The organism is Nocardiopsis sp. NPDC050513 (assembly GCF_044457925.1).
In the GTDB taxonomy this organism is placed as follows: domain Bacteria; phylum Actinomycetota; class Actinomycetes; order Streptosporangiales; family Streptosporangiaceae; genus Nocardiopsis.
The window spans coordinates 378,785-434,368 of sequence record NZ_JBITHK010000005.1; the positions used below are offsets into that span (position 1 = coordinate 378,785).

52 protein-coding genes (1 of these 52 running past the window's edge) are annotated in these 55,584 nt (G+C 71.3%); 13 read left to right on the forward strand and 39 right to left on the reverse strand.

The annotated features are described in order from the left end of the window. Nucleotides 1-99: 99 nt before the first annotated feature. Both ACIBFB_RS11970 and gltB read right to left on the reverse strand, forming a co-directional pair. Entirely contained in the window at nt 100-1,554 is a 1,455-nt protein-coding gene (locus ACIBFB_RS11970) for a glutamate synthase subunit beta (RefSeq protein ID WP_397229080.1), read from the reverse strand. 33 nt (nt 1,555-1,587) lie between these two features. After that, nucleotides 1,588-6,144 carry a glutamate synthase large subunit gene (gltB, locus tag ACIBFB_RS11975; RefSeq protein WP_397229082.1) on the reverse strand — a complete coding sequence of 1,519 codons (4,557 nt, stop codon included), beginning with the start codon at nt 6,142-6,144 and terminating at the stop codon, nt 1,588-1,590. Nucleotides 6,145-6,723: 579 nt separating this feature from the next. Here gltB and ACIBFB_RS11980 point away from each other — a divergent pair. Then, entirely contained in the window at nt 6,724-8,490 is a 1,767-nt protein-coding gene (locus tag ACIBFB_RS11980; RefSeq protein ID WP_397229084.1) for a bis-aminopropyl spermidine synthase family protein, read from the forward strand. A 90-nt stretch (nt 8,491-8,580) separates the two neighbouring features. Here the strand turns inward: ACIBFB_RS11980 and ACIBFB_RS11985 are convergent, their stop codons facing one another. The 14 genes from ACIBFB_RS11985 to hisI form a co-directional block, all read right to left on the reverse strand. Continuing rightward, the gene (locus ACIBFB_RS11985) at nt 8,581-9,627 is read right to left on the reverse strand and encodes a hypothetical protein (RefSeq protein ID WP_397229086.1); all 1,047 of its coding nucleotides are present in this window, start codon (nt 9,625-9,627) and stop codon (nt 8,581-8,583) included. A gap of 168 nt (nt 9,628-9,795) precedes the next feature. Continuing rightward, entirely contained in the window at nt 9,796-10,977 is a 1,182-nt protein-coding gene (locus ACIBFB_RS11990; protein WP_397229088.1) for a hypothetical protein, read from the reverse strand. A 98-nt stretch (nt 10,978-11,075) separates the two neighbouring features. Next, nucleotides 11,076-12,188 carry a prolipoprotein diacylglyceryl transferase gene (lgt, locus tag ACIBFB_RS11995; protein ID WP_397229090.1) on the reverse strand — a complete coding sequence of 371 codons (1,113 nt, stop codon included), beginning with the start codon at nt 12,186-12,188 and terminating at the stop codon, nt 11,076-11,078. A 52-nt stretch (nt 12,189-12,240) separates the two neighbouring features. Beyond that, a complete protein-coding gene (locus ACIBFB_RS12000; RefSeq protein WP_397229092.1) occupies nt 12,241-13,221 on the reverse strand; it encodes a DsbA family protein in 981 nt (326 codons plus the stop codon). Between the two features lie 56 nt (nt 13,222-13,277). Continuing rightward, nucleotides 13,278-13,793, reverse strand: a complete 516-nt coding sequence (locus ACIBFB_RS12005; RefSeq protein WP_397229097.1) for a MauE/DoxX family redox-associated membrane protein — start codon at nt 13,791-13,793, stop codon at nt 13,278-13,280. A gap of 360 nt (nt 13,794-14,153) precedes the next feature. Further along, nucleotides 14,154-14,969, reverse strand: coding sequence for a tryptophan synthase subunit alpha (trpA, locus tag ACIBFB_RS12010; protein ID WP_397229099.1), 816 nt, complete (start codon nt 14,967-14,969; stop codon nt 14,154-14,156). Next, nucleotides 14,966-16,183: a tryptophan synthase subunit beta gene (gene trpB / locus ACIBFB_RS12015; protein WP_397229101.1), complete on the reverse strand. Its 1,218-nt coding sequence runs from the start codon at nt 16,181-16,183 to the stop codon at nt 14,966-14,968. Before trpB ends, trpA begins: the two co-directional genes overlap by 4 nt. Before the next feature lie 228 nt (nt 16,184-16,411). Then, a complete protein-coding gene (trpC, locus tag ACIBFB_RS12020; RefSeq protein WP_397229103.1) occupies nt 16,412-17,218 on the reverse strand; it encodes an indole-3-glycerol phosphate synthase TrpC in 807 nt (268 codons plus the stop codon). 251 nt (nt 17,219-17,469) lie between these two features. Further along, complete coding sequence (locus ACIBFB_RS12025) at nt 17,470-17,814, reverse strand: CD225/dispanin family protein (RefSeq protein WP_397229105.1); 345 nt, start codon at nt 17,812-17,814, stop codon at nt 17,470-17,472. Nucleotides 17,815-17,899: 85 nt separating this feature from the next. Continuing rightward, nucleotides 17,900-18,421, reverse strand: a complete 522-nt coding sequence (locus ACIBFB_RS12030; protein ID WP_397229107.1) for a DUF2752 domain-containing protein — start codon at nt 18,419-18,421, stop codon at nt 17,900-17,902. Nucleotides 18,422-18,521: 100 nt separating this feature from the next. Beyond that, complete coding sequence (locus ACIBFB_RS12035; protein WP_397229109.1) at nt 18,522-18,935, reverse strand: CD225/dispanin family protein; 414 nt, start codon at nt 18,933-18,935, stop codon at nt 18,522-18,524. A gap of 267 nt (nt 18,936-19,202) precedes the next feature. Then, nucleotides 19,203-19,517, reverse strand: coding sequence for an HGxxPAAW family protein (locus tag ACIBFB_RS12040; protein ID WP_397229111.1), 315 nt, complete (start codon nt 19,515-19,517; stop codon nt 19,203-19,205). Further along, nucleotides 19,517-20,215 carry a Trp biosynthesis-associated membrane protein gene (locus ACIBFB_RS12045; protein WP_397229113.1) on the reverse strand — a complete coding sequence of 233 codons (699 nt, stop codon included), beginning with the start codon at nt 20,213-20,215 and terminating at the stop codon, nt 19,517-19,519. Before ACIBFB_RS12045 ends, ACIBFB_RS12040 begins: the two co-directional genes overlap by 1 nt. Continuing rightward, on the reverse strand, nt 20,212-20,556 hold the full coding sequence (gene hisI, locus ACIBFB_RS12050; protein WP_397229115.1) for a phosphoribosyl-AMP cyclohydrolase: 345 nt from the start codon (nt 20,554-20,556) through the stop codon (nt 20,212-20,214). The genes ACIBFB_RS12045 and hisI overlap by 4 nt, the downstream gene beginning before the upstream one ends. Nucleotides 20,557-20,695: 139 nt before the next feature. Between hisI and ACIBFB_RS12055 the strand changes: the two genes are divergently transcribed. Further along, nucleotides 20,696-21,697: a sugar isomerase gene (locus ACIBFB_RS12055; protein ID WP_397229117.1), complete on the forward strand. Its 1,002-nt coding sequence runs from the start codon at nt 20,696-20,698 to the stop codon at nt 21,695-21,697. A 28-nt stretch (nt 21,698-21,725) separates the two neighbouring features. Here the strand turns inward: ACIBFB_RS12055 and ACIBFB_RS12060 are convergent, their stop codons facing one another. The 12 genes from ACIBFB_RS12060 to hisD form a co-directional block, all read right to left on the reverse strand. Beyond that, nucleotides 21,726-23,579: an ABC transporter ATP-binding protein gene (locus ACIBFB_RS12060; RefSeq protein ID WP_397229119.1), complete on the reverse strand. Its 1,854-nt coding sequence runs from the start codon at nt 23,577-23,579 to the stop codon at nt 21,726-21,728. Then, nucleotides 23,576-25,588: an ABC transporter ATP-binding protein gene (locus ACIBFB_RS12065; protein ID WP_397229121.1), complete on the reverse strand. Its 2,013-nt coding sequence runs from the start codon at nt 25,586-25,588 to the stop codon at nt 23,576-23,578. The genes ACIBFB_RS12060 and ACIBFB_RS12065 overlap by 4 nt, the downstream gene beginning before the upstream one ends. 256 nt (nt 25,589-25,844) lie before the next feature. Beyond that, nucleotides 25,845-25,976, reverse strand: coding sequence for a hypothetical protein (locus ACIBFB_RS12070; protein ID WP_397229123.1), 132 nt, complete (start codon nt 25,974-25,976; stop codon nt 25,845-25,847). A 23-nt stretch (nt 25,977-25,999) separates the two neighbouring features. Beyond that, nucleotides 26,000-26,224 carry a type II toxin-antitoxin system HicA family toxin gene (locus ACIBFB_RS12075; RefSeq protein ID WP_397229125.1) on the reverse strand — a complete coding sequence of 75 codons (225 nt, stop codon included), beginning with the start codon at nt 26,222-26,224 and terminating at the stop codon, nt 26,000-26,002. After that, nucleotides 26,225-26,422 (reverse strand): hypothetical protein, encoded by a 198-nt coding sequence (locus ACIBFB_RS12080; protein ID WP_116245207.1) that lies wholly within the window; start codon nt 26,420-26,422, stop codon nt 26,225-26,227. A gap of 188 nt (nt 26,423-26,610) precedes the next feature. Continuing rightward, nucleotides 26,611-27,384 carry an imidazole glycerol phosphate synthase subunit HisF gene (hisF, locus tag ACIBFB_RS12085; protein ID WP_397229128.1) on the reverse strand — a complete coding sequence of 258 codons (774 nt, stop codon included), beginning with the start codon at nt 27,382-27,384 and terminating at the stop codon, nt 26,611-26,613. Continuing rightward, nucleotides 27,381-28,133: a bifunctional 1-(5-phosphoribosyl)-5-((5-phosphoribosylamino)methylideneamino)imidazole-4-carboxamide isomerase/phosphoribosylanthranilate isomerase PriA gene (priA, locus tag ACIBFB_RS12090; RefSeq protein WP_397229130.1), complete on the reverse strand. Its 753-nt coding sequence runs from the start codon at nt 28,131-28,133 to the stop codon at nt 27,381-27,383. The genes hisF and priA overlap by 4 nt, the downstream gene beginning before the upstream one ends. 46 nt (nt 28,134-28,179) lie before the next feature. Continuing rightward, complete coding sequence (gene hisH, locus ACIBFB_RS12095) at nt 28,180-28,836, reverse strand: imidazole glycerol phosphate synthase subunit HisH (RefSeq protein ID WP_397229132.1); 657 nt, start codon at nt 28,834-28,836, stop codon at nt 28,180-28,182. A 180-nt stretch (nt 28,837-29,016) separates the two neighbouring features. After that, a complete protein-coding gene (locus ACIBFB_RS12100) occupies nt 29,017-29,178 on the reverse strand; it encodes a hypothetical protein (RefSeq protein ID WP_397229134.1) in 162 nt (53 codons plus the stop codon). Beyond that, nucleotides 29,179-29,772, reverse strand: a complete 594-nt coding sequence (gene hisB / locus ACIBFB_RS12105; protein WP_397229136.1) for an imidazoleglycerol-phosphate dehydratase HisB — start codon at nt 29,770-29,772, stop codon at nt 29,179-29,181. Between the two features lie 38 nt (nt 29,773-29,810). Next, entirely contained in the window at nt 29,811-30,893 is a 1,083-nt protein-coding gene (locus ACIBFB_RS12110) for a histidinol-phosphate transaminase (RefSeq protein WP_397229138.1), read from the reverse strand. 40 nt (nt 30,894-30,933) lie between these two features. Continuing rightward, a complete protein-coding gene (hisD, locus tag ACIBFB_RS12115; protein WP_397229140.1) occupies nt 30,934-32,235 on the reverse strand; it encodes a histidinol dehydrogenase in 1,302 nt (433 codons plus the stop codon). A gap of 249 nt (nt 32,236-32,484) precedes the next feature. On the opposite strand from hisD, the gene ACIBFB_RS12120 reads away from it, so the two are divergent. The 4 genes from ACIBFB_RS12120 to ACIBFB_RS12135 all read left to right on the forward strand — a co-directional run bounded on the left by ACIBFB_RS12120 (nt 32,485) and on the right by ACIBFB_RS12135 (nt 36,615). Next, on the forward strand, nt 32,485-33,045 hold the full coding sequence (locus tag ACIBFB_RS12120; protein ID WP_397229142.1) for a ferritin: 561 nt from the start codon (nt 32,485-32,487) through the stop codon (nt 33,043-33,045). A 180-nt stretch (nt 33,046-33,225) separates the two neighbouring features. Further along, a complete protein-coding gene (locus ACIBFB_RS12125) occupies nt 33,226-34,002 on the forward strand; it encodes an LON peptidase substrate-binding domain-containing protein (RefSeq protein WP_397229144.1) in 777 nt (258 codons plus the stop codon). Nucleotides 34,003-34,156: 154 nt separating this feature from the next. Then, nucleotides 34,157-34,615, forward strand: a complete 459-nt coding sequence (gene ybaK / locus ACIBFB_RS12130) for a Cys-tRNA(Pro) deacylase (protein WP_397229273.1) — start codon at nt 34,157-34,159, stop codon at nt 34,613-34,615. Nucleotides 34,616-34,746: 131 nt separating this feature from the next. Continuing rightward, complete coding sequence (locus tag ACIBFB_RS12135; protein ID WP_397229146.1) at nt 34,747-36,615, forward strand: AMP-dependent synthetase/ligase; 1,869 nt, start codon at nt 34,747-34,749, stop codon at nt 36,613-36,615. A gap of 11 nt (nt 36,616-36,626) precedes the next feature. Here the strand turns inward: ACIBFB_RS12135 and ACIBFB_RS12140 are convergent, their stop codons facing one another. Then, nucleotides 36,627-37,421, reverse strand: coding sequence for a hypothetical protein (locus tag ACIBFB_RS12140; protein WP_397229148.1), 795 nt, complete (start codon nt 37,419-37,421; stop codon nt 36,627-36,629). 78 nt (nt 37,422-37,499) lie between these two features. On the opposite strand from ACIBFB_RS12140, the gene ACIBFB_RS12145 reads away from it, so the two are divergent. Further along, the gene (locus tag ACIBFB_RS12145) at nt 37,500-38,033 is read left to right on the forward strand and encodes a DinB family protein (RefSeq protein ID WP_397229150.1); all 534 of its coding nucleotides are present in this window, start codon (nt 37,500-37,502) and stop codon (nt 38,031-38,033) included. A gap of 108 nt (nt 38,034-38,141) precedes the next feature. Here the strand turns inward: ACIBFB_RS12145 and ACIBFB_RS12150 are convergent, their stop codons facing one another. Next, the gene (locus tag ACIBFB_RS12150; protein ID WP_397229152.1) at nt 38,142-38,678 is read right to left on the reverse strand and encodes a CGNR zinc finger domain-containing protein; all 537 of its coding nucleotides are present in this window, start codon (nt 38,676-38,678) and stop codon (nt 38,142-38,144) included. Between the two features lie 109 nt (nt 38,679-38,787). Between ACIBFB_RS12150 and ACIBFB_RS12155 the strand changes: the two genes are divergently transcribed. Continuing rightward, nucleotides 38,788-39,075 carry a hypothetical protein gene (locus ACIBFB_RS12155; protein WP_397229154.1) on the forward strand — a complete coding sequence of 96 codons (288 nt, stop codon included), beginning with the start codon at nt 38,788-38,790 and terminating at the stop codon, nt 39,073-39,075. Nucleotides 39,076-39,127: 52 nt separating this feature from the next. Here the strand turns inward: ACIBFB_RS12155 and ACIBFB_RS12160 are convergent, their stop codons facing one another. Further along, nucleotides 39,128-39,973, reverse strand: a complete 846-nt coding sequence (locus ACIBFB_RS12160; protein WP_397229156.1) for a PadR family transcriptional regulator — start codon at nt 39,971-39,973, stop codon at nt 39,128-39,130. Between the two features lie 197 nt (nt 39,974-40,170). Further along, nucleotides 40,171-43,734: a DNA polymerase III subunit alpha gene (gene dnaE, locus ACIBFB_RS12165; RefSeq protein WP_397229158.1), complete on the reverse strand. Its 3,564-nt coding sequence runs from the start codon at nt 43,732-43,734 to the stop codon at nt 40,171-40,173. A gap of 339 nt (nt 43,735-44,073) precedes the next feature. Here dnaE and ACIBFB_RS12170 point away from each other — a divergent pair, with 339 nt between their 5' ends. From ACIBFB_RS12170 to ACIBFB_RS12180, 3 genes are all read left to right on the forward strand, one after another. After that, the gene (locus ACIBFB_RS12170) at nt 44,074-44,229 is read left to right on the forward strand and encodes a hypothetical protein (protein WP_397229160.1); all 156 of its coding nucleotides are present in this window, start codon (nt 44,074-44,076) and stop codon (nt 44,227-44,229) included. Nucleotides 44,230-44,300: 71 nt separating this feature from the next. After that, nucleotides 44,301-47,411, forward strand: a complete 3,111-nt coding sequence (locus ACIBFB_RS12175; protein ID WP_397229162.1) for a lantibiotic dehydratase — start codon at nt 44,301-44,303, stop codon at nt 47,409-47,411. Then, on the forward strand, nt 47,408-48,637 hold the full coding sequence (locus ACIBFB_RS12180; RefSeq protein WP_397229164.1) for a lanthionine synthetase C family protein: 1,230 nt from the start codon (nt 47,408-47,410) through the stop codon (nt 48,635-48,637). The genes ACIBFB_RS12175 and ACIBFB_RS12180 overlap by 4 nt, the downstream gene beginning before the upstream one ends. An 80-nt stretch (nt 48,638-48,717) precedes the next feature. Here the strand turns inward: ACIBFB_RS12180 and ACIBFB_RS12185 are convergent, their stop codons facing one another. Together ACIBFB_RS12185 and ACIBFB_RS12190 are read right to left on the reverse strand one after the other, a co-directional pair. Continuing rightward, entirely contained in the window at nt 48,718-48,975 is a 258-nt protein-coding gene (locus tag ACIBFB_RS12185; protein WP_397229166.1) for a DUF397 domain-containing protein, read from the reverse strand. Continuing rightward, the gene (locus ACIBFB_RS12190; protein ID WP_397229168.1) at nt 48,972-49,850 is read right to left on the reverse strand and encodes a helix-turn-helix transcriptional regulator; all 879 of its coding nucleotides are present in this window, start codon (nt 49,848-49,850) and stop codon (nt 48,972-48,974) included. The genes ACIBFB_RS12185 and ACIBFB_RS12190 overlap by 4 nt, the downstream gene beginning before the upstream one ends. Nucleotides 49,851-50,116: 266 nt before the next feature. Here ACIBFB_RS12190 and ACIBFB_RS12195 point away from each other — a divergent pair, with 266 nt between their 5' ends. Beyond that, entirely contained in the window at nt 50,117-50,437 is a 321-nt protein-coding gene (locus tag ACIBFB_RS12195; RefSeq protein WP_397229170.1) for a hypothetical protein, read from the forward strand. On the opposite strand, the gene ACIBFB_RS12200 is transcribed toward ACIBFB_RS12195, so the two are convergent. Then, nucleotides 50,434-51,282: a hypothetical protein gene (locus tag ACIBFB_RS12200; protein ID WP_397229172.1), complete on the reverse strand. Its 849-nt coding sequence runs from the start codon at nt 51,280-51,282 to the stop codon at nt 50,434-50,436. The genes ACIBFB_RS12195 and ACIBFB_RS12200 overlap by 4 nt on opposite strands. A gap of 124 nt (nt 51,283-51,406) precedes the next feature. Between ACIBFB_RS12200 and ACIBFB_RS12205 the strand changes: the two genes are divergently transcribed. Then, complete coding sequence (locus ACIBFB_RS12205) at nt 51,407-52,594, forward strand: endonuclease/exonuclease/phosphatase family protein (protein ID WP_397229174.1); 1,188 nt, start codon at nt 51,407-51,409, stop codon at nt 52,592-52,594. Nucleotides 52,595-52,602: 8 nt separating this feature from the next. Here ACIBFB_RS12205 and ACIBFB_RS12210 read toward each other — a convergent pair whose 3' ends face one another. From ACIBFB_RS12210 to ACIBFB_RS12225, 4 genes are all read right to left on the reverse strand, one after another. After that, nucleotides 52,603-53,508 carry a hypothetical protein gene (locus tag ACIBFB_RS12210; protein WP_397229176.1) on the reverse strand — a complete coding sequence of 302 codons (906 nt, stop codon included), beginning with the start codon at nt 53,506-53,508 and terminating at the stop codon, nt 52,603-52,605. Between the two features lie 152 nt (nt 53,509-53,660). Continuing rightward, complete coding sequence (locus tag ACIBFB_RS12215; protein ID WP_397229178.1) at nt 53,661-53,972, reverse strand: chorismate mutase; 312 nt, start codon at nt 53,970-53,972, stop codon at nt 53,661-53,663. 251 nt (nt 53,973-54,223) lie between these two features. Continuing rightward, the gene (locus ACIBFB_RS12220; RefSeq protein WP_397229180.1) at nt 54,224-54,892 is read right to left on the reverse strand and encodes a PaaI family thioesterase; all 669 of its coding nucleotides are present in this window, start codon (nt 54,890-54,892) and stop codon (nt 54,224-54,226) included. Nucleotides 54,893-55,055: 163 nt separating this feature from the next. Next, nucleotides 55,056-55,584, reverse strand: partial view of a glycoside hydrolase family 16 protein gene (locus ACIBFB_RS12225; protein ID WP_397229182.1) — the 3' portion only. Its footprint extends 353 nt past the window's final position; only the last 529 of its 882 coding nucleotides appear in the window; its start codon lies off the right edge, out of view; it ends in the stop codon at nt 55,056-55,058.

Here is a 55,584-nt window from a genome sequence, read left to right on the forward strand (position 1 = left end):
GCTTTTTTGTGGGGGGTCGTGTCTGCTCGCCGCCGGGGGGGGGGGCGGCCCGCCCCCGCCCCCCCCCCCCCCCCCCCCCCCCCCCCCCCCGCGGGTGGGTCAGACCAGGGGTCGTTCGGTCGGCGGGATGGCGACCGGCAGGGTGGTGGTCTGGGTGAGGTAGCGGTCGACTCCGGCGGCGGCGGAGCGGCCCTCGGCGATGGCCCAGACGATGAGGGACTGGCCTCGTCCCATGTCCCCGGCGCAGAAGACGCCGTCGACGGTGGTCTGGTAGTCGGCGTCGCGGACGACGTTGCCGCGTCCGTCGAGTTCGACGCCGAGCTGTTCGATCATGCCCTCCTTCTGGGGGCCGACGAAGCCCATGGCGAGGGTGACGAGGTCGGCGGGGATCTCGCGTTCGGTGCCCTCGACGGGTTCGAAGCCCTTGTCGGTGCGCTTGACCTCGACGAGCTTGAGGGCGCGGACGTCGCCGTTGTCGTCGCCGAGGAATTCGAGGGTGTTGACGGAGTAGATCCGCTTGCCGCCCTCCTCGTGCGCGCTGGTGACCTTGTACAGCATGGGCATGGTGGGCCACGGCTGGTGGTCGGGCCGCTTGGCGGGCGGCTTGGGCATGATCTCGAGCTGGGTGACGGAGGCGGCGCCCTGGCGGTGGGCGGTGCCGACGCAGTCGGCGCCGGTGTCGCCGCCGCCGATGACGACGACGTGCTTGCCCTCGGCGGTGATGGGCGGTGTGTCGTAGTCGCCTTCCTGGACCCTGTTGGCCAGGGGCAGGTATTCCATGGCCTGGTGGATGCCGCCGAGGTGGCGGCCGGTGGCGGGCAGGTCGCGCCATGCGGTGGCCCCGCCCGTGAGGACGACGGCGTCGTGGTCGGCGCGGAGTCGGTCGACGGTGATGTCCACGCCGACGTCGACGCCGGTGCGGAAGGCGGTGCCCTCGGCGGTCATCTGGGCGAGGCGGCGGTCGATGTGCCGCTTCTCCATCTTGAACTCGGGGATGCCGTAGCGGAGGAGGCCGCCGACGCGGTCGGCCCGTTCGTAGACGGTGACGTCGTGTCCGGCGCGGGTGAGCTGCTGTGCGGCGGCGAGTCCGGCGGGGCCGGAGCCGACGACGGCGACCTTCTTGCCGGTGCGGGTGGTGGGGGGCAGGGGCTTGACCCAGCCCTCCTCCCACGCGCGGTCGATGATGGAGACCTCGACGTTCTTGATGGTGACGGCGGGCTGGTTGATGCCGAGCACGCACGCGGATTCACAGGGGGCGGGGCAGAGCCGTCCGGTGAACTCCGGGAAGTTGTTGGTGGCGTGCAGGCGTTCGATCGCCTCGGCCCAGTCGTGGGTGTAGACGAGGTTGTTCCACTCGGGGATGAGGTTGCCGAGCGGGCAGCCGTTGTGGCAGAAGGGGATGCCGCAGTCCATGCAGCGCGAGGCCTGCTTGGTGACGGTGCCCCGGTCGAAGTCCTCGTGGACCTCGCGCCAGTCCTGGATGCGCACGTCCACCGGGCGGTGGGCGGGCAGTTCGCGTTCGGTGATCTTCAGGAAACCCTTGGGGTCAGCCATGGTGTGTGTTCCTCCTTTCGTGTTCGCTGACGCTCAGGACTGCGCGGAGGCCATGACGGCCTCGTTGACGTCGCGCCCGTCGCGTTCGGCCTCGGCCTGGGCGAGCAGGACCCGCTTGTAGTCGCGCGGCATCACCTTGGCGATGCGGTCGAGGGCGGCGGGGCCGTCGGCGAGGAGTCGCCCGGCGACGGCGGAGCCGGTCTCGTCGCGGTGGCGGGTGAGGACGCCGGTGAGGAAGGTGCGGTCCTCGTCGGTGAGCGGTTCGATCTCGACCATCTCGGGGTTGACCCGGTGGTGGTCGAGGTCGAGGACGTAGGCGACGCCTCCGGACATGCCCGCGGCGAAGTTGCGGCCGGTGCGGCCGAGGATGACGGCGCGGCCGCCGGTCATGTACTCGCAGCCGTGGTCGCCGATGCCCTCGACGACGGCGGTGGCGCCGGAGTTGCGGACGCAGAAGCGTTCGCCGGCGACGCCGCGCAGGAGGATCTCGCCGGAGGTGGCGCCGTAGCCGATGACGTTGCCCGCGATGATGTGGTCCTCGGCGACGAGCTGGGAGGACCGGTCGGGGCGGACGATGAGGCGGCCGCCGGAGAGCCCCTTGCCGACGTAGTCGTTGGCGTCGCCTTCGAGCCGGAGGGTGACGCCCTTGGGGACGAACGCGCCGAAGGACTGGCCCGCGGAGCCGGTGAAGGTGATGTCGATGGTGTTCTCGGGCAGGCCGTCGGCGCCGTGGCGCCTGGTGACCTCGTGGCCGAGCATGGTGCCGACGGTGCGGTTGACGTTGCGCACGGGCAGTTCGAGCGTGACCGGCTGGGCGAAGTCCAGGGCTCCCTCGGCGAGCTGGATGAGGGTGTTGTCCAGGGCCTTCTCCAGGCCGTGGTCCTGGCCGCGGGTCTGGAGCCGGTGGTCGCCCGCCCAGGGTTCGACCTCGTGCAGGATCGGCGACAGGTCCAGGCCCTGGGCCTTCCAGTGGTCGACGGCCTCGGTGGTGTCGAGCAGGTCGACGGAGCCGATGGCCTCGTCGAGGCTGCGGAAGCCGAGCTGGGCGAGGTACTCGCGGACCTCCTGGGCGATGAACTCGAAGAAGTTGACGACGTACTCGGCCTTGCCGGAGAAGCGTTCGCGCAGTGCCGGGTTCTGGGTGGCGACGCCGACGGGGCAGGTGTCGAGGTGGCACACGCGCATCATGACGCAGCCGGAGACGACGAGGGGCGCGGTGGCGAAGCCGAACTCCTCGGCGCCGAGCAGGGCGGCGATGACGACGTCGCGGCCGGTCTTCATCTGGCCGTCGGCCTGGACGACGATGCGGTCGCGCAGTCCGTTGAGCAGCAGGGTCTGCTGGGTTTCGGCGAGGCCGAGTTCCCAGGGGGTGCCCGCGTGCTTGAGCGAGGTGAGCGGGGAGGCTCCGGTGCCGCCGTCGTGGCCGGAGATGAGCACGACGTCGGCGTGCGCCTTGGACACGCCGGCGGCGACGGTGCCGACGCCCGCCTCGGAGACCAGCTTGACGTGGACCCGCGCGGAGGGGTTCGCGTTCTTGAGGTCGTGGATGAGCTGGGCGAGGTCCTCGATGGAGTAGATGTCGTGGTGCGGCGGCGGGGAGATGAGCCCGACGCCGGGGGTGGAGTGGCGGGTCTGCGCCACCCACGGGTAGACCTTGTGGCCGGGCAGCTGGCCGCCCTCGCCGGGCTTGGCGCCCTGGGCCATCTTGATCTGGATGTCGTCGGCGTTGGTGAGGTAGTGCGAGGTCACGCCGAACCGGCCGGAGGCCACCTGCTTGATGGCGCTGCGGCGCAGGTCGCCGTTGGCGTCCGGGGTGAAGCGGGCGGGGTCCTCGCCGCCCTCGCCGGTGTTGGACTTGCCGCCGAGGCGGTTCATCGCGATGGCGAGGGTCTCGTGTGCCTCGGCGGAGATGGAGCCGTAGGACATGGCGCCGGTGGAGAAGCGCTTGACGATGGCGGAGACGGGCTCGACCTCGTCGACGGGGACGGGCTCGCGCACGCCCTCCTTGAGGCGGAAGAGTCCGCGCAGGGTCATGAGCTCCCGCGACTGGTCGTCGATCTTGGAGGTGTACTCCTTGAAGATCTCGTACCGGCGGGTGCGGGTGGAGTGCTGGAGCTTGAAGACGGTCTCGGGGTTGAACAGGTGCGGTTCGCCCTCGCGGCGCCACTGGTACTCGCCGCCGACCTCCAGGCGCCGGTGGGCGTTGCCGTTGGCGGCGTGGGCGCGGCGGTGGCGGATGGCGACCTCCTCGGCGAGGACGTCGAAGCCGACGCCGCCCAGGCGGGAGGTGGTGCCGGTGAAGCACCGGTCGATGACGTCCTGTCCGAGGCCGAGGGCCTCGAAGATCTGCGCGCCGGTGTAGGAGCTGACCGTGGACACGCCGATCTTGGACATGATCTTCAGGACGCCCTTGCCGAACGCCTTGACGGTGTTGCGGACGGCCTGGTCGGCGTCGATGCCGCCGATGACGCCGCGTTCGACGAGGTCCTGGACGGTGGCCAGGGCCAGGTACGGGTTGACGGCCGAGGCGCCGTAGCCGATGAGGAGCGCGACGTGGTGGCATTCGCGCACGTCGGCGGCCTCGATGAGCAGGCCGACCTCGGTGCGGGTCTTCTCGCGCACGAGGTGGTGGTGGACGGAGCCGGTGAGCAGCAGCGACGGGACGGGCGCGCGTGTGGCGTCGGCGCGGCGGTCGCTGAGCACGAGGATGCGGGCGCCGTCGGCGATGGCCTGGGACACCTCGGCGTTGATCTGGTCGAGGCGTTCGGAGAGCGCGTCGCCGCCGCCGTCGACGGGGTAGGTGCCGTCGACGGCGAAGGTGCGCAGGGCGGGGTTGGCGGTGCCGGCCTCGACGATGGCGGCGAGTTGGGCCTGGTCGACCACGGGTGTGGGCAGGACGAGGCGCCGGGTGTCGCCCACTTCGGCCTTGAGGAGGTTGCCCTCGGCTCCGAGCAGGGTGTTGAGGCTGGTGACCATCTCCTCGCGGATGGCGTCCAGCGGCGGGTTGGTGACCTGCGCGAAGTTCTGCGAGAAGTAGTCGAAGAGCTGGCGGGACCGTGCGGAGAGGGCGGCGACGGGGGTGTCGGTGCCCATGGATCCGATGGGTTCGGCGCCGGTGCGGGCCATCGGGGTGAGGATGACGCGCAGTTCCTCCTCGGTGTAGCCGAACACCTGCTGGGCGAGGTTGAGTTCGGTGACCGGGGCGGGCTCCGCGTCGGGCAGGTCGCCGAGGCGGACGAGGCCGGCGTCGATCCACTCCTGGTAGGGGTGTTCGGCGGCGAGTTCGGCCTTGATCTCCTCGTCCTCGATGATGCGGCCCTGGTCGGTGTCCACGACGAAGATGCGGCCGGGCTGGAGGCGTCCCTTGCGGACGACGGCGGCCGGGTCGATGTCGAGGACGCCGGCCTCGCTGGCCAGGACGACGAGGCCGTCGTCGGTGACCCAGTAGCGGCCGGGGCGCAGTCCGTTGCGGTCGAGGACGGCGCCGACGACGGTGCCGTCGGTGAAGGTGACCGAGGCGGGTCCGTCCCAGGGCTCCATGAGGGTGGAGTGGAACTCGTAGAAGGCCCGGACGGCCGGGTCCATCTCGGTGTGGTTCTCCCAGGGTTCGGGGACCATCATGAGCACCGCGTGCGGGAGCGAGCGTCCGCCCAGGTGGAGCAGTTCGAGGGCGTCGTCGAGCGAGGCGGTGTCGGAGTCGTCGGGGTCGACGATGGGGAAGATCCGGTCGAGGTCGCCGGGGATGAGGTCGGTGGCGAGCTTGGCCTCGCGCGCCCGCATCATGTTCCGGTTGCCCTTGACGGTGTTGATCTCGCCGTTGTGCGCGACGTAGCGGAACGGGTGGGCGAGCGGCCAGGACGGGAAGGTGTTGGTGGAGAACCGGGAGTGGACCAGGGCCAGGCCGGAGGTGTAGCGCCGGTCGGACAGGTCGGGGAAGAACGGCTCCAGCTGCGGGGTGGTGAGCATGCCCTTGTAGGCGATGGTGCGCGGGGACAGGCTCGGGAAGTAGACGTCGGTCTCGTGCTCGGCGCGCTTGCGGACGCAGTAGGCGTAGCGCTCCAGGGCGATGCCGGTGAGGGCCTCGGTGGGGGTGCCGGGGGTGCCCGCGACGAAGAGCTGGCCGAAGGAGGGCATGGCCTCGCGCGCGGCGGGGCCGCAGTACTGCGGTTCGAAGGGCAGTTCGCGCCAGCCGAGGACGGTCAGGCCCTCGTCGGCGACGATGGCGTCGATGCGCGCGACGGCGTCGGCGCGGTCGGCGGCGTCGGCGGGCAGGAAGGCGATGCCGGTGGCGTAGGCGCCAGCGTCGGGCAGGTCGAAGTCGCAGACCTCGGTGTAGAGCTCGTGCGGGATCTGGGTGAGGATGCCCGCACCGTCACCGTCGTCGGGGTCGGCCCCGGAGGCGCCTCGGTGGTCGAGGTTGCGGAGGACGGTGAGCGCCTTCTGGACGATGTCGTGGCTGCGTCGGCCGTTGAGGTCGGCGACGAAGCCCACACCGCAGGCGTCGTGCTCGAAGGCGGGGTCGTACAGGCCCTGGGACGTGGTTTCCGCGTTCGTTCGGACGGACGAACGCCGCACCTGAGCAGCAGGCATCTACCCTCCTGTCGTCTTTCGTCGGCTTCGTGAAAAGCGCATCCGGGACGACATTGGCCCTGCTGCGTCGGTAATGAAGTTGTGCGGCCGGTTCGCGGCCGGTGCCCGCTGGGCGGGTGGCCGGTGTCCGCTGCCGTCGGGTCGGCCACGTCCTCGTGGCCGCGGTGCGGATGGTCACCCGTTGCGGGAGGTTCTCTTATACACGCTGGTCCCGCCGCGATGCGAATCGCAGGTCTAGACCAGAGGGAGCTGCGGTGCGCCCTCTCGGAAGAGTCGTGCCTCCTTGCGGGAGGCGGCACGGGTCCCTCTCGGAGCTGTCCTCCGATGAGGGCTGGCCTAGCCGTTCTTCCACGCGGGAACCCTGCTAAACCTCCCAAAGCGGCCAAAACCCCGACTGGTGGTCGGGGATCCCCCACTCCGGCTCGCGAACGTGGCGCTCCGCACACCCACATTACCCCGGTGTTAACGCCCGCTCCAAGGGCTCCCGCGCACGCTGGTGAGTGATATCTCCCTCATCCACCATGAACCGCCCTGACCTGCGATTCCATCCGCACCGCCCGCACGTGGGACGATCGGGGCATGGCAGGACACCCGACTTCCCCCGGCGCGGACGGCCCCGGCGCCGCGCACGCGCACCCGACCGCCTCCCTCTCACGGGCACCGGCTCCGGTCGCCTCAGAGCGCTCCGACCCGTTGCCCCAGGCGGCACTGCGACTACTGGTCGAGCAGGGCGTGGACGCGCCGCGGATCCGCCGCGTGCTGGCGCTGCTCTCGGACGGCCGGTGGTGGAGCGCCAACGACCTCGTGCGCGCCACCGGGGTCGCCCACGCGGTCGTGGCGGCCGTGCTCCGGTCCCTGGACGAGGCCGAGGAGCTCGACACCGAGTCGGGGGACGGGCGGCGCCGGGTGCGCCTGGCCCACCCGGCCGACTACCGGGGCGCGGCCGCCGACGATCTCGCCGACCCGGTGGCCCACCTCCTGCCGAGGTACGCCCGCGCGGGCGCGGTGCTCACGCGGGCGGTGGCCGAGGGGCCCGCGTCCGATCCGGACCTGGACCACGTGGCGGCGACCGCGGAGACGGCGCTGCGGCGCGCGCTGTTCCTGTCCACCCGGTTCGACCTCGAGGACAGGGTGCTGCTGTGCGTGGGCGACCACGACCTGACGGCGCTGGCGCTGACGTTGGTCTGCCCCCGGGCGCGTGCGGAGGTCGTGGACGTCGACGAGCGGGTGCTGGCGCACATCGACGCCGTGGCCGAGCGCGAGGAGCTGCCGGTGCGCACGCACTTCGCGGACCTGCGGCTGGGTCTTCCGTCGCCGTTGCGCGGCGGCGCGGACGTGGTCTTCACCGATCCGCCGTACACCCCGGACGGGGTGGAGCTGTTCGTCCGGCGGGGCCTGGAGGGGATGGCCGATCCGCGGCGGGGCCGGGTGCTGGTGGCCTACGGGGCCAGTGAGACCACTCCGCGGTTGGCGGCGGCGACGCAGGCGCGGATGGTGCGGTTGGACCTGTTGGTGGAGGCGGTCTGGCCGGACTTCAACCGCTACCACGGGGCCGAGTCGATCGGCGCCGCCTCGGACCTGTACGTCCTTCGGCCGCTGTCGCGGACCGCGCCCGCGCCGTCGGGGGACGCCGCGCGGGTGTACAGCCAGGGGGTCAACGCCAAGGAGGCGCGGGGCGGCCTGGACGCCGAGCGGGCGGAGGCGGTGGTCGGGGCGGTGCTGGAGGATCTGGGCGGCACGGCGGACGCGCGGGCGCTGACCCTGGTCGGTGAGTGGCCCAAGGACGTCGCCGCGGGCGCTGGGCGGGTTCGGCTGTCGACGTGGATGGGGGCGCCGACCTCGGCGACGGAGCACGCGGTGGTCAACCTCACCGCCGGGTGGGAGCGGCTGGTGGCGCGGGCGGCGCTGGCGGCGGCCTCGGACACCGTGTACGCGCTGGTGCCGTCCGCCTCCGCGGCCGTGCGGGACGAGGCGGGGCAGCGGGCGCTGCGCGCGATGGTGGAGCCGCGGTTCGAGGTGCGGTTCCTGCGGGGGTTCGGGGCACGGAACCTGACGGCGGTGCGGTTCACGCGGCGCCCGGAGGCGGGGTCGGCGGTGGACCGCCTCCTGGTCCACGCGCAGGAGCGCGCGCACGGGGTGCTGCGGGCGACGCTGCGCGGCGGGCTGACCGAGGTCGCGGCGTGGATGGGGCGGCCGACCAACAAGCGCACGTCACGGCACGCGGTGGCGTCGACGCCGGGGTGGCTGTCGGGGCACACGCTGTTGGATCTGCCGGGGCACCGGCTGGCCGAGCTGCGCGGTGTGGTGGAGGGGCTGGTCCAGCGCGTGGAGTCCGAGGAGGGGTGAACGCGTGCGGGGCCCGGGAGGTCGTCCTCCCGGGCCCCGCGTGTGCCCGGCGGGGTGGGTGCCGCCGGCCTTCGTGGTCGGTCCGCCCGCCTAGTTCGTGCCGGTCGTCCCGGTGGTGTCCGTTCCCGCGGTCCCGGTGGTGTCGGTCCCGGTGGTGTCGGTGCCCGTGGTCCCGGTGGTGTCGGTGCCCTCGTCGGTGCTGCCGTCCCTGACCCATCCGACCCTGCGCAGCAGCGGGTCGTTGACGTTGGCCAGCGCCACGAGCGGTCCGGCCAGGCTGACCCGGTCGTCCACCGATGCGGATGCGGTGGGCTGGACCCAGACCACGATGAGGTAGTGGCCGCTGACGATCGCGTCACTGGCGCTGTACCCCTCGCCCAGGCGGTCGAAGGGGTCGGCTCCGGACGGGGCGAGCACGAACCCGCGGACGGCGGCGTTGTCGGCCGCCCCGCCCTCGGCGGCGTCCTCGGGGTCGACCATGGTGGCGGCGAGCGTGCGGCTGGCCTCGACGTCGGCGAGGTTGAACACGGCGGTGACGGCGAAGTAGGTCTCCGACACGTAGGCCGCCCGGCCGACCTGGGTGCACCCGGCGTCCGCGACGGCGTCGGCGAGGTCCTGGCCCCACACCGCCGTCGAGCAGTCCTCGGCCAGGTCCGAGTCCCTGAGGGTGAACACGATGGTCTCGTCGGCGTTGGCGATCTCCGCGTTGCGTCCCTCGAACAGCTCGCTCTCGTTGAGCGGGAGGCTGTCGTCCTCGCGGGAGGCGAGCACCTCGTTCACGCTGCTGCCGTCACCGATGTCGCGGACGGTGTAGGCGGCCGGGCGCGTCTGGACGGGCGCGGCGCCCCCTCCCCCGTCGTCGGACGACCGCAGGAAGAGCACGGCGCCGACGCCGACCAGCGCCAGGGCGACGACGACGGCCAGGACGACCAGCAGGAGGGGACCGCGGCGGCGCGGCTCCCGCTTGCGTCGGCCGCCCCCGCGACGGCGGCCGCCCGAGCGCGTGCTCGGCCCGTCCGGCGCCCCGTCGGGGTCGCCGTCCCGGGTGCGGTTCGCCGTGGTGCCGGACGCCGGTGCTCGGGCTGGTTCTTGCGCGGCGGCCGGGGGAAGGGATCGCCTGTTGGGTTCCGGGTACATCGGGCCTCGAAAGTCTGGACGTCGACGGTCAGATCGAGGGCCGCGCGCACGGGCCGGGCGGTGCGTGGGCACCGGCCCACCGGACGGCATGGGGGCGCCCGAAGGCGCCCCCGCGCGGGTCGATCCGTCGCGATCCTATCGGGGGTGTCCGACGCCCCCGGACGGCGCTCACTCCTCCGCCTGGGTCCTCGCGACGACCTCCTCGTAGGGAAGCAGCACGGTGCCCATCGCGGCGACGCTCACCGACGCCATGTCGGTGTCGTCCCCGGGCGGGGAGCCGTCGGTGCGCGCGACCCAGGACACGGCCAGGTAGTGGCCCATGACCTGCGTGGAGGCCTGGCTGTAGCCCTCCTGCAGCCCGGGCACGTCGCCGGTGTCGGCCAGCAGGAACCCGGCGCCGGTCTCGGTGTTGTTCGGGTCCAGGGCCTGGGCCACCTGGGTGGCGCCCTCGGCGTCGACCAGGTCGAACAGGACCACCTGGGCGACGTACTCCTCGTCGGAGTCGGTGTAGACACCGGTGGCGGCGCCGGAGCAGTTGGCGTCGATCAGGCTCTGTCCGAGGTCCTCGCCCCACACGAGCGAGGTGCACGAGTCGGTGACCCGGCTCTCGCCGAGGGTGAGTTCCATCCCGTTGACCTCGGTCTCCTCGGCTTCGCCGAAGACGAGGTCCTCGGTCATCGGCTCGGCGCCCTCGGGGCGCGCGTCGATGGGGCCGAAGGTGTCCTCGAGGTTGGCGCCCAGCAGGAACTGCTCGGGTGTGAGCGTCCCGTGGCCCTCCGGCGGGGCGACGATGCTGTTCTCGCCCTGGGCGAGCGCGCCGCCGCCGGGGCTGAACAGTTGGTAGAGCAACAGTCCGAGAAGGGCGACGAGCGCGACGCCGAAGGCGCCCATGAGGGTGCCCAGGACGGCGGTTCCGCGCTTGCGCTTGCTCTGTTCGGCGAGCGTGTAGACGATCTGGTTGGGCCGGTCGCCCAGGACCGAGACACGCTTGATCGCGGCGGCGGAGAAGGCGGAGACGCGGTCGACGCCCGCGCGCCTGTTCGCGGCGCCGCGGCCGCCCGCGTCCTTCCTCCGGCGGGAGCCGCCGGAGCGCCGCCCCCCGGTGTCGTCGTCCTCGGACGCGGTGTCGTCGTACTCCTCGTCGTCGTACACGTCGTGCCCGGTGCCGGCCTCGGCACGGGTGTGCGTGTGGCCGTACTCGGCGGAGAAGTCCTCGTCCGGGTCGTAGTCGTCCTCGCGGACGGCGTCCTGGCCCTGGTCCTCGGCGTACTCCTCGACGTGGGTGTCCTCTACGCGGCGCCGACCGCCGCGGCGACTTCTCCGGCGGTGACCGGACTCAGCTCTGCTCACGGTCCTTCTCAATCGTCAACCCGTGGTCTGATCGGTGGGAACGGGGCGCACCGCGCGGTCTGGCCGGACGTGTCCGGCCGACCGTCAGACCGGTGACCCTACTGGGGCTTCGGCCCGGAGTCCGTTCCCGTGTCCTCGGCGTCGTCCTCCGCGGAGCCCTCGCTACTAGATCGTTCGGGGCTGGGGTGGTATTCCGTGCCCGCCTCGGTGGAGTCCGAGGTCGCGGAGTCGCGAGCCGGTTCCTCGGACTCCACGGCACTGTAGACGGTGCTGTCGTCGACGGTCTCGTCCTTGGCCGTGGCGCCGATCACCTGGGTGCCCGCGTCGTGGCCGTGCGGGACGACGACGCTGGAGAACGAGTCGATGCGGCGGCCGGCCCAGACGAAGTAGGCCAGGGCGCCGAGGAAGACCGCGATGGAGGTCCAGTTGTTCAGGCGCATGCCGAAGAAGTCGTTGGCCGGGTCGATGCGCAGGTACTCGATCCAGAAACGGCCCGCGCAGTAGCCCATGACGTAGAGGGCGAAGAGGCGCCCGCCCTGGAGCTTGTCCTCGTAGCGGCGGCCCAGGTAGGCGAGCAGGACGGCCAGGCCCAGGCACCAGAGGGACTCGTAGAGGAAGGTGGGGTGGTAGGTGGTCTCGCCGGGGAGCATGCCCTGGCGGAGCCCGCCCTCGGGGTAGGGGTAGATCTCCAGGGCCCACGGCAGGTCGGTGGGGCGGCCGAAGAGCTCCTGGTTGAAGTAGTTGCCCCAACGGCCGATCGCCTGGGCGAGGGGCAGCGCGGGGGCGATGGCGAAGGACAGCTTGGACATCGACAGTCCGCGCTTGCGCGCGACGAGCCACACACCGAGCGCGCCCATGGGGATCGCGCCCCAGATGCCGAGGCCGCCCTCCCAGACGAACAGGGCGCGGATGGGTTCGCGGCCGGGCGCGAAGTACAGCTGGGCGTCGCTGATGACGTGGTAGAGGCGACCGCCGATCAGTCCGAGGATGACCGCCCACACGGCCATGTCGAGGATGGTGCCCTTCTCACCCCCCATCGCCGCCCAGCGGTGCTCACTCCAGAACACCGCGACTATCACACCCGCGAGGATGCACAGGGCGTAGAAGTGGATCTCCAGCGGACCGATGGGGATCGAGTTCACCTGGGGACTGGGGATGGCCGCGAGGGCGCGGCCGAGCTCGGCCGCGCCCTCGGAAGCTGTCGACGACAAAGTCACTTCTCTGCTCTCGGGTTCGCCCCGCACGCGGGGGTGTGTTGGGTGGCTACTCCGCGCCACCCCCGTCGGCCAACGGCTCGGTCTGGACCTCGCCGGCGCTCGCGTCCTCGATCGCTCCGTTGAGGCCGCGGACCGTCATGGTGGTGCTGTTGTCGAGCAGCTCACCGTTGATGTACACGGAGGGTGTGGCGCGGAACGCGTTGTCTCCGCTGTAGCGAGTGTAGGCCGTCCCGGTGGCGTCGATGATCTCGCCCGTGTAGGTCCCGTCCAGGAAGGACGGGTCGTGTCCGTTCTCGGCGCCCCAGGCCAGCAGGTCGCTCAGGACCATGGTGGCGAGGTTCTCCTGGCCGATCTGTTCGACGGCGTCCTCGGTCAGGGCGGGCAGGTAGTCCTCGGTGAACCGGGTGACGACGGCGGCCTCGGAGTCGATGCGTTCGTCGAAGGCGGTGGCGGCCCCCTCGGAGGCGCCGGTCTCGCGGAACCACTCCTTGAGTTCGTCGGTGGTGAACCCGGCCTCGCCCTCGGTGGGCTGGTTCTCGAAGAGCAGGTCGTTGAACTCGACGAAGACGCCGTGGTCTGCCGCGGCGCGGGCGGCGGCTCCGGCGCGCAGGGAGTTGCTGCTGATCGGCACTGGCTGCTGGGCGAAGATGCTCACCGGGCGGAAGTGGACGATGGCCTCGCCCGCGGCGGCGGTCTCCTTGAGGACGTCGCCGTTGAGCAGCTCGAACTGGCGGCAGGCGGGGCACTGGTAGTCGGCGTAGACCTCGACGACGGGCGCCTGGACCCCCGACTGGGCCATGACGACGCTGCCGTCCTCCTGGACGACCTGCGGGGCGAGGGCGCCGTCGAACTCCGAGCCGCTGCGGTCGGAGTTGAGGATGGCGTATCCGATCCCGACGATGAGGATCACCACACCGGCGGCGGCCCCCACGACGGCGAGGGTACGCATCCGCGCGGCCTTGCGCTTGTCCTTCTCCCGCTGCTCCTTGAGCCGCTCGCGAGAACGCTGGCGGGCTGCACTCCCCATGATTGCTTCCTTCTTCTGCTACTGGACGTGGTCGACCGACGCGGGGGTGTCCGGGGTCACCGGAACAGCCCCAGGGGGCGGTCGAGGGCGAAGGGTGATCGCGGCCAGATCGCGATGAACGCGCCCAGGGCCGCGAAGCCGATGTCACGCGCGATGGACAGGCCGTAGGTGGTCTCCTCCGGGTCGACCTGTCCGCCGCCGCCGAAGCATCCGCAGTCGATGCTCAGTCCGCGGGCCATGGCCGAGACGATGCCCGCGATGAACACGACCATGAGCACGGTGGTGGCGGCCGCGGTGTAGCGGGTGGCGAGTCCGACCAGGAGCAGGACGGCGAGCGCGAGTTCGAACAGGGGCAGGGTGTACCCGATGAGCCGGGCGAGGTCGGTCGGGAAGAGGTCGTAGGCCTCGACCGCCTGGACCGACAGCGCGGGCGGGTACTTGCTCACGGCGGCGGTGATGAGGACCGCCGCGAGCCCCACCCTGCAGGCCAGCGTGAGCCAGGGTTGGACGGTCCGCCAGCGGGGGGTGCGGTCGCGGGCGGGCGGTGCGGAGGTCGTCTCGGCTGTGTCCATCGTGTCAGGCCTTCGGGAGGTGGCGGAGCGGTCGGTCAGGTGACGTGCGGTACGTGGTGTGTCTCTCAGAGTGACACCACAGATCCTACTCGTTGTGGGCGACTCGTCACGCTGGGCTGTGGACAATCCGTTCCACCTGGACACCCGGCGTCATGTCCCCTGGTCTCCCATCTCACCACCCGCCCGGGCCGATCAGGCGTCCCACGGGAGATCAAGACCGCTCTCTCACCGGATTCTCACCCTTCTCACCCCGTTCCATGATCGGGGCCTGACCCGCGGTCCGCTCCGGGCGGCTCCGGCACGACGACGGTGGGCCGCCCCCGCTGCCGGGGACGGCCCACCGTCGTGGTCGGAGCGGTGTCAGCCGCGCGAGCGCACCCCCGCCGCGAGTTCCTCGGCGAAGGAGCGGACCGCGATGAGCCCGGTCTCCAGGTCGGGCGCGTCCAGGACGCGCTGGCAGAACCCGGCGCCCACGATCACGCCGTCGGCGTAGGCGGCGACCTCGGCCGCCTGGGCGCCGGTGGAGATGCCCAGGCCGACGCAGACCGGCAGGCCGGAGGCGCCGGTCACCTCCCGGGTGCGCCGCACGAGGGTCTCCGCGGTGTCGGCGACCTGGGTGCGGGTGCCGGTGACGCCCATGAGCGAGGCCGCGTACACGAAGCCGGTGCACGCGTCGGTGGTCAGGGCCAGGCGCCGGTCGGTGGAGGAGGGCGCGACGAGGAAGATCCGGTCGAGCCCGGCGGCGTCGGAGGCCGCGACCCAGGCGTCGGCCTCCTCCGGGATGAGGTCGGGGGTGATCACCCCGGCGCCGCCCGCCTTGGCGAGCCGCTCGGCGAACCGGTCGACGCCGTAGCGTTCGATCGGGTTCCAGTAGGACATGACCACGGCGGCGGCGCCGGTCGCGGCGGTGGCCTCGACGACGCGGAACACGTCCTCGGTGGTGGTTCCGGCGGACAGGGCGCGGTCGGCGGCCCGCTGGATGGTGGGGCCGTCCATCATCGGGTCGGAGTAGGGCAGGCCGACCTCGATGACGTCGCAGCCGCCCTCGACCATGGCCTCGATGACCCGGATCGAGGAGGCGACGTCGGGGAAGCCCGCGGGAAGGTAGCCGATGAGCGCGGCCCGGCCGGCCTCGTGGGCCGCGGCCAGGGTGGTGCGCAGGGCGGTGGTCGTCATCGCTGTCCCTCCGGGTCCACGAGACCGAAGTAGGTCGCCGCGGTGTCGACGTCCTTGTCGCCGCGCCCGGACAGGTTGACCAGGATGACGGCGTCGGGGCCGAGGCGCTCGCCGAGCTTGCGGGCTCCGGCCAGGGCGTGCGCGCTCTCGATGGCCGGGATGATGCCCTCGGTGCGGCACAGCAGCCGGAAGGCCTCCATGGCCTCGGCGTCGGTGATGGGTTCGTAGGCGGCTCGCCCGGTGTCGGCGAGGTGGGCGTGCTCGGGGCCCACGGCCGGGTAGTCCAGCCCGGCGGAGATGGAGTGGCTGGGCAGGGTCTGCCCGAACTCGTCCTGGAGCACGTAGGTGCGTGCGCCGTGGAAGACGCCGGGGCTGCCCGCGGTGATGGAGGCGGCGGTCCGGGTGGTCTGTGCGCCGTCGCCCCCGGCCTCGAACCCGTACAGCGCGACGGACTCGTCGGGGATGAAGGCCGCGAAGATCGCGATGGCGTTGGAGCCGCCGCCCACGCACGCGGCGACCGCGTCGGGCAGCTTCCCGGTGAGCTCCAGGACCTGGGCGCGGGCCTCCTTGCCGACGACGAAGTGCAGGTCGCGCACGAGCTTGGGGAAGGGGTGCGGGCCCGCGACGGTGCCGAACAGGTAGTGGGTGCGGTCGACGTTGGCCACCCAGTCGCGGAACGCCTCGTTGATGGCGTCCTTGAGCGTTCGGCTGCCGATGGTGACGGGGACGACCTCGGCGCCGAGCAGGCGCATGCGGGCGACGTTGAGCGCCTGGCGCCGGGTGTCCTCCTCGCCCATGTAGATGACGCACTCGAGGCCGAGCAGGGCGCAGGCGGTGGCGGTGGCCACGCCGTGCTGTCCGGCGCCGGTCTCGGCGATGACGCGGGTCTTGCCCATGCGCTTGGTGAGCAGGGCCTGGCCGAGCACGTTGTTGATCTTGTGCGAGCCGGTGTGGTTGAGGTCCTCGCGCTTGAGGAGGATCCGCGCCCCGCCGCAGTGCTCCGAGAAGTTGCGGGCGTCGGTGAGCGGGCTGGGACGGCCGGTGTAGCTGCGCAGGAGCTCGTCGAGTTCGGCGAGGTAGTCGGGGTCCTGGCGGGCCTTGTCCCACTCGGCCTCGACCTCGTCGAGGGCGGCGATGAGCGCCTCGGGAGCGAACCTGCCGCCGTAGCGGCCGTAGTGCCCGCGCGCGTCGGGCACGGGTTGGTCGTGGCTCATGGATGGGTCTCCTGGTACGGGGCCGACCGCGGTGCGCGCCCCGGGCACGGCCTCGGGGCCCGCGCGCCGACCGGCCGTGCGCCGCGGTGGGCGGCGCGCTTCGGGCTGTTGGGGCAACGCGGTTTCGGGAACCCGGGGCTCACCCGTGCGGGTGGGGTGCGGGGCTCCCTAGGGCCATCGGCGACCGGGGCGGGGCGGCTTGGCCATCGTCGTCACCATCGCGGTGCGCTAGTTCCGGTCGCGCAGGGCGGGATGGGCGCCGGCGGTCACCAGGTCGGCGACGGCCTCACGCGGGTTGCCGCCGCGCACGAGGCTCTCTCCGACGAGGACGGCACCGGCTCCGGCTCCGGCGTAGGCCAGCAGGTCGTGCGGGCCACGTACCCCGGACTCGGCGATCTTGACGCGGTCGGCGGGGATGAGGGGGGCGAGCCGGGCGAAGGTGTCCCGGTCGACCTCCAGGGTCTTCAGGTTGCGGGCGTTGACGCCGATGACGGTCGCACCGGCGTCCAGGGCACGCGCGACCTCCTCCTCGTCGTGCACCTCGACCAGCGGGGTCAGGCCCAGCGACCGGGCCCGCTCGACCAGGGAGACCAGAGCCTCCTGGGGCAGTGCGGCGACGATGAGCAGGACGGCGGAGGCGCCGTGGGCGAGGGCCTCCCACAGCTGGTAGGAGCTGACGACGAAGTCCTTGCGCAGCAGCGGGGTGTCGACGGCCTTGTGGACCGCGTCCAGGTCGGCGAGGCTGCCCTTGAAGCGGCGCTCCTCGGTGAGGACGCTGATCCAGGTGGCGCCGCCGGCCTCGTAGTCGCGGGCCAGGGCGGCGGGGTCGGCGATGGCCGCGAGCGGCCCCTTGGAGGGGCTGGCGCGTTTGACCTCGGCGATCACGTGGACGCCGGGGCGGCGCAGGGCGGCCTCGGCGTCCTGCGGAGTGGGCGCTGACTCGGCTCGGGCCTTGAGGGCGTCCAGGGGCAGGGCCTCCTGCCGCCGTGCCAGGTCAGCGCGTACTCCGTCGAGGATCTCGTCGAGCACGCTCACCAGTTACCGCTCCCTCGTGGTGTGGCCGGTCGCGGTGGTCTGACCCGCGTAGGCGGGCGTGGCTGCGTGGCGGGACCGGTCGACCGCGCACACACCGTGTTGCTGGTCATCGTATCCACCCTCGGCGCGTACGGGGTCGTCGGCCCCGGGTGAGGCGGGTCGGAGTTCGGTGGTTCCACGCCAACGGCGCCCCTCCCCCGGCGTGTCGGGGCGGGGCGCCGTCGTGGCCCGGGGGCGGGTGGCGTCCGAGGCTAGTAGGTCGTGGTGGGCGCCGTCGCCGCCACGCCGATGAAGAACACGATGACGAGGAAGTACAGCACGATGCCGACGATGCCGAGGATGAACGCGACGAGGCTGATGATCCCCATGATCTTGGCGATCTTGGCGGATTCCTCGGCGCCCGTGTAGTCGCCCATGGTCCACTTGCTGTTGACCTGGAGCGCGAAGATGAGGCCGATGATCCCCACCGGGGTCAGGCAGCTGAGGATGCCCAGGATGTTGTGCACGAGGTAGTTCTTGGGCGGCTCCGCGGCGGGGGGCGTCGCGCCGTAGCCACCGGTGCCGTAGCCGCCGGGCGGAGGGGGACCGTAGCTCATGGGGTGTTCCTTCGGATCGTGGGTGTGTTCACGTTGGACGCGGAGGCCCGGGCACGGGTTCCCGGTTGGGACGGGCTCCCGTGCGTCACCAGCCGGGGAAGAGTGGGACTCCCGGAGCCAGGACATCGAACCACGGCAGGTTGCGCAGCACCCAGAACGCCAGGATCGAGACGATGACGGTCCAGTAGGCCCACATCGGGCCGGCTCTGCGGGGTGTCGTGCGTCTGTTCAGGCTGTCGCCGAACCACCGCAGGTAGCTGTAGGCCAGGAACGGCGCGAAGCCGAACACGAGCAGGGGGTTCATGCTGGCGGCCCCGAGGACGTCCCCGTGGGTCACGAGGGCGACGGCGCGCATCGTTCCGCAGCCCGGGCAGTAGGTCCCGGTCAGGAGGAGCCAGGGGCACGTGGGGTAGTTCCCCGGCTCGTTGGGGTCCACGAAGTGGAGGACGGTGGCTCCGACCAGCCCCAGCGCGCCGAGTCCGGCGGGCCAGACGACCGGGTGCAGCGAGCGGACGCGGTGGCGTACCCGGTCGGGGAGGGAGCGGGGGGCGACGGCCAGGGTTCGGGGGCCCACGGGCCGGTCGGGCTGCTGAGGTTGCACGGGCACCAGCCTACGCGTTCGGGTCGGGGCGGCGGAGGGGTCGGGACACGAGTCTGCCCCCGTACACCGAGGTGGCCGGGGGCAGGAGCAGCGGATGCGTGCTGGCTTAGTAGCTGCTGTATCCGCTCGTGGCGGTGGCCCCGACCAGGATCACCCCGAAGATGATGTAGAGGACCCAGAAGATGGCCGCGAGGATGAAGCCGACCAGGCCGATGATCCCCATGATCTTGGCGGTCTTGGCGGCGGACTCGGCGCCGGCGTAGTCACCGGAGTCCCACTTGCCGTTGACCTGGATCGCGAAGATCAGGCCGATGATGCCGATGATGCCGCAGCCGAAGATACCGAGGATGTTGTGCACCAGGTAGTTCTTCGGGCGTTCACCGGTGGGGCCGCCCTGGTAGCCGCCGGGCGGCATCGCCCCGTAGCCGCCGGTACCTCCGGGGGGCGGGGGCGGGCCGTAGCCGCCGCCGGGGGGCGGGGGCGGGCCGGGGTTGCCGGGGGGCGGGGGACCGTAGCTCATGTTCGAAACGTCTTTCCTGAAGCGGACTGAAGGGAAGTTGCGGCGCGCGCCAGCACGGAGGGGTCCGATGCGGGGGCAGGGTCGATGGACCGGCGGATACACACGCCGCACGCTGAAATCATGCCAGATCGGTCAGACACCAACCGGCGGAAACCGACACGGTGGGCCGGGCCGGTGGGGAGAATGTACCCGCCCCACCGGACCTACGTCCATTTTTCGTTACGCACTCGTTGTGACCTGCGCGAACTGCGTGTGGTGAGACAAGCCTCAGGCCTTACCCGCAGTAGCGGCGACCGCACGGTTCGTGGTCGTGTTCGTGGTCTCGGCCTTGCGCGCGGCCTCCCACTGCTCGCGCGTGGGAGGAACCGGGCGCGGCTCCTTGCGGCCCAGCCCCGCCTTCTTCATCACACCGGCGATGATGGCGAACACCACGCTCAGGCCGAGGGCGATCACGGTCCACAGAACCAGCCCGCCCCCGAAGATGATGGCGAATCCGGCGACGGACCAGGCGACGATCCAGGAGAGGGTGAGGAACCAGGCGGAGACGGTGTTGCCGTGGTCGTCGTGGTGTTCGTCAGCCATCAGTGGTTCTCCTTCGGTTCGGCTGGCCCTGCTGCCAGCGGTGCGGGTGCGGTGCCGTCCGCGGCGGTGTCGGTCGCGACGGCGCCCCCCTGGCCGTCCAGGGTGGGGTCGTCACCGGCGTCCAACGATCTCCACAGGTCGGCGGGTGTGTCCGCCCGGGTCGAACGCGGTGTGGCGTCCCGATCGTACCGGGTCCCCATACCCGGCCAGGCGGGCGAGCGTACGGCCGCGAACGCTCCCACGAGCGCGACGAGCAGCGCCCCTCCGGCCGCCATGAGCGGCCCGAGGACCAGCAGCCGCGGGTCGGCCGAGGCCTGTGCCGCGCCGGCGGTCTCGGCCGCGCGGTCGGCGAGCGCGCCCGCCAGAGCGCCGGGCCGTGTGGCGGACCACACGGCGCCGAGCGCGACGGCCCCGCCCAGGGCGACGAGCGCTCCGACGGCGCGGCGCGCCCAGCCGCGGCCGGCGTACAGACCCGCGATCGCGGCCAGCGCCGCCCAGCCGATCCCGGCGAAAGCACCGGTCAGGTCGCCCCCGGTCAGTTCGACGGGCGCGGGCGCGACGGGACCGGGCACCGTGAACTCGCCGGTGGCCCAGAGCCGCCCGCCCGCGGCGAGCAGCAGTCCGCCGCCGGCCGCGAGGGCCAGGGTGGCGACGGCGTACTCGCGGCGCGCGCGGGTGCGGGATTCGGCGGAACTCACAGGAGCCGTCCGGCGTCGAAGCACGTGCGGTCGCCGGTGTGGCAGGCGGCCCCGGTCTGGTCGACGCGGACCAGGAGGGTGTCGCCGTCGCAGTCGAGTGCGACCGACACCACACGTTGGGTGTTCCCGGAGGTGGCGCCCTTGACCCAGTACTCGCCCCGGCTGCGCGACCAGTACGTGGCGGCGCCGGTGGTCAGGGTGCGGTGGAGTGCCTCGTCGTCCATCCAGGCGAGCATGAGGACCTCCCCGGTGTCGTGCTGCTGCACGACGGCGGGCACGAGCCCGTCCGGGGTCCGCTTCAGGCGCGCTGCGATGTCCGGGTCGAGACTGGAGACGCTCATGCTCCCCAGGTTAGGGCCGCCTCGCCGCCGTCGCGCACCGGCCCGGCCTTTCGTGTCGGCGCCGTCGCGGCGGAGCGGGGCGTAGAGTTCGTGCGTCCGTCACCGTCCCGTTCCGACGGTCCCGCATGATGGGAGTCCCGTGACCGCCGAGTCCCTGTCCGCCGACCTGGCGGACAAGCCCGCCGTACTGACCGCGCTCGCCGAACGCTTCCCCCGATGGGACCCCTACGCGGCGCTGCCCGCGCTGCTGGAGGACGAGCCCGCGGCGGTGCGGCTGCTCGGCCTGGGCGCGGCCCGGCACGTGTGCGAGACGGCGGCGGCGCGGTTGCGCAGGGCGGGCGTCGCCGCGAGCGCGGAGCGCGCCTCGTCCGCGGAGGAGCCCCCGGCCGGTCCGGAGACGCTGGTGGTGGGGGTGAGTCTGGGCGGCGGCCAGCGTGAGCTGGCCACGGTGTTGGACCGGTACGTCGCGCGGTCGCCGGTGATCGTTCTCACGCCCGATCCGGACGCGCTGGTGACGGGTCTGGCGGATCTGGTGGTGCCGTTGCACGCGGGCGCCGAGTCCGCCGGGCTGGGGTGCGGGGCCTTTCCACACGCGATGGCGCTGACCCTGTTGCTGGGGCACCGGCTGGGCGCTCCGGTGTCGGGCAGCAGCCGGAACTTTCCGGGGCTGCTGCACAGGGCGGCCAACGCGACGCGGGCGTTGCTGGCCGAGGCGCCGCGCTGGGTTCCCGAGGCGGCGCGGGCGTTGGACTCCCCGGACGGTGTGCACCTGGTGGCTCCGGCCGAGCGGCTGTCGTCGGCGGGGCAGGGGGTTCGGGTGATGCGCGGCGGGCCGGTGCGGGTGGCGCACGCGGTCGAGACCGGCGAGTGGTCGCACACCGACCGGTTCCTGGCGGCGGTGACCGACTACCGCGCGCTGCTGTTCGCCGGTTCGGCCTACGACGAGCGGTTCGCCGAGCACCTGGGACAGCTCCGTGGCCGGTTCGTGGCCGTGGGCCCCACCCCCGGGCGCGAGAGCGTTCCGGGGGCGGAGCTGACCGTGCGGTATCCGGGTGACACGGACCCGGACGTCAACCTGCTGGTGGAGCCGCTGGTGGCGGAGTTGGTGGCGGCGCACTGGTGGCACGCCTCCGGGCGCTGACCCGGCGCTGCGGCGGGCGCGGCCCGGGTCAGGCCGAGGAACGCACCCAGGAGGCGTACAGGTCGGCGTAGACGCCCGGTCGGCCGACGAGTTCCGTGTGGGTGCCGCTCTGGACGATGCGGCCCTGGTCGAAGACGAGGACGCGGTCGGCGGCCTCGGCGGTGGACAGGCGGTGGGCGATGGCCACGGAGGTCCGCCCGCGCGTCAGCCGGTCCAGGGCACGCTGGATGCGGACCTCGGTGTGCGGGTCGACGGCGGAGGTGGCCTCGTCCAGGACGAGCAGGTCGGGGTCGGCGACGTAGGCGCGGACCAGGGCGACGAGCTGCCGCTCCCCCGCCGACAGTGACTCGCCGCGCTGGCCCACCGGGGTGTCCAGGCCGTGGGCCAGGCTGGCGAGCCAGTCGCTGAGACCGAGTTCGGCGATGGCCGCCTCCAGTTCGGCGTCGGTGCTCTCGGGGCGGGCGAAGCGGATGTTGTCGCCCAGGGAGCTGTCGAACAGGAAGCCCTCCTGCGGCACCATGACGACGCGGCTGCGCAGGGAGGAGAAGGCCACCTCGCGCAGGTCGACGTCGTCGAGGAGGACGCGGCCGTCCACCGGGTCCATCAGGCGGGTGAGGAGCTTGACGAAGGTGGTCTTGCCCGAGCCGGTCTCACCGACGACGGCCAGGCGGGTGCCGGGGGTGATCCGGACGTCGACGGCGTCGAGGACGACCGGGCCGTCGGGGTAGGCGTAGGTGACGTCGTCGAAGCGGACGCTGACGGGGCCGCGCGGCAGAACGTGCCCGGCCTCGCCGGGGTCGGCGATGTCGGGGACGGTGTCCAGGACGCCCAGGACGCGGCGCCATCCGGCGATGGCGTTCTGCGCCTCGTTGAAGATCTCGGTGGCCATCATCATCGGCATGACGAACAGGGTCATGAGGAAGAGGAAGGCGACGAGCTGTCCGGCGGTGAGCTGGCCGTCGATCCCGAGCCAGACGCCGACCAGGACGACGGCGACGTTGCCGACGGCCGCGACGATCTCGGCGAAGGGCGACACGGCCATGGACAGCCGCTGGGCCCTGACCTGGGAGCGGCGGGTGGCCAGGACGGTGGTGTCGATGCGCTGGGCGGTGCGCTCCTCGGTGCCGTGCGCGCGGATGACGGCGGCGCCCATGACGGTCTCGCCGATGACGCCGAGCATGTCGCCGGTGCGCTCGCGGACCTTGAGGTAGGCGCGCGAGAGCAGCTTCTGGAGCCAGCGGGCGCCGAAGAGCAGCGGCAGGAAGCAGATCCACACCACGAGCGTGAGCTGCCAGGAGTAGACCGCCATGAGGGCGGTGGCCACGAGCAGCTGGCCGGTGCTGACGATGAGCAGCAGACCGCCCCACTGCATGAAGGTGCTGATCTGGTCGACGTCGCCGGTGACGCGGGAGACCAGGGCGCCCTTGCGTTCGCTGTTCTGGGTGAGCACGGACAGGTCGTGCACGTGGCGGAAGGCCTTGCGGCGCAGGGTGGCCAGTCCGGACTCGGTGGCCCGGTACAGGCGCAGGTTCATCAGGTAGGAGCAGACCATGGTGACCACGAGCAGCGCGGCGCACGCGCCGACCATGCGGGTGACGAAGCCGAGGTCGGGGCCGCCGGTGCCGGAGAGCCCGTTGTCGATGATCTGCTGCACCGCGACCGGGACGATGATCTTGCCCGCGGTGGCCACGACGGCGAGCACGAGGGTCAGCCACAGGCCGTGGGCGAACTCCGGGGACAGCTGGAGTCCGCGGCGCAGGGTCTGGACGGCCGAGTCCTGGGAGCGGCTGAGCGCGGGGGCGGTGACCTGGTCGGCCCGGGCGCGGTCGTCGGTCTCCGGGCCCGGCCGCTGCCCGGTGCGGGGCTGGGCGGGTGCGCTCATCGGCTGGTCTCCTCGGTGACGACGGGCTGGCGGTGGGCGGCGGGTGGTGCTGGCTGCTCGGGCGTGGGCGTGCGCGCGGCGCCGTTCTCCGCGGAGGCGCGTTCGTAGGCGGTGACGAGCCTGGTGTACCCGGGTGAGGCGGCCAGGAGCTCGTCGTGGGTGCCGCGGGCCAGGACCCGGCCGCCCTCCAGGTAGACGACCTCGTCGGCGAGTTCGATGGTGGCGCGGCGGTAGGCGACCACGACGACGGTGGCGGCGTCGTCGCGTTCGCGGAGCCCGCCGAGGATCTGCGCCTCGATCTGCGGGTCGACGGCCGAGGTGGCGTCGTCGAGGATGAGCAGGCGGGGCCGGCGGACGACGGCGCGGGCCAGGGCGAGGCGTTGGCGCTGACCGCCGGAGAGGGTGGTGCCCTTCTCGCCGAGCCGGGCGTCGAGGCCCCCGTCGAGTTCGCGGACGAACCCGTCCGCGCGGGCCAGGCGCAGAGCGTCCCAGACCTGGTCGTCGTCGATGTCGGCGGCGCCGAGGGTGATGTTGTCGCGGACGCTGTCCTCGAAGACGAAGGTGCTCTGCGGGACGAGGGCGGCGTGCAGGGGGATCTGGTCGCGGGCGAGGTCGCGGACGTCGACGCCGTCGAGGGCGACGGTGCCGGAGTCGGGGTCGACCAGGCGCATGAGCACGGTGGTCAGCGTGGACTTGCCCGACCCGGTCGGTCCGACGAGGGCGACGGTGCGGCCGGGGGCGATGTCGAGGTCGACGCCGTTGAGGACGGTGGTGCGGGCCTGGTCGTCGGCGGTGTCCATGAGGTCGTGGACGCGGCCGTCGGCGTCGTATCCGTCGGCGTAGGAGAAGGTGACGTCGCGCGCGGTGAGGGCGACACCGGTCGGGGTCGCGTCCAGGGTGCGCTCGCCGTGGCTCATGCCGCCCTCGGCGCGCAGGACGGACTGGACGCGGTCCCAGCCGACGACACTGCGGGGCAGGTCGCCCAGGAGCCACCCGAAGGAGCGGATGGGCAGCGCCATGAGGGTGAACAGGTAGGCGATCTGGACGAGTTCGCCGGGGTCGACCGCGCCGGTGGACAGCCGCCACATGCCGAGGAGGAGGACGGCGAGAACGCCGAGGTTGGGCAGGGCCTCCATGAAGGGGTCGAACAGGGAGCGCATGCGGCCGACCTGGATGAGGGCGTCGCGCAGGCGGTGGGCGGCCTCGGTGAAGCGTTCGGTCTCGGTGTCCTCGCGGCCGAGGGTCTTGACGACGAGGGCGCCGTCGAAGGACTCGTGGGCGACGCCGCTGACCTCGGCGCGCAGGGCCTGGGCACGTGAGGCCATGGGCGAGACGCGGCGTTGGAAGGCGACGTTGGCGACGGTGAGCAGGGGGAAGACGACGAAGGCGACGAGGGCGAGGACCGGGTCGGTGACCACCATGGCGACGGCGGCCGTGCCGAGCATGAACACGGAGCCGACGGCCATGGGCAGCGGTGCGAGCGGCTGCCAGGCGGCCTCGACGTCGGCGTTGGCGTTGGACAGCAGCTGTCCGGTGGGGTGGCGGTGGTGCCAGGCCAGGGGGAGGTCGAGGTACTTGCGGGCGACGGCGCGGCGGAAGCGGGCCTGCATGCGGAACTGCATGAGTCCGGCGTAGAGGCGGCGCAGGGCCAGGCCGACGGCCTTGCCGAGTCCGACGGCGAGGAGGAGCGCCGCCGCGCCCAGGAGGGCCGCGGCGGTGGTGGCCCCGTTCTCGAAGGCGGGCAGGATCGTGTTGTCGGTGAGGTATCCGAGGACGGAGGCGGAGCCGACGGTGATCGCGGCGTGGAGCATGGCGCCGACGACGGCGACGAGGAACACCCAGGGTTCGGTGCGGATGGCGGCGCCCAGGACGCGCAGGCCGCGGGTGAAGACGCGGGTGTGGTCGCCGCCGGGTCCGGAGGTACCGGTCTCGGAGGTGTCATCGCGGGGGCGGGGTGGGGCGGTGTCCTCCCGTTCGCGCTGTTCCGCGGTCGTCGTTGCCTGCGCCATACGCCCCCCGTTCACGTCTGTGTGCGGATCGGCCCGTCAGGGGCCGACCGCCGACGCCCCGCGTGGCTCCGGTCGTGCCGGAGGCGGGCGGGGCGTTCGTCGGTCAACCTATCCGCGGGTGCCGACAGGTTCCACCGAGTTGTTTCAGCGCCGGACGTGTCGGGGCTATTCCTCCGTTGCTGTCCGGTTCCGGGGTGCGGTCGGCCACTCGGCCGGGGCGCGATCCGCGTGGCCGCGGGCGGTGCCGGGGCGGCGGTCAGCGGTCGTAGTCCTGGTAGGTGATCAGGGCACGGAAGGTGTTCGGGCCGACGACGCCGTCGACCCCGGCGCCCAGGTCGTCCTGGGCTCCGCGTACCGCTGTCAGGGGCCGGTAGGTGGAGCGGGCCACGCGCTTCGACCCGGGCTGATCGATCAGATGAGCTTGAGGAATTCCGCCTCGGTCAGGTCGGCGTCCCGGATGATCCCGCGCAGCGTTCCCTTCTTCATGTCTCGGCCCTTGTGGACGGGTACGGACACGGGTGGTCTGTCGGGGTGGACCAGGACGTGATGGCTGCCGGTGACACGGTCGAGCGTGTAGCCGACCTTCGCGAGTGCCTTGACGACGACACGAGGGGGGAGCGAGGGGAGCGGTGGCACCTACGCCGCCACCTCCACGTCCGGGAGTTCGATGACCTCGAACAGGGCGGCCAGACCCGCACGCAGGTCAGCGAGTGCCTCCGCCTTGGTGTCACCCTCGCCGTAGGCCGTACCACCCCCCGTGACCTCGGCTCTGGCGCACCAGGCGCCGTCTTCGTCAGTGGCCACGGAGATCTCGATGTCGATGTGGGCGGTCATGGCGGCGGCTCCTCTCCTACCTCTTCCGTTCAGGATGCCACGCCGTCGCCGCGGCATCCGGGTTTTCCACAGGCCGATGAAGCGGATCCGCACCACGTTCCCGCGCTCGGTTCGACCGTGGCCGAACCGGGCGCGAATCGTTCACCTCGGCGCCCGTCGGCGCTCGTGCGCGTGGGCGGGCGCCGGAGTCAGCGCACGGCGTACCCGGCCTCGCGCAGGCTCGCCTTGACGTCGGCGATGGTGAACTCGCCGAAGTGGAAGACGGTCGCGGCCAGGACCGCGTCCGCACCCGCGGCGACCGCCGGGGCGAAGTGCTCGACGGCCCCGGCTCCCCCGGAGGCGATGAGCGGAACGTGCACGCGCGCCCGCACGCCGCGGATGAGCTCCAGGTCGAAGCCCTCCTTGGTGCCGTCGGCGTCCATGGAGTTGAGCAGGATCTCCCCCGCGCCGAGGTCGGCGGCGCGCTCGCACCACTCCAGGGCGTCGATGCCGGTGCCCCGGCGTCCGCCGTGGGTGGTCACCTCGAAACCGCTCGGGGTGGGCCGGTCTCCGTCGCGGACGCGCCGCACGTCGGCGGACAGGACCAGGACCTGGCGGCCGAAGCGCTCGGCGATCTCCTCGATGAGCTCGGGGCGGGCGATGGCGGCGGTGTTGACGCCGACCTTGTCCGCGCCCGCGCGCAGCAGGCGGTCGACGTCCTCGGCCGTGCGCACGCCGCCGCCGACGGTCAGCGGGATGAACACCTGGTCGGCGGTGCGGCGCACCACGTCGTAGGTGGTCTCCCGGTTGCCGCTGGACGCGGTGACGTCGAGGAACGTGAGTTCGTCGGCGCCGCCCGCGTCGTAGGTGCCCGCGAGCTCGACCGGGTCGCCCGCGTCGCGCAGGTTCTCGAAGTTGACGCCCTTGACGACCCGCCCGGCGTCCACGTCCAGGCAGGGGATGACTCGGATGGCGAGGCTCACGGCTGCTCCCCCCGCACCGCGGCCAGGGCGTCCTCCAGGGTGAAGGCGCCCTCGTACAGGGCCGTGCCCATGATGGCGCCCTCCACACCCTCGGGGACGAGCGAGGCGATGGCGGTGAGGTCGGCGAGGCTGGACACGCCGCCGCTGGCCACGACGGGCTTGTCGGTGCGCGCGCAGACCGAGCGCAGCAGGTCGAGGTTGGGGCCCTTGAGGGTGCCGTCCTTGTTGACGTCGGTGACGACGTAGCGGGCGCAGCCCTCCGACTCCAGCCGCTCCAGGGTGGTGAACAGGTCTCCGCCCTCGCGGGTCCAGCCGCGGGCGGCCAGGGTCGAGCCGCGCACGTCGAGGCCGATGGCGATGCGGTCGCCGTGCTCGGCGATGATCTTGGCGCACCACTCGGGGTTCTCCAGGGCGGCGGTGCCGATGTTGACGCGGGTGCACCCGGTGGCCAGGGCGGCGGCGAGCGACTCGTCGTCGCGGATGCCGCCGGACATCTCCACCTTCACGTCCAGGCGGCCGACGATCCCGCGCAGCAGGTCCCGGTTGTGGCCGCGGCCGAAGGCGGCGTCGAGGTCCACCAGGTGGATCCACTCGGCTCCGGCCTCCTGCCACCGCGTGGCGGCGGTGAGCGGGTCGCCGTAGCGGCCGCCGGAGCCCGCCTCGCCCTGGACGAGCTGGACGGCCTGCCCGCCGGCCACGTCCACGGCGGGCAGCAGTTCGAGTGCGGTGGACGGCGCGGTGTCAGTCATGGAGCCTTCTCGTGGTCGGTACTGAGGAGTCGGTGGCGTGCCGGGGTCACCCGAGCGTGCCCACCCAGTTGGCCAGCACGCGGGCGCCCGCGTCGCCGGACTTCTCCGGGTGGAACTGGGTGGCGCACAGGGGTCCGTTCTCGACCGCGGCCACGAACGGCTCGCCGTGCTCGGACCAGGTCACTCCCGGGGCGGGGATGCGCTCGTTGGTGGGCGTGAACTCCCAGGTGCGCACGGCGTAGGAGTGCACGAAGTAGAAGCGGTCCTCGGGGCCGGTCCCGGCGAACAGCCGGGTGTCCTCGGGCGGGCGGACGGTGTTCCAGCCCATGTGCGGGACGACCGGCGCGCGCAGGCGCTCGACGGTGCCGGGCCACTCGCCGCAGCCCTCGGTGGCGACGTCCTCGGCGTGCACGTCGGCCTGTTCGACGCCGCGCTCGAAGAGGACCTGCATGCCCACGCAGATGCCCAGGACGGGGCGGCCCCCGGCCACGCGCTTGCCGATGATCCGGTCGCCGCCCGCCGCGCGCAGGCTGGACATGCAGGCGCTGAACGCGCCCACGCCGGGGACGACGAGCCCGTCGGCGTCGAGGGCGGCGTGCGGGTCGGAGGTGACGGTCACGTCCGCGCCGGTGCGCTCCATGGCGCGCTGCGCCGAACGCAGGTTGCCCGATCCGTAGTCGAAGACGACCACTCGTGACGGCATGAAGCCTGCCTTTCCGCTAGGGCGTGTGTGGTGGATGCTGCCCGTCGCGAGCGGCGCATCCAGTGCGGCTGTCGCAAGGCCGAAGAAGGAGTCAGCCTGGGTGTGCTGTCGACTGATGAGAACGCAGCGAGAGTTGTGCTGGGGCGTCGCGCAGCAGGGTATGTGTCCGCCACACACGCCCTAAAGGTAGCCCAACCGGAGCACGCCGGCGGCCACGGCGAGGGCCGCGCACACGCCCAGTCCGACGGCGACGGTCCGGTTGGCCTTCCACAGGGAGTACGCGCCCCCGATGAGGAAACCGCCCAGGACGAGGAGGAGCACTCCCCACAGGGTGGTGTCCATCTACAGGGCGCCCTTGGTGGACGGGATGTCGGTGACGCGCGGGTCGTTCTCGGTCGCGGCGCGCAGGGCGCGGGCCAGGGCCTTGAACTGGCACTCGACGATGTGGTGGGCGTTGCGTCCGTAGGGCACGCGCACGTGCAGGGCCACCCGTGCCTGGGCCACGAACGACTCCAGGATGTGGCGGGTCATGGTCGTGTCGTAGTCGCGGCCGATGGTCGGCGCCATGCCCTCGGGCTCGCTGTGCACGAGGTAGGGGCGGCCGGACACGTCGACGGTCACCTCGGCGAGGGCCTCGTCCAGGGGCACCTTGGCGTCGGCGAAGCGGCGGATGCCGCGCTTGTCGCCGAGCGCCTCGCGGAAGGCGGCGCCCAGGGCGAGCGCGGTGTCCTCCATGGTGTGGTGGGAGTCGATGTGCAGGTCGCCCTCGGTGCGCACGGTGAGGTCGAACAGGCCGTGCTTGGCGAGCTGGTCGAGCATGTGGTCGAAGAACCCGACGCCGGTGGAGACGTCGGCGACGCCGGTGCCGTCGAGGTCGATCTCGACCAGGACCTTGGTTTCCTTGGTGGTGCGTTCGACGCGTCCGGTGCGGCTCATGGTGACTCTCTCGGTGGTGGTTGGAGCGTGGCGGCCGTTCAGCGGCCTGTGGCCTGGAGCAGCGCGCGGCGGAAGGCGGCCATCTCGTCGGGCGTGCCGACGGTGACGCGCAGCCACCCGGGCGGGCCGACCTCGCGGATGAGGACCTGCTGGTCGAGCATGGCGTTCCACACCTCGGTGCGGTCCTCGAACTCGCCGAACATCACGAAGTTGGCGTCGGAGTCGGCGACGGACAGGCCCTGCTCGCGCAGCCAGTCGACGAGGCGGTCGCGTTCGGCGCGCAGGTCGGCGACGGCGGCGAGGAGTTCGTCGGCGTGGTCGAGCGCGGTGGTGGCGACCGCCTGGGTGACGGCGGACAGGTGGTAGGGCAGGCGTACCAGTTGGAGGGCGTCGACCACGGCCGGGTGGGCGGCGAGGTAGCCGAGGCGGGCGCCGGCCAGGGCGAAGGCCTTGGACATGGTGCGCGAGACGACGAGCCGGGGATGCTCCGGCAGCAGGGTCAGGGCGCTGGGCGTGCCCTCGCGGCGGAACTCGGCGTAGGCCTCGTCGACGACGACCACGCCCGGGGCCGCCTCGGCGACACGCCTGATCTCGTCGATGCCGAGTGCGGTGCCGGTGGGGTTGTTGGGCGAGGTGAGGAAGACGATGCTGGGCCGGTGTTCGGCGATCGCGGCCAGGGCGGCGTCGACGTCGATCCGGAACCGGTCGTCGCGGGGTACGGACACCCATCCGGTGTTGGTGCCCCGCGAGATGACCGGGTGCATGGCGTAGGAGGGTTCGAAGCCCATCGCGGTGCGCCCGGGGCCGCCGAAGGCCTGGAGGATCTGCTGGAGGATCTCGTTGGACCCGTTGGCCGCCCACACCTGGCGGGCGTCCAACCCGTGCCCGAGGTAGTCGGCGAGCCGCTCGCGCAGGTACACGGCGTCGCGGTCGGGGTAGCGGTTGAGGCCCAGCGCGGTGTCGGCGACGGCTTCGGCCAGCGCCTTGGCCAGCCGCGGCGAGGGCGGGTACGGGTTCTCGTTGGTGTTGAGCGCCACGTCCACGGGCAGCTGCGGCGCGCCGTAGGGCGACTGGCCGCGCAGGTCCTCGCGGAGGGGCAGGTCGTTCAGTGTGAAGCTCACGGTTGCACGCTCTTGGTGTGTCGAATCGTCCGTCGGGTCCTCAGGCCGCGCCGTCGCCGGTGCGGGCGGTGATCGCCTCACCGTGCGCGGGCAGGTCCTCGGCGTTGGCCAGGGTGACGACGTGATGGGCGACCTCGGCCAGCGCGTCGCGGTCGTAGGAGACGACGTGCACGCCGCGCAGGAAGGTCTGGACGCTCAGACCGCCGCTGTGGCAGGCGCACCCGCCGGTGGGCAGGACGTGGTTGGACCCCGCGGCGTAGTCGCCGAGGGAGACCGGCGAGTGGTCGCCGACGAAGATCGCTCCGGCGTTGCGCACGCGGGCGGCGACGGCGTCGGCGTCGGCGGTCATGATCTCCAGGTGCTCGGCCGCGTAGGCGTCCACGACGGTGAGCCCGTGTTCGACGTCGTCGACCAGGACGATGCCGGACTGGGGGCCGCCGAGGGCCTCGCGCACGCGGTCCGCGTGCTTGGTGGCGGGGACGCGCTCGGCCAGGCGTTCGGTGACCGCGTCGGCCAGGGCCTCGTCCGGCGTGACCAGGACGGAGGCGGCGACGACGTCGTGCTCGGCCTGGCTGATGAGGTCGGCCGCCACGTAGTCGGGGTTGGCGGTGGCGTCGGCCAGGACGGCGATCTCGGTGGGCCCGGCCTCGGCGTCGATGCCGATGACGCCCTTGAGCAGGCGCTTGGCCGCGGCCACCCAGATGTTGCCGGGGCCGGTGACCATGTCGGCGCGCGCGCACCCCCCCGCTCCGTAGGCGAACATGGCCACGGCCTGGGCGCCGCCGACCGCGTAGACCTCGTCGACGCCGAGCAGGGCGCAGGCGGCGAGGACGGTCGGGTGGGGCAGCCCGCCGAACTCGCGCTGGGGCGGCGAGGTGACGGCCAGGGAGGCCACGCCCGCCTCCTGGGCGGGGACGACGTTCATGATGACGCTGGACGGGTACACCGCGCGGCCGCCGGGGACGTAGAGGCCGACGCGGTCGACCGGGATCCACTTCTCCGTGACGGTGCCGCCGGGCACGACCTGGGTGGTGTGGTCGGTGCGGCGCTGGTCGCGGTGGACCTTGCGGGCGCGGCGGATGGACTCCTCCAGCGCGGCGCGCACGGCGGGGTCGAGGTCGGCCAGGGCGGCGTCGACCGCCTCGCGGGGGACCCGGATGTCGGTGAGGCGCACGCCGTCGAAGCGTTCGGTGAGTTCGATCAGCGCCTCGGTCCCGCGATGGCGCACGTCCTCGCACAGGGGACGGACGCGCTCGGCCGCGTCCGCCACGTCCAGTTCCGCGCGCGGGAGCGCCGCGCGGGGGTCGCCTTGGGTGCCTCGGAGGTCGATTCGACTGATCACGGCCCCAGTCTAGGGTGCTTCCCCGCGGCCGCGGGTGTCGTGTTCCGCATGTTGGACAGCACACGTACGCGACGGGCGGGGCGCGGCGTTCGGGGACGTCGGCGACCAGTCCCGCGCACATGCCCCGAAGAAGTGCCGCCTTACTTTGGAACACCTAACCTCAGTTATGTTCTGAAAGGCTTGCCTAAGAAATTCCACGGCGTTTTGCCGCGTGTCGCTAAATGCATTTGAATGCGTTATCGTGATGGCATGACTTCGAGCAAGAGCGGCGACAGCGGTCTTTCCAAGTTCCACCGTCTCCTGGTTGACCAGGTACGACACGAGTTCACCGCGTCGCACCAGTACGTGGCTATCGCGGCGTGGTTCGACACCCACGACCTGCCGCAGTTGGCGCGCGTCTTCTACGATCAGTCACTTGAAGAGCGCGACCACGCGCAGATGATCGTGCGCTATCTGATCGACAGCGACGTGGACTTCACCTTTCCCGGCGTGAACGCGATCGAGACCGATTTCACCACCGCCCGCGACCTGGTGGCGCTCGCCCTGCGCCAGGAGCGCGAGGTGACCGACCAGATCCACCGTCTGGCCAAGGTCGCGCGTGACGAGGACGACTACGCGGGCGAGCAGTTCCTCCAGTGGTTCGTCCAGGAGCAGACGGAGGAGGTCGCCACGATGTCGACCCTGCTCAACGTGGTCGACCGCGCCGACGGCAACCTCTTCGACGTGGAGACCTTCGTGGCGCGCGACATGCCCAGCGAGGACCACGGCAGCCAGGACGCGCCCGAGACGGCGGGTCCCGCGGTGTCCTGACCTCGGGCCGGCCCCGGACTCAGCCGGGGCGGGCCCGTTCGGACGGCCCGGGTACGGGCGTCCGGCCCCGGGGGGAGGCCGGACGCCCTCCCGGGCCGCGCCCGCGGTCGGGCCGGTCCGTGAGGCCGGCGCGGCGGGTGCGCCACGCGACGGTCGCGGCGCGGCGGGCATACTGGAACCATGCCCGTGGCACTGCCGATCTTTCCGCTCAACACCGTGCTGTTCCCCGGTATGAGCGTCCCCCTGCACGTGTTCGAGCGGCGCTACCGCCGTCTCGTCTCCGAACTCCTGGGCCCGACCCTGACCGGGGGCGAGGGAGGGACGCACCGGGGCGGTCCGCACCGCTTCGGCGTGGTGTGGATCGAACTGGGCCACGAGGTGGCCAGCGAGTCCGGCCAGGGTTCGGGCGGCGCCGACACGGGCGTCCCCACCACCGGCGGCTCGGACGTCACCCTGCCGAGGGTGAGCGGGACGGGCTGCACGGCCGTGGTGCGGGACGTGCGCACCTACCAGGACGGGCGCTACGACCTGGTCGTCGAGGGCGGTGCGCGGTTCACCGTCACCGACCTGTCCGAGGTCGATCCGTCCTCGCCCGACGAGTACTCGACCGCGTCCGTGGCGTTCCTGCCCGAGGCCGTGGGCCCGGACGCCGACGAGCACGCCGAGCGGGTCCGGGAGCTGTACGACACCTACTGCGAGCGCCTGGCCGCCATCGGGATGGCGCCGGAGACCCACCCCGAGCTGCCCAAGGACCCGATCGCGCTGTCCTACACCGTGGCCGCGTCGATGGTGCTCGACCAGGCGGAGAAGCAGCGGCTGCTGGAGGCGGAGGACGCCGCCACGCGCCTGGCGGTGGCCGCGCGCTTCCTGCGCCGGGAGAACCGGATCGTGGACGCTCCCACCCTGCCCAACCTGCCCGCGGGCCCCTTCCTCAACAACGGCGTCTGCTTCAACTAGGCGGAGCGGGTCGCCCGGGCGGTGGTCGGCGCTAGCCTGCTGGTGCGGGCCGGTGCGGTCGCCGTGCGCGAGGCGCCTCGTGGGCCCGCGACCGTCAGTGTTCGCCAGAGTTGAGGAGATCCCGGGCATGAGTGGACGGGGCACACCCGCGACCGTGGCCGCCGGGCGGGCCAGGACCGCCTACACCCTGCACCCCTACGCGGTGGACGGCGACTCCGACGGGCACTCCTACGGGACCGACGCCGCGGACGCGCTCGGGGTCCCCCGTGAGCGGGTCTTCAAGACGCTGGTCGCGGAGGTGGACGGGGAGTTCGCGGTCGGGGTGGTGCCCGTGAGCACGTCGCTGGACCTGAAGGCCCTCGCCGCCGCGGTGGGCGGGAAGCGGGCGAAGATGGCCGACCCGGGCCGGGCGGAGAGGATCACCGGGTACGTGCGCGGCGGCATCAGCCCGTTGGGCCAGCGCAGGCGGTTGCGCACGGTGGTCGACGCCTCGGCGACGGAACTGCCGTCGGTGTACGTGTCGGCGGGGCGGAGAGGTCTCCAGATGGAGTTGGCGCCCGCTGATCTGATCCGGCTGACGGAGGCGGTCACCGCCCCGATCGGCGTCTCCTGACCGCCTCCCCCGGACGCGCGGAGTGACCGCGGGCACGGGTGCGCATCCCCTGCGCCACACGGACTGGTGGACTCGCGCACAGTCGGCCACGGACCGTTGCCGGAGCTTCTACCCAGCGGTAGCGTTGTGACATGGACAACAGTTCGTCCCCCTTCCCCTCGATCTCCGCCATGTTCACCGCCCGCGTCGCCGAGTCCGGTGACGCCGAGGCCTTCAGCCACCCCGTCCCCGACCCCTCGGGGGACGGCGAGATCTGGGCGACCCTGAGCTGGGCCCAGACCCTCGACCGCGTCCGCCGCATCGCGCTGGGCCTGCACTCGCTGGGGGTGACCTCCCAGGCCCGGTGCGCGATCGCGTCCAGCACCAGGATCGAGTGGATCCTGGCCGACCTCGGCGTGCTGTGCGCGGGCGGCGCGACCACGACGATCTACCCCTCGTGCACCGCTCCCGACTGCGCCTACATCGTCTCCGACTCCGGCAGCATGGTTGCCTTCGCCGAGGACGACGAACAGGTCGCCAAGCTCCGGCGGCAGCGTGCGCAGATGCCCGGCCTGTCCAGGGTGGTGGCCTTCGAGGGAGAGGCCGGAGGCGACGACGACTGGGTGATCACGCTCGCCGAACTGGAGGAGCGCGGCGCACGGTTGGCGGCCGAGCGCCCTGGGCTGTTCGACGAACTGGTGGCGAGCGCGCGGCCCGAGCACCTGGCCACCCTGATCTACACCTCGGGGACCACGGGCAGGCCCAAGGGGGTCCGTCTCGACCACGCCAACTGGGTGTACGAGGCCGAGGCCCTGCACACCATGGACCAGGAGCTGCGCGAGCGGGGCCACGCCCTGATGACCGGGGACGACGTGCAGTACCTGTGGCTGCCGCTGGCGCACGTGTTCGGCAAGGTCATCCAGGTGAGCCAGCTGCGCATCGGCTTCCGGACCGCGGTGGACGGTCGGATGGACCGGATCGTGGACAACCTGGCCGTGGTCCGGCCGACGTTCATGGCCGCCGCGCCGCGCATCTTCGAGAAGGTGTTCAACCGCGTGGTGATGCAGGCCAAGGAGGGCGGGACGGCCCGGTACCGGATCTTCCGGTGGGCGGTCGGCGTGGGTGACCGCGTCGCGCGCGGGCGCGAGGAGGGTCGCGAGCCCGCGGGGGTGCTGGCGGTCCAGCACCGGATCGCCGACCGGCTGGTGTTCTCGAAGCTGCGTGCGCGGTTCGGCGGTCGGCTCAGGTTCTTCGTGTCGGGCAGTGCTCCCCTGGCCCCGGAGATCGGCCGTTTCTTCTACGGCGCCGGGATCACCATCCTCGAGGGGTACGGCCTCACCGAGAGCAGCGGGGCGACGTTCGTCAACCGGCCCGGGGACGTGCGGTTCGGAACCGTGGGGCTGCCGGTGCCCGGCACCGAGGTGCGGATCGCCGACGACGGCGAGGTGATGCTGCGCGGGGGCGGGGTGATGCGCGGCTACCACAACCTGTCCGGAGCGACCCAGGCGGTGCTGACCGAGGACGGCTGGTTCGCCACCGGTGACATCGGCGTCCTGGAGAACGGGCGCCTCAGGATCACCGACCGCAAGAAGGAGCTGATCAAGACCTCAGGCGGCAAGTACGTGGCTCCGCAGGGCATCGAGGGCCGGTTCAAGGCGCTGTGCCCCTACGTGGGAAACCTGGTCGTGCACGGGGACCGGCGGCCGTACTGCGTGGCGCTCGTGGCGCTGGACCCCGAGGCGATCGGGTCGTGGGCCGCCGACAACGGACGCGACGGGACCGACTACACGGCGCTGACCGGGGATCCGGCGGTGCGTGCGCTGGTGCAGGAGGCCATCGACACGCTCAACCGGGACCTGCCCCGGCACGAGACGGTGAAGCGGTTCGCGATCCTGCCGAACGAACTGTCCGTGGAGGAGGGCGAGATCACGCCGAGCCTGAAGATGCGGCGGCGGGCGATCGAGGAGAAGTACCGGGACCTGCTGGACGGGATGTACGAGGACACCGTGCAGAGCCTGTGAGGCGCGTGATCTCAGGGCGCCGGGCGCTCGCCGGGCTCGGCGGTGACGGACGGGTCGGGTGTGCCGTCGGTGACAGGTGAGTCGGCGGTGGCGAACGGCTCAGAGGTGACAGGTGAGTCGTGGGCGGAGGCCGGGTGACCGGTCACGGGCTCCTCGGAGGTGGCGCCCGCGCCCGTCGGGAGCGGTGCGGCGAAGGCGGACTCCGTACCGTCGGCGGCGTGGACGCCCGCGACGTCCGCCTCGGAGTAGGGGGGCGGTGTCGGCCGGGGGACGCCCGGCAGGTCGCCGCGCACGAGGCTGATCCCGTCCCACAGCGCGTACTGGAGGACGAACACGAAGGGCCAGGCGACCAGGAACGCGGTCGCGCGCAACTGGAGGCCGACGGGGACGGACTCCCCGCGTGCGGCCCCGGCCACGGCCTCGTGCAGGGGTGCGTCGAGGGCCGTCCCGATCTGCCAGGTCAGGACGGTGGCGACCACCGCGCCCAGGAAGCCGCCGACCAGGCACACCAGGCGCAGGTCCTGGATCCGGCGCCGGGACAGGGAGAACTGGACCATGTAGGCGCCGTATCCGGTCACCATCCCGGCGGCGGCGGTGATGAGGGCGAAGTAACCCTCCCCCGCGAACACCTCCTGAGCCGTGCCGGTGAAGACCTGGCCGTCGCCCAGTGCGGTGCCCACCGCTCGGTCGGGGGCCGCGAGCCACCACACCGGGCCCAGGGCGGCTCCGACGAGCGCCACGACGGCCAGGACGCACGCGCCCACGCGCAACTGCCGTCCCAGCCGCGACCCCCTGTGATCGGTCATGATCCCCCTTCTCGCGGACCCGTCGGACGCCCCGGAAATCGACTGGCCGCGGGGCACGGCCCGAAGGAGAATACCCGCATGAGCGACATCACCGACCGCGCGACCACGACTCCCCTGCCCGCACGGGTGGACCCGCCCAAAGCCGCCGACGAGCGCACGATGCTCACGACCTGGCTTGACTGGCACCGCGCGACCGTGCGTCGCAAGTGCGCCGGGCTGGCTCCGCACCTGGCGGGCGCGGCCCCGCTGCCGAACTCACCGCTGATGACGGTGGGCGGCATCGTGTCGCACCTGCGCTGGGTGGAGGCGTACTGGTTCGAGACCATCATGATCAACCAACCCGACGACGCCCCCTATTCGGAGGATGATCCCGACGCGGAGTTCCGGATCGGCGCCGAACGGCCGTTGGACGAGCTGCTGGACGAGTACGACGCCCAGTGCGCCCGGTCCCGGGAGATCACGGCCCGGCTGGAGTTGGGCACGACCGCGCGGAGCGCCCAGACGCAGGCGACGCTGCGGTGGGTCCTGTTGCACATGGTCGAGGAGACCGCCCGGCACAACGGGCATCTGGACGTGTTGCGCGAGCTCGCCGACGGCGCCACCGGCGTGTAGGGCGCACGGGGCCGCACGGACGGGGCCGCCGGGGGAGAAGAGCCCCCCGGCGGCCCCGTGTGTCAGCGCGGTCAGCCGGCGCCCGGCCCGCCCGTGCCGGTCCCCGCCTCACACGCGCCGTCGGGTGGCGCGCGCCCGGTTCCCGCAGGCCACCGAGCACCAGGCCTGGTCCCTGCGCGTACGCAGGAAGTACATGCCGCAACTGGGCGCGTCGCAACGGCGGATCCGGCCTCGGCCCTCACCTGCCAGCAGAACGAGTGCCTCGCGCGCCAGCGCGGCGCCGACGTCGTGGACCGTCTCCTCGTGGCGGAGGTCGCCGTCGGCATCGAGCCGCAGGGCCACCGGGGCCCTCGCGGCCAGGCCGTTGAGCTCCTCCCGGGTCCGGCCCGGGAGCGGCTCTCCGTTCGCCTGGGCCTCCACGGCCGCGCGTAGCGGCGCCCGGATCGTGCGCAGCGCACCGAGCGGTTGCTGTGCCAACGCCCGGTCCCCGGCCCGTTCACGCCAGGCCGCGGTGAGCTCGGGATCGGCGAGGAAGTCGACGTCGCCGCGCCCGGGGCCAGCCCCGATGACGACGGTGTTGGTCAGGTCGAACACGGGGTGTTCGTGGCCGATCCACGGCATCTCGTAGAACTCGCGCAGCGTCATCCCCCCAAGCTACCGGATTTCGATTCCTGAATCCGTGATACGGTCGCGTCACGGATTTACCAAAGTGAATCCGTGACGTACCTGCTGCTGACAATGAGGACGGTCCGCCATGACACTCGAGTTCGTTCGCTTCGAGACCAAGGACGCCGAGGCGCTGACCGCGGGTCGCGACCAGCTCGTCGACCGCCTGAGGGAGCGCTACGGCGACGGGTTCGTCGGCGCGCGTCTGGTGCGCTTCGACGACGGCAGCATCGGCGACCTCATCCTGTGGGGCTCCCGCGAGACCGCGGAACGCGCCGCGGGGGAGATGCCCTCGGACGAGGCGGCGGCCGCGTTCTTCGGCCAGATCACCGAGGTCCGCGAGATGAGCCACGCCGAGGTGCTGCACAGCTCCTGAACGCCGGACGGCGCCCGCGGACGGAGTCTCCGTCCGCGGGCGCCGTCGTGTGTCACAGCTCGGCGCCGGACTCCGTGTCGTCGCCCGCCTCCTCGGCGGCGTCGTCCTCGGCGAGGATCCGGTACAGGCCCCGCTTGCTCTCGTTCAGGAGCCGCTTGGCCCGCTCCACCTGGTCGTCGGTGCCCGCCTGGGCGACCTGGGCTGCGGCGGCGCTGAGCTGGTAGGCGAGCGCGCTGACCTCCTCGAAGCGCGACCGGGTGTCGGCGTAGGCGTCGGCGCCCGCCTCCCAGGGCGGGGTGAGGTCGGCGCCGTGCTCCTCCAGGTGGGCGACGCCCTCCTCGGTGAGCTGGTAGGGGCGGCGGCGCCCCTCCCCCTCGATCTGGCTGACCAGGCCCTCGTCCTCCAGCTGCTGGAGCATGGGGTAGACGGACCCGGGGCTGGGCCGCCACATGCCTCCGCTGCGTTCGCGCCCCTCGCGGATGATCTCGTATCCGCTGCGCGGTTCCTCGGCGAGCAGCAGCAGGATGCCGGTGCGCACGTCACCCCGACGGGCACGAGGGCCGCCCCGGCGGTGTCCACCGCGGCCGAAGCCGTGACCCCCTCCGTGCGGACCGAAGCCCCCGAACGGGCCGCCGGCCCCGGGCGGGAACGGGCCGCCCCCCCAGGGACCGACCGGCGGGACGATGGGCGGTTCGGGCGGACCGGGCGGCCGGTGGCCGAACTCGGCGCGGTGGTGAGCGTGGGGTCCCCCGTCGTCGTGTCCGGCGTGGTGGTCGTGCCGTTCGTGGTGGTCGTGGTGGCCGCGCGGGGTGTCGGTGGGCCGCCAGGACCAGGGACCGCGGAAGCGGCGTCCGCGCCCCTCCCAGGACCAGGGGCCGGGCAGTGCCATGGCACTCATGGATACTCCTTCGTCGTCGGGGCGATACGAAGCGACTGTCGGCATACTGTGTCGATAGTCAATCTTCATTCTGATAGCTCAAAGATATATCGTTAAGTTCGTCCACGCAAGCGGCCGACACCACTTCGGCCGTAAGGACACGACAAAGGGGTCCCGTGTGCCGATCGGCACACGGGACCCCTCCGGGTTCGACGGCGTCAGTAGTCGACCGCGTACGCCCCCAGCAGGCTCTTCATCTCACCGTTGAACTCCGGTGAGATCCGCACCGAGTACCGGTCGACGGCATAGATCCGTGACCGCACCGCGTTGTCCACACGGATCCGGACCGGGGTCTCCCCCTTGTGGCTGCCCAGCACCTGGCGCAGCTCCGTGACGAGTTCGGGCGTGAGCCGCTTCTCGTCCACGGTCAGCAGGACCGGGGGCTCGCCGTCGGACACGTGGGAGATATCCAGGATCGACATCTCCGAGGCGAACATCGACCAGGTGCCGTCGCGGTCGTTCAGGCGGCCTTTCACCGTGACCGCGGTGTCCTCCAGCAGCGCCTCGACGTACAGCGGATAGGTCTTGGGGAAGAACAGGACCTCCATGCTGGCGTCCAGGTCCTCCACCGTGGCGATCGCCCACTGGTTGCCCGCCTTGTTGACGCGCTTGTCCACCTTGGAGATGAGGCCGGAAATGCGCACCTCGCCGCGTTCGCGGGCCTGCTCACCGGCGACGATCTGCGCGATCGAGGTGTCACGCGAGCGGGCCAGGATGCGTTCGGCCCCGGCCAGCGGGTGGCTGGACACGTACAGGCCGAGCATCTCGCGCTCGAAGGCGAGCTTGGTCTTGCGGTCCCACTCCTCGTCGCCCCACTGGATGTTGAGGCCGATCGGCGTGGAGTCCCCGCCCTCGTCGGCACCGCCGAACAGGTCGAACTGGCCGTGCGCCTCCTGTTTCTTGGAGCTGATCATGCCGTCCACAGCGGTCTCGTGGTGCCGGTACAGCTCGCGGCGGGGCTGCCCCAGGGAGTCGAAGGCGCCCGCCTTGATCAGGGACTCGATGACGCGCTTGTTGCAGGCGGCCAGTTCGATCTTGGACAGGAAGTCGGTGAAGGAGGTGTAGCGGCCCTTCTCCGTCCGGGTCTTGACGATCGAGTTGACGACGTTGGCGCCGACGTTGCGGACCGCGCCCATCCCGAAGCGGATGTCCCGGCCGACCGGGGTGAAGCGCAGACCGGAGTCGTTGACGTCCGGGGGGAGGACCTTGATGCCCTGGGCGCGGCACTCGGCGAGGTAGACCGCCATCTTGTCCTTGTCATCGCTGACCGAGGTGAGCAGCGCGGCCATGTACGCGGCGGGGTAGTTGGCCTTGAGGTAGGCGGTCCAGTAGGCGACGAGGGCGTATCCGGCGGCGTGCGACTTGTTGAACGCGTACCCGGCGAAGGGCAGCATGACGTCCCACAGGTCCTGGATGGCCTCCTGGGAGAAGCCGCGCTCTTTGGCGCCGGGGAAGAACTTGGCCTCCTCCGCCTCCAGGGCCTCCTTCTTCTTCTTGCCCATGGCGCGACGCATCAGGTCCGCGCCGCCCAGCGTGTATCCGGCCAGCTGCTGGGCGATGGCCATGATCTGCTCTTGGTAGACGATCAGGTGGTAGGTCTCACCGAGGATCGGATCCAGCGCGTCCTTGAGATCAGGGTGGATCGGGGTGACCTCCTGGCGCCCGTTCGACCGGTCGGCGTAGTCGTTGTGCGCGTTGGCCGCCATCGGCCCCGGCCGGTACAGGGAGATCACGGCCGTGATGTCAGCGAAGGTCTTCGGTTCCATCCGCTTGAGCAGGTTGCGCATCGCGCCGCCGTCCAGCTGGAACACGCCGAGAGTGTCGCCTCGCGAGAGCAGGTCGTAGGTCTTCTTGTCGTCCAGGGGAAGGTCGGACATGTTGATGTCCACTCCCTCGGACTCCTTGATGCTCTTGACCGCGTCATCGATGATGGTGAGGTTGCGCAGACCCAGGAAGTCCATCTTGAGCAGACCCATGGCCTCGCACTGAGGGTAGGGAAAGCCGGTGATGATGGCGCCGTCGGTGTCGCGCTTGTGCACAGGGATGACGTCGAGCAGCGGATCGCGGGACAGGATGACGCCTGCGGCGTGGACGCCGGTGCCGCGGGTCAGACCCTCGATACCGCGGGCGGTCTCCATGACCTTGGCGACCTGCGGATCGCTGTCGATGAGGCCGCGCAGCTCGGTGGTCTCCGGGTAACGCTCGTGCTCGGTGTTGTACACGGCGTCGAGCGGAATCTCATTGCCGCCGACCGGGGCGGGGAACGCCTTGGTGATCTGGTCGCCGGTCGAGTAGGGCATGCCGAGGATACGGGTGGAGTCCTTGATCGCGGCCTTGGCCTTGATGGTGCCGAAGGTCAGGATCTGCGCGACGCGCTCCTCGCCGTACAGACGGGTGACGTACTCGATCATCTCCCCGCGCCGACGCTCGTCGAAGTCGAGGTCGATATCGGGCATGGACACGCGTTCGGGATTGAGGAACCTCTCGAACAACAGGCCGTGGGCGACCGGGTCCAGGTCGGTGATGCCCAGAATGTAGGCGACCATCGACCCCGCTGCGGAGCCACGGCCGGGGCCCAACGCGATCCCGTTCTTGCGGGCGTACTGGCAGATGTCAGCGGTCACGAGGAAGTAAGCCGGGAAGCCCATCTCACTGATGACGCCGAGTTCGTACTCGACCCGCTGGCGGACCTCGTCGCTGGCCCCGTCCGGATAGCGGGTCGGAAGCAGCCGCTCGATCTCCTTGGCCAGCCAGGAGGACTCGGTCTCCCCCTCGGGGATGGGGAAGGCGGGCATCAGGTCCCGGTGCGCGAACACGTTGTCGTAGGCGTCCGGGGCGATGCGTTCGGCGATGAGCAGGGTGTTCTTGCACCCCTGGGCCCACTCGTCGAAGTTGAGGATGCCGCGCATCTCGTCACCGGTCTTGAGGTAGTAGCCCGAGCCGTTGAACCGGAAGCGAGTGGGGTCATCGAGGTTCTTGCCCACGCCGACCGCGAGCAGGGCGTCGTGCGCGGCGGACTGGTTCTCGTAGACGTAGTGGGAGTCGTTGGTGACCAACGGCGGAATGTTGAGCTCGCGGCCGACCTTGAGCAGACCGTCGCGGACCTCCTTCTCGATGTCCACGCCGTGGTCCATCAGCTCCAGGAAGACGTTCTCCCTACCGAAGATGTCCTGGAGCTGGGCGGCGTAGGCGATCGCCTCCTTCTCCTGGCCCAGGCGCAGACGGGTCTGGACGCCACCGGAGGGGCAGCCGGTGCTAACGATGATGCCCTCGCTGTGCTCGGCCATGAGTTCGAGGTCCATGCGGGGCTTCATGTAGTAGCCCTCGATGGAGGCGAGGGAGGACATCTTGAAGAGGTTGCGCAGTCCGGCCTCGTTCTGCGCGAGCATCGTCATGTGGAGGAAGCGTCCACCACCGGAGACGTCCTTACCGCCCTCGCCCGCGACGTCGTCCGAGCCGCTGGCCCGGCCCCAGAAGACGCGCTTCTTGTGGAAGCGGGACTCCGGAGCGACGTAGGCCTCGATGCCGATGATCGGCTTGACACCGGTGCCCTTGGACTGCTGGAAGAACTCGTAGGCTCCGAACATGTTGCCGTGGTCGGTCATGGCGACCGCCGGCATGCCCAACCGCGAGGCCTCCTTGAACAGGGGCTTGAGTTTCGCGGCGCCGTCCAGCATCGAGTACTCGGTGTGGACGTGCAGATGGGTGAAGGAGTCAGCCATGGCTCGGGTGCCCCCAGGAGGGTCGACGGATGGGTGATGACTCCTGAGCCTACGCCCGTCCCACGACTCTCGGGGCGCCCTGTGGATAACCCACTGCTGGCGGTGTTCCACGTTCCGAGCCGCCCACCAGTCACTCTCCCTGGTCACACGCGATCCGCGATACCCACAGTCGGGCACAGCGAACCCGGGCATGTCGGACGCCCACTCACAGACTCCCTTGTGGGCAGCGCACCCGTGTCTCCCACCCCGTCCCCTGGGAACAGTCTCTGTGACGCCGACCGCATCAGTGAGCGCGGAAGGCCGGATCGTCGACACCGGCTCCCGACGGAGAGGAAGGTCATGCAGGAGAACGAGATCTACGGAGAGTTCCAGCTCGACGTGCGCATCATCCCGGAGGCCCAGTGGCAGAGCCCCACTGCCGCAGCCTCCGAAGACTGCACCAACACCTGCGCCACCCTGCCCAACTGCTTCGCCGACGCCCCCAGCTCAAAGTAAGTGAGCGCCGCCCTTGGACACCCGGGGGCGGCGCACTTCCGTCCCCGTTCTCCCGCTCCCCGCAAGGACCGATGACCGCCGACATGCCTCTGTACAGGTGCGCGCCTACGGCCATGCTTCGGGCACCGTTGCACCCGTTCCACTCCCTACCCGACATTCCCATAGCCGCCCTGGACCGCACGTCTTCACCCGAAACGCAGGAGCTCACGGCCTGGATTCGCGACACCGTCACCCGTGACGCGGCACTCCGTGAAGCGATCCAGATCGCCAGCCCGTCCCTGGCCCGAACGGTGGAGCAGGTGATCGCCGGGCTGGAGCTTCCACCGCGACGGGTCCGTCGAGCTGCCGGATCCCTCGCGCGGTACCTCCTGCGCATGCACAACCGGGCGACGCCGTTCGGAACGCTGGCGGGAGTCGCCACCGCCACGTTGGGCCCGAAGGCGTCAACGCGATGGCACGGTCGCCACCATGCGGTTGCCTCCATCGACCTCGGCTGGCTCGATACCTGGGTGCGGCGATGGCAGTCGCAGCCCGCTGTCCTCGCCCATCTCCTTGTGGTCGTCAACAATGTCTGCCGGATCCGTGGCGAGAGGTTGGTGCTTCCCAATAACCACACGGCCGAGGGGCAGCCCGCACACACCTCCGTCCGGCTGAGCGATCCCGTTCGGGTGCTCCTGGAATCGGCCCGCGCACCGGTCCCCGCCCGTCGGCTTCGGGAGAGCATCGGCCAGCGGCACCCCCGGGTACCCACGGCGGTGATCGATGCGTTGCTACAGCAGCTCGTGAACCTGGGATTTCTGCTCACCGAGCTGCCACCAGCGCCAGGGACACCTGATCCCGTCGGGCATGTCCTGGCCGTCATTGAGGCTCTCCCGCCGGACACCCTCCTCCCGGACATGGCCGAGGATATGGACCAACTACGTCAGGTGCACAAGGACCTCGATCGCTACAGGCGGCTGCCCATCGGCACCGGGCTCGACCTCATCACGTCAGCCCAGCGGCGTCTGCGAACCATCTGTGCCACGCCTCGCGAACAGAACGTCCAGGTCGACCTGGCGTTGGGCGCGGATGTCCAACTCCCGCCCCTCGTCGCGCAGGAGGTGGAAGCCGCCGCGAGCGTCCTGTCCCGCCTGGCCGCGCCCTATCCCGGCCTCCTGGACGACTACCACCGACGGTTCGCGCGACGGTACGGCGTCAACACCCCGGTGCCCGTCAAGGAGGTGTTGGACCCGGAACGTGGGCTGGATCCGCCCTGGGCCGGTGGAAGACCCCACGTGGCCTTCAGGGGGCAGGAGCATCGGGATCGCGTCCTCGCGACACTCGCGCAGGAGGCCACGCTCCTGGGACGTGAGGTCGTGCTGGACGAATCGTCGCTGGCGGAGCTGTCGGGGCCGACACACCACCTCCCACCCCCGGGGGAGGTCGAACTGTGCGCGCGGCTCCTGGCCGCGTCGGATGACGCGCTCAACGCCGGTCACTTCCTCCTCGTCGTCGCTTCCGCGTTCGGCTCGCCCTCGATCGGGGCGATGAGCAACCGCTTCGCCCACCTGTTTCCGGACCAGCGGCGCATGCGGCGAGACGACCGCCCCCGCGCCCAGGAGGGAGGCGTGGATGTTCCACGGGCGCGCCTCGTGTTCCCGCCGCTGCACCGCCGGAGCGCCAACGTCCTTCGCGGCCCGGAGTGGTCGGGGCCGACCATCCCGTTGGGAACGTTCGCCGACCCGCGCGACCCGACCGTGCTCGATCCCGACGACCTCTACGTCGTTGCTGGTCCACACCGCCTCCACGTCTGCTCGTACTCGCGTGGGCGGGAGGTTTCCCCTGTCGGCGTCCACTCGCTCAACTACCGTTCCCAGGCTCCCTCGCTCGCGCGACTCCTCCGTGAAATCGGCCTCTGTGGGTTCCGGCCCTGGCAGCCCTGGACGTGGGGTGCGGCGGCGCACCTGCCGCACCTACCGCGTGTCCGGTATGGGAGAACGATTCTGGCGTCCGCTCGGTGGCGTGTTCCCTCCGCGCTCCGTGGGCCCGACGAGGACTTCCCTGCCTGGGAACGCGCGATGAACCGTTGGCGTGACACCTGGCGCGTTCCCGACAGGGTCCAGGCCCTGGCCCCGAACATCTCGCGTGACCGCTGTCTCATACTCGACCTGGGGCGGGAATCCCACCGGCGCTCGTTCCGGGAGGAGGTCCTCCGGGAGGCCAAGATCGTCGTCACCGAATGCCCGGACGCCGCGCCAGAAGCAAGCGGATGGTTGGCGGGCCGCAGCAATGAGATCGTCTTCGCCCTCACGCTCGGCACTCCGCCTACCCCGTCCTCGGTTCCCACGGTCGAGGCGTCCCTCATCCGAACCCCGGAGCACCTGCCGGGAGGGCCGTGGCTCAGCGCCCAGGTCGCGTGCGCTCCGGAGCACATGGACGACCTCATCACGGCACACCTGCCGGAGCTGCTTCACGGGCTGCCGGTCGAGCGATGGTTCTTCGTGCGCTACGACGACCCCCACCCTCACCTGCGGCTGCGCTTCCAAGGCGTCCCGGACACGCTCAACGCCACCGTGCTGCCCCGGTTGAGGGACTGGGTCACCGCGCTCCGGGCCTCCGGTCTGGTCGGCCGCCTGGATCTCACGACTTACGCGCCCGAGGTGGCCCGCTACGGCCCTGGGGACGCCATGACGGCCGCGGAACGCGTGTTCCGCGCCGACAGTGCCTCCGTGCTCGACCAATGCCCCATCGTTCGCACCGGCCGGTCAGACATCCCCCCGGTGCTGTTGGCCGCCGCGAACTTCACGGACATCGCATGGTCGCTTCTGGGCACTGGGGCGTCGGATTGGTTCGCCGCGTTGAGCAAGGGTCCGCATCATCGTGCCTTCCAGGACCAGCGTGATCAGGCGCTGGCCCTCGTCGACCCCGCTTCCGGCTGGTCAGGGCTGCGTGGTGTCCCAGGAGGTCACGCCGTCATCGAGTCGTGGCACGACCGCCGTACAGCGCTGGAGGCGTACGGGGCTCTTCTCGGCGAAGGGGCAAGCGGCTGCCCACCGCCCGAGCAGGTCCTGACGTCACTGCTCCACATGCACGCAAACCGCCTACTCGGGATCGACCGGGAGAGCGAGGCGAAGGCGATGGCGGTGGCACGGGCAGCCGTCCGAGCCCACCAGCGGCGAGCGGAGAAGGGCGGTTCGTCGTGAGAGAGGCCGACGAGGCACGCGAGCGCGCCCGCGACATCGTGGCCCAGGTGTCCGAGCGGCTCTCTGCTGATCGGGTGAACGTCCGTGATTCGACGTCGCTGGACCAAGGCCGCCCCGGTATCGCCCTACTGTTCGCCGAACTGGGACGCACGGACGCCGACTTCCGCTCCACCGCGCATGCATGGCTCTCAGATACGGGGAGAGGGGTCCGCGTCGCCAACGAGGACGGTCTCTATCAGGGCGCTGCCGCGATGGCCTTCGCCCTGAACGCGGCGGGGCCGCGAGACTACAGGGATGCGCTCGACCTCCTGGACGACATCATCGTCGGTCGCGTGCGTGCCCTCGTGCAGGAAGGACGGGAACGCAGAAGGTCAGGGGTTCACGGCGTCCGGATGAGGGCCTACGACCTGATCTCCGGTGCCACTGGTCTGGGCGTCCATCTCCTGTACAGGGGTTCCGCGCCATCCGACCTCCGGGCCCTGCTCTCCTACCTGGTGGAGTTGACCGAACCCGTGCGGAATCGTCGGGGCCAACTCATACCAGGATGGTGGACACCCGACTCTCCCACGCCCACCCGCCCGACTCCCTACCGACAGGGCCACGTCAACCTGGGCGTCGCCCATGGCGTCAGCGGACCGCTCGCTCTCCTCGCCCAGGCCTGGATCGAGGAGGTCCGTGTGCCGGGCCACTCCGAAGCGATCACCCGGCTCACGCATTGGCTGATGCGGTGGAGTCCTGGCACTCAGCGGGCCGGAGAGTGGCAGGGCTGGCCGGGGATCGTGGTCCCGGATGGAGCGGACGGACGTTTCAGGTCACCTGGTCCACCGCAGCGACCGGTGTGGTGCTACGGAACGGTCGGAATCGCCGGAGCCTTGCACATCGCGGGGGTCGCACTCTCCCGACCGGAGTGGATGAGTGTGGCCGTCGATGGGCTCGTCAAGGTCCTGGACAACGCCGCGCTCACCGACTTGATCACCGACCCGTCGCTCTGCCACGGATGGGCTGGCGTGTTGCACGTCAGCTGGCGCGTGGCGCATACCAGCGGCGATTCCCGGATCCGAGAACGGCTGCCTGCGGTCGCCCGAGCTGTGATGAACCATCCTGAGTTCGAGAGCGCTCCCTCTGGCTTCCTCACCGGACTCGCGGGCATCGCATTGGCGTTGCACACATTCGCGACCAACGCCGAACCACTCAGCGGTTGGGACCGCTGCCTCGCCCTCGGCTGACCGTCACCCCGGTTCCTGTCCCGTGACGCCTCCTGTCCGGTGGCCGGAACGCTCCCGGTCACCGGACAGCGCACGGGAGGTCAGCCGCGCTTGGCGGACGCTAGGAAGGCGTCCCACTCCCCCGGAACGAAGGAGAAGTGGCCCAGGTCGGGGTTCTTGGAGTCCCGCAAGTGCATGTGGCACGTTCCCCCGGCGACCTCCGCACAATTACCACCCTGGGCACTGCTGTGCGAGGACTTCCGCCAGTTCAAGGCGACTTCGACGCAGTTCCCGCCCTGGCTTCCGCTGTAGCTGGACCTCCACCACTGGTGGTCACGCTTATGGAACATCTCACTCATAGTTCTCCAATGATGGACATAAGCAGCCGCTCAGAAGCCCTCGGGGACAACCCCTGAGCACAAAGCGTCATGAAACTCTGGAGGACTGGAGTGACCTCTTGCTTCATGTTCGTCATGGCTGCGGTACGGCACCCCTCAACGTAGAGCAGTGGGTCATCATCAGCGAACGTCAGAACGCTGAATGACCCATCCAGCGCCGCGTGCTCCTCCACATCACTGGGCACGACAACGAAGGTGACGTACGCACGCCTGCCCACTTCGACCAGGTGCTCAAGTTGGTTCCGCATGACTGACGAACCACCGATTGGCCTTCGTGCGACGATCTCGTCGACCGCTACCCACATGAACGGCGGTTGCCTCCGTTCGAAGATCGCTTGGCGGCTGAGGCGCGCGGCTACTTGCTTCTCCACATTGCCAGCGCCAATCGACGGCGATGCGCAGCCCAGAACAGCGCGGGCGTAGTCCTCGGTCTGGAGCAGTCCAGGGACCGTCTGGGTTTGGTACTCGTAGATCGCCGTGGCTTCGGCTTCCAGGTTCGCGTAGGGCCTGAACCAGGAAGGGTAGGGATCCGACTGCTCCAGGAGCGGCAGTATCCGCCCGAGCGCGCCCCCGGTCTCCAGCGCCTCGTCGCAGCACTCGGTGAACTTGGACATGACCCGGTCGCCGTCGCGGGCGTCCAGCGGCGTCCTCCTGGCGGTCTCCACCATCGAGATCATCGACTTCGAGTACGGGATCACTTCGGCGAGCTGCGCCTGTGTCAGCCCGGCCGCCTCCCGCAAGCGCTTGAGCTCGGCCGCGTAGTACCTCAGTGCCGGCGAGGTCGCGCGCTGCGGCTCGTTGGGCTCGTCCTCGGGCACAAGGTGCAGGTCGGTCATGGCGGGCGCTCCGGAAGGGGTGAGGGGTGACGCCGAGTCCCCGCGAATCGGCGATCTCAGCGTAATTCCCCATTCACCGTCGGTGGGGGTTTTCCACAGATGAAGTCCGGCCACCCGGTCACGGTCGTCCCGACGCTGCTCACAGCGATCGGCTGAATTCCACAGCACTCCACAGGCCCCTGCGGCATTTCGGACAGGAATCCACGGCTCGCACGGTGGGCATGAATCGGTAGCGCTGGGTGACGGTCGTCCCGCAGCCTCGAAGCATGGACAACACCACCGCACGACTGGTCCACCCGTTCGACCTCGCCCCCGACGACCTGCGCGCCGAGGCTGACGCTCTGGCCCGTGAGGAGGCACCGCACCGGTTCGCGGTCTTCGCCGTGGACGATGACGAGCAGGACGGCGTCATTCTGGCCTGGGGGCTGCGCTTCGGGACCGGCCGTGTCGTTCTCGTCGGCGACGGCGCACCCATCCGCGGAACGTTCAGTTCGCTGCGCTCGGCGCTCCGGGTCTGCGCATACGGCGGCGCTGAGACCTACGTGGCCTGGGTCGACCCGGAACCGGATCCGGCCCCGGCGGACTAACGCCCCCGGAGCGCGCGGGCGATGCCGCGCAACCAGGGCTCACGGAAGGTCGGCTCGCCGGTGAGCACCTCGTGGATCTCCTCCCGCACCTCGCGCGTGCGGCCGTGCTGGTAGAGGGCGACCGCCTGGGCCAGCCCTCGGCGAGCCTCCTCGTCGTGGCGCGGCACGGTCACCTCCGGGTCGGCCCAGCGGGTGCGCCGGAAGGAGTGGGCGGTCTTGGGCTGGTGATTGCCCAGGTACTGCCACAGGCCCGGTTCGATCGAGACGTTGTGTACGGCCCTGCCCGGCAGGTCCTCGACCCAGTCCTCGTGCTGCTGCCATCGCCAGGTGTTCGGACTGGTCTTCTCCCGCATGGTGATCCCCACGTAGCGGATCTTGGTGCGGATCACGTTCCAGGCGGCGCGCTCGTCGTCGATCCAGTCGAGCAGGTGGTGGTGGAGGTTGGTGAACGTCGACCCGTGCAGGACGAGGTCGGCGAAGACCACCGGTCGGCGCCGCGCGGCGAGCTCCCTCGGCGACAGGCCGGACGCGGTGAGGTTGACGCGCAGCTGGGCGCGTTCCTCTCGGGTGAGCCCCGTGCCGTCGAGGCCGTACAGGGACAGCGGCAGCAGGTTGAGCCGCGACTCGTACGGTGTGCCCGTGAGCGCTCCGCTGAGCAGGTCGAACACGCTGTCCGCGGACCGGCCGACGAAATACAGGTCCCCGTCAGAGCTGCGGGCGAGGACCTTGGCGGCGCACTCGGTCATCCAGGGCAGATACGGATGCTCGTGGCCGATCCCGTCGAGGAGTGAGCCGAGCCGGTCACCGCGTGCGACGTTCCAGCGGAAGGGGCGAATCGGTTCCATGGGCGGCCATGAAAGCAGGGCCGGGCGGGCGGGACAACCGGTTTCCCCGCGCCTGTGGACAGGTGACCTGCTAACGTCCCGCGAGCGGGGCGGCTGCCCCGTCTCCCCCGCGAGAGGTCCTCCCATGCGCTCGACCGCCACCCTGGTGCTGACGTCCTCGGGCGTGCGCCCGGTGCGGCCCGTGTCGATGGTCTCGCCCTCGGTACCCGAACCGCCGGGCCCCGGAGAGGTGCGGTTCGCGACCTTCAACGCCGCGTTGACGCGGCCGACGGCCGGTGCCCTGCTGGCGGAGCTGGCCGGGCCGGGCGGCGCGCAGCTCCGCAACGTCGCGGAGATCGTCCAGCGGGTGCGCCCCGACGTCCTGCTCGTCAACGAGTTCGACCACGATCCGGGCGGTCTGGGCCCCCGCCTGTTCCAGGACCGCTACCTGTCGGTGGGGCACCGGGGCGCGGAGCCGATCGCGTACCCCTACGTCTACACGGCTCCGGTCAACACGGGGGTGGCCTCGGGGGCCGACCTGGACGGCGACGGCCGGGTGGTGAGCGAGCCGGGTTGCGCGGGCTACGCCGGGGACGCGTTCGGGTTCGGGCTGTTCCCCGGCCAGTACGGCATGGTCCTGTTCTCCCGGTACCCGATCCTGACCGACCGCGTCCGCACCTTCCGGACGTTCCGGTGGGCCGACCTGCCCGGTGCCCTGCTTCCCGTGCGTCCGGAGACGGGGCGGCCCTTCTACTCGGACGCGGCACTCGAGGTGCTGCGGCTGTCCTCGAAGAGCCACTGGGACGTGCCGGTGGACGTGGGCGGGCGGCGGCCGGTGCACGTGCTGGCATGCCATCCGACTCCGCCGGCGTTCGACGGCCCCGAACGCCGCAACGTGCTGCGCAACCACGATGAGATCCGGTTCTGGGTCGACTACGCGTCCCCGGGCACCGGGCACCTGTACGACGACGAGGGGCGGCGGGGAGGGCTGGCGAGGGGTGCGGCGTTCGTGATCGCCGGGGATCTGAACGCCGATCCGACGGCTGGTGACGGACACCCCAAGGCCGTCACGCAGCTGTTGGAGCATCCCGGGGTCAGGGACGTGGAGCCAACGAGCAGGGGCGGGCTGGGCCGGGCCGCCGTGGACGCGGGGGCCGCCGTTCCCTCGGGCCACCTGCGCGCGGACTACGTGCTGCCCTCGGCTGAGCTTCCCGTGGGGCGATCGGGAGTGTTCTGGCCCGCGCCGGACGACCCCCTGTTCCGGCTGACCGGCGATCGGCCGTTCCCCAGTTCGGACCACCGGCTGGTGTGGGTGGACGTGGGTCGTTCCTGATCGGGGGGTCAGGACCTGCGCGGCGGGCGGCGCCAGAGCACGCGCAGAGGATGGGTGACCGCTCCGTAGAAGGCCAGGCCGATCAGGGGGATGGCCGCGACGGTCAGGCCGATGAACCATCGGTCTCCTTCGACGGCCTTGACGGTCACGACATCTCCCGGGTCGTCGTGACTGTAGAGGACCTGAACCCCTCCTCCTACCTCGGAAGTGACGTTGTCGACCTCTCGCACGAATTCGGTGCCCCGCACTTCGTAGGAGACCTCCCCGTCCTCGCGCGTGCACCCGCGCCCCTGGCAATTCCAGACATCCAGCATGGTGGCCAAGGTGCGCCTGGGGTTGTCGACAGGCACTGGGTCCACGACGGCGATGGGCACGAGGACCCCGAACGTGAGCAGAGCGACGATGGAGAAGATCATTCCCCTGTCCGAGATGAACACCTCGGGTGCCAGTTCGATCACCCCCCTCCACCCGCGGTGCCTGCGGTGCTCCTTGGACACCCGCAGATGCAGGAGGTACAGGAGCCCGGCGATGACCATGGAGGCGACCGCCACAGCGGCGGCCACCCCTGCCGGGTGCCGCGCTCCCTCCACCGAAACCAGAGGACCGAGATCAGGGACCACCTCGACGGTGACGGTGGTTCCGTAGGGGTGGACCGCATCGCTGAGGGCGGGGTCCGCACGCATCACCCAGTCCTGCTCATGCCACACGTACTGGTCATCGGCGAGGAACCAGAGGGCCCTCGCGGTGCCGACCTCGCCCCGGGTATCGAGCGCGTGGTTCTCGTACGCCCAGACACCCGCGAACACCCCGGACGTCACGCCCACCAGGAAGAACAGCAGGGCGGGCAGCGCCCACCGGGTCGCCTCCCGGCGCAGTCTTCGGCGGCGCTCCTCCTCCAGACGCCGCTTCCTCACCGCAGGAGTAGCAAGGGGCGGGGACTCTCTCCGCCGCCGGAACCAGGCCATCGTCTCTCCTCCCGGCCCGGTGCGGGGACAGGACCCGGGCCGCCGGACATGGGACGCGGTCCCGCGACCAACGGTTCCCCGAACTGCGACGTCTGTCCCGGTCAGCGATCCCGCTCGGCCTCCTCCTGGGCGGCGGCCAGCCCGGCGCTGATGACGCTGTCCATGATGGCGGCGAGCCGGTCGGCGCCCAGGCGCGGGGCGTGTTCGGCCATGCGCTCGACCAGGTCGCGTTCCCGGCGGGCGTCGCGTCCGGCGAAGTACCCGACCGGCTTGAGCCGCTGGACCTCGGCGGCCAGGAGCGCGCGGCGCTCCAGGAGCTCGGCGAGTTCGGCGTCCACCCGGTCGATGCGGCCGCGCAGCTGGCGGATCCGCTCGTCGGGCGTGGGCTCGGCAGAGGTGGTCGGACGGTGCACGGTGGGCTCCAACGGGTGAGTTCGTGGCGCGGCCGTCGCGTCCCGTCGGGGTGCCGCCCGTGAGGGGCGTCGGCCGCCTGAAAGACGAAAGAGCACCGGGCGTGGTGCCCGAGTGCTCCGTTGCCGACGATCCCTGTGTCCGCCTACGTGTCAGCGGCCGACGGGACCGTCGGCTGGCTAAACACGCGATAGCGGTGGACCATGGCGCCGATCCTACCTCCTCGGTCCGGCGCGCGCCCTCGCGACACTCCCTACTCGCCGGGTTCGGGCAGCTGGAACTGCACCATGATGGCGGTCGCCTCGGCGGTGACCTCGCCGTTCACGCGGATCTCCCCGGCGACGAACACCTTGCGCCGTTCCGCACCGGTCACCCGGGAGGTGATCTCCAGCGGGGTGAACAGCGGCGTGGGCCTGCGGTAGTCGACCTCGAGTCTGGCGGTGAGCCCGGGCATGCCCGCGGCCGCGGCGGCGCTGCCGACGGCCTGGTCGAGCAGCGCGGCGACCCAGCCGCCGTGGACCAGTCCGGGCGGGCCCTGGTAGGTGGTGCTGAGGGTGACGTCGCCGCGCAGCCCTTCGGGAGTCCTCTCCAGGGAGAGCGGCGGGGCGACGGGGTTGGTGTCCCCCGCGACGATGTTGGTGACGGTGCCGTACTCGACCGTGCCGTCGCGCAGGTCGCGCTGGACCATGGCCCCGACGTCGCGGCGGGCCACGTTGAGCCGATCGGTGAGGGTCTCGACGGTGGCGGCGGCCTCGGCGAGGGTGGCGGTGTCCGCCTCGGTGTTGGCGACGGCGTCGATGAGGTCGTGGACGCGGGCCACCAGGGAGCGCAGCTCCGGGGGGATGTCGGCGGCGTCGACGACGGAGAGTCCGTACTCCCGTGGATCGGGCAGTGCCGGGACCGGCTGCGTGTTGACCGTCATGTGTTCCTCGTCGGATCGGGGTGGGCACGGGAGGCTGGGGGCACGAACGTCAAACCGAATCCTACTCGGTAGTATTCCAGGAAGACGTCTCGTGCCCCAGCGCTCTCCGTCACACCGGTCCGCGGGAGCGGAGGGTCGGGACGGGCGACCCATCCACAGCTTCCTACCGGTGGCCGGCCACCGCACCGACGCCTGCGGCGGCAGCGGTTCCGCGGAGACGGTGTGCGGGGAGGTGGGCCGGCCGGTAGCCCCGCACGTAGTCGACGATGAAGTGCTTGGGGTAGGCGGTCGCGGGTTCCGGGCGGTCGGTGGGGAACTCGTAGATGTTCAGCATGAGCTGCATCGGATAGTTCGGGGACTGGTCGAGACTGCGCTGGCGGTGGCCGTCGATGAAGAAGGAGACGCGCTCGGGCGTCCACTCCACGGTGTAGGTGTGGAACCGACGGGCGTCGATCTCGGCCTCGACCCGCGTGAAGTCGTCACGGAGGGCGGGATCGTCGAAGGGGTGGATGCCCATGCCGATCGCCGCCGACCCGGGTGTGACGTCGCGGCCGAAGATCTCGGCGACGCAGATCTCTCCCGAGTGCTCGGGGACCTCTTCGTAGCCGATCATCCACAGGGCCACCATGCCGTGCGGGTCGGCGATGGCCCTGGCGCGCATCTCGATCACCCCGTAGTGGGGCGTGTAGAGT

What these genes read in the sequence shown, in the direction of transcription:
- ACIBFB_RS11970 (WP_397229080.1), bottom strand. Translation starts at nt 1,554, where the DNA reads ATGGCTGACCCCAAGGGTTTCCTGAAGATCACCGAACGCGAACTGCCC.
- gltB (WP_397229082.1), bottom strand. Translation starts at nt 6,144, where the DNA reads ATGCCTGCTGCTCAGGTGCGGCGTTCGTCCGTCCGAACGAACGCGGAA.
- ACIBFB_RS11980 (WP_397229084.1), top strand. Translation starts at nt 6,724, where the DNA reads ATGGCAGGACACCCGACTTCCCCCGGCGCGGACGGCCCCGGCGCCGCG.
- ACIBFB_RS11985 (WP_397229086.1), bottom strand. Translation starts at nt 9,627, where the DNA reads ATGTACCCGGAACCCAACAGGCGATCCCTTCCCCCGGCCGCCGCGCAA.
- ACIBFB_RS12000 (WP_397229092.1), bottom strand. Translation starts at nt 13,221, where the DNA reads ATGGGGAGTGCAGCCCGCCAGCGTTCTCGCGAGCGGCTCAAGGAGCAG.
- ACIBFB_RS12005 (WP_397229097.1), bottom strand. Translation starts at nt 13,793, where the DNA reads ATGGACACAGCCGAGACGACCTCCGCACCGCCCGCCCGCGACCGCACC.
- trpA (WP_397229099.1), bottom strand. Translation starts at nt 14,969, where the DNA reads ATGACGACCACCGCCCTGCGCACCACCCTGGCCGCGGCCCACGAGGCC.
- trpB (WP_397229101.1), bottom strand. Translation starts at nt 16,183, where the DNA reads ATGAGCCACGACCAACCCGTGCCCGACGCGCGCGGGCACTACGGCCGC.
- ACIBFB_RS12025 (WP_397229105.1), bottom strand. Translation starts at nt 17,814, where the DNA reads ATGAGCTACGGTCCCCCTCCGCCCGGCGGCTACGGCACCGGTGGCTAC.
- ACIBFB_RS12035 (WP_397229109.1), bottom strand. Translation starts at nt 18,935, where the DNA reads ATGAGCTACGGTCCCCCGCCCCCCGGCAACCCCGGCCCGCCCCCGCCC.
- ACIBFB_RS12040 (WP_397229111.1), bottom strand. Translation starts at nt 19,517, where the DNA reads ATGGCTGACGAACACCACGACGACCACGGCAACACCGTCTCCGCCTGG.
- hisI (WP_397229115.1), bottom strand. Translation starts at nt 20,556, where the DNA reads ATGAGCGTCTCCAGTCTCGACCCGGACATCGCAGCGCGCCTGAAGCGG.
- ACIBFB_RS12060 (WP_397229119.1), bottom strand. Translation starts at nt 23,579, where the DNA reads ATGAGCGCACCCGCCCAGCCCCGCACCGGGCAGCGGCCGGGCCCGGAG.
- ACIBFB_RS12065 (WP_397229121.1), bottom strand. Translation starts at nt 25,588, where the DNA reads ATGGCGCAGGCAACGACGACCGCGGAACAGCGCGAACGGGAGGACACC.
- ACIBFB_RS12080 (WP_116245207.1), bottom strand. Translation starts at nt 26,422, where the DNA reads ATGACCGCCCACATCGACATCGAGATCTCCGTGGCCACTGACGAAGAC.
- priA (WP_397229130.1), bottom strand. Translation starts at nt 28,133, where the DNA reads ATGACTGACACCGCGCCGTCCACCGCACTCGAACTGCTGCCCGCCGTG.
- hisH (WP_397229132.1), bottom strand. Translation starts at nt 28,836, where the DNA reads ATGCCGTCACGAGTGGTCGTCTTCGACTACGGATCGGGCAACCTGCGT.
- ACIBFB_RS12100 (WP_397229134.1), bottom strand. Translation starts at nt 29,178, where the DNA reads ATGGACACCACCCTGTGGGGAGTGCTCCTCCTCGTCCTGGGCGGTTTC.
- hisB (WP_397229136.1), bottom strand. Translation starts at nt 29,772, where the DNA reads ATGAGCCGCACCGGACGCGTCGAACGCACCACCAAGGAAACCAAGGTC.
- ACIBFB_RS12120 (WP_397229142.1), top strand. Translation starts at nt 32,485, where the DNA reads ATGACTTCGAGCAAGAGCGGCGACAGCGGTCTTTCCAAGTTCCACCGT.
- ACIBFB_RS12125 (WP_397229144.1), top strand. Translation starts at nt 33,226, where the DNA reads ATGCCCGTGGCACTGCCGATCTTTCCGCTCAACACCGTGCTGTTCCCC.
- ACIBFB_RS12135 (WP_397229146.1), top strand. Translation starts at nt 34,747, where the DNA reads ATGGACAACAGTTCGTCCCCCTTCCCCTCGATCTCCGCCATGTTCACC.
- ACIBFB_RS12140 (WP_397229148.1), bottom strand. Translation starts at nt 37,421, where the DNA reads ATGACCGATCACAGGGGGTCGCGGCTGGGACGGCAGTTGCGCGTGGGC.
- ACIBFB_RS12145 (WP_397229150.1), top strand. Translation starts at nt 37,500, where the DNA reads ATGAGCGACATCACCGACCGCGCGACCACGACTCCCCTGCCCGCACGG.
- ACIBFB_RS12150 (WP_397229152.1), bottom strand. Translation starts at nt 38,678, where the DNA reads ATGACGCTGCGCGAGTTCTACGAGATGCCGTGGATCGGCCACGAACAC.
- ACIBFB_RS12155 (WP_397229154.1), top strand. Translation starts at nt 38,788, where the DNA reads ATGACACTCGAGTTCGTTCGCTTCGAGACCAAGGACGCCGAGGCGCTG.
- ACIBFB_RS12160 (WP_397229156.1), bottom strand. Translation starts at nt 39,973, where the DNA reads ATGAGTGCCATGGCACTGCCCGGCCCCTGGTCCTGGGAGGGGCGCGGA.
- dnaE (WP_397229158.1), bottom strand. Translation starts at nt 43,734, where the DNA reads ATGGCTGACTCCTTCACCCATCTGCACGTCCACACCGAGTACTCGATG.
- ACIBFB_RS12170 (WP_397229160.1), top strand. Translation starts at nt 44,074, where the DNA reads ATGCAGGAGAACGAGATCTACGGAGAGTTCCAGCTCGACGTGCGCATC.
- ACIBFB_RS12175 (WP_397229162.1), top strand. Translation starts at nt 44,301, where the DNA reads ATGACCGCCGACATGCCTCTGTACAGGTGCGCGCCTACGGCCATGCTT.
- ACIBFB_RS12185 (WP_397229166.1), bottom strand. Translation starts at nt 48,975, where the DNA reads ATGAGTGAGATGTTCCATAAGCGTGACCACCAGTGGTGGAGGTCCAGC.
- ACIBFB_RS12190 (WP_397229168.1), bottom strand. Translation starts at nt 49,850, where the DNA reads ATGACCGACCTGCACCTTGTGCCCGAGGACGAGCCCAACGAGCCGCAG.
- ACIBFB_RS12195 (WP_397229170.1), top strand. Translation starts at nt 50,117, where the DNA reads ATGGACAACACCACCGCACGACTGGTCCACCCGTTCGACCTCGCCCCC.
- ACIBFB_RS12200 (WP_397229172.1), bottom strand. Translation starts at nt 51,282, where the DNA reads ATGGAACCGATTCGCCCCTTCCGCTGGAACGTCGCACGCGGTGACCGG.
- ACIBFB_RS12205 (WP_397229174.1), top strand. Translation starts at nt 51,407, where the DNA reads ATGCGCTCGACCGCCACCCTGGTGCTGACGTCCTCGGGCGTGCGCCCG.
- ACIBFB_RS12220 (WP_397229180.1), bottom strand. Translation starts at nt 54,892, where the DNA reads ATGACGGTCAACACGCAGCCGGTCCCGGCACTGCCCGATCCACGGGAG.